The sequence below is a fragment of the Gemmatimonas sp. genome (genome assembly GCF_044344655.1).
Lineage (GTDB): Bacteria > Gemmatimonadota > Gemmatimonadetes > Gemmatimonadales > Gemmatimonadaceae > Gemmatimonas.
On the sequence record NZ_JBIJCN010000023.1, the window covers coordinates 1 to 48,960 of the forward strand.

The following is a 48,960-nucleotide window of genomic DNA, read 5'->3' on the forward strand; positions in this document are numbered from 1 at the left end:
GCAGATCGCGACACCGCTCCAGAAGAGGGCGGACGACAAAGGAGATGCCAGCATGTGGGTGACTGCAGAAGCGACTGCGCGACGGACTGCATGCCGAAGCGCCAGCAGTCCATCGGGGAGTTCATGTCCAGAAGAAAACTAGGCGGTGTACCGAGGTGGTGAACCCCCGTCCCGCAGGCTAGCATAGCGACCATGGCCAACGCCCCCGCTCCTTCGCCCGCGGCTCCCCCGAACGCCGCCGCCGCTCCCGGTGAACTTCCCCGCTCCCTTGGTCTCTGGAGCGCCATCGCCGTGTTGGTCGGCACCACCATCGGCTCCGGCATCTTCCGGTCCCCCGCTGGCATCGCCGACAAGCTGCCCGGCCCCCTCCCGCTCATGGCGGTGTGGACGGTAGGTGGGCTCTTTGCCCTCTGCGGAGCGCTCACCCTCGCCGAACTCGCCGGCGCGATGCCGCGCACTGGTGGCTACTTCGTGTACATCCGTGAAGCGTGGGGGCGCCTGCCCGCGTTTCTGTACGGGTGGGCCGAGTTCACGCTCATCCGCGCCGCGGCGCTCGGGGGGATCTCCCTGACCTTCGCCCAGTATTTCCTGCGAGCCATGGGGATCGACCCCAGCATCGCCCCCTATGATGCCTATGCCCACTACATCGCGGCTGGCGCCCTGGTGCTGATGGCCACCATCAACGTGGTCGGGCTCAAGTGGGGCTCGCTCGTGCAGAACATCACGACCGTGGCCAAGTATGGCGGCCTGGTGATCATCGTCCTCCTGGCGCTCGCCCTCGGGCTGCCCCGGACCGGGGGGCACTTCACCCCCGCTACCCCGCCAGGAAGCTTCTCGGTGTCAGCCTTTGGCCTGGCGCTCGTCTCGGTGCTCTGGGCCTTCGACGGCTGGGGGGACCTCAGCAAGGTGGCCGGTGAGGTGAAGGACCCCGAGCGCACCCTGCCGCGCGCGATCGTGATCGGCACCGTGGCGATCATCGCGATCTATCTCTTGGCCAACATCGCCTACCTGTCGGTCCTCTCGGTCGAGGAGATGCGCCGGGCCCCGTTGGTGGCCGCTGATGTGGCGCTCCGCCTGATCGGCCCGATCGGCGTGACGCTCGTGTCGCTGACGGTGCTGCTCTCCACCTTCGGGTCGGTCAACGGTTCGCTGCTGACCGGCCCACGCATCTTCTTTGCGATGGCGGATGACGGGCTCTTTTTCAAGGCCGTGGCCAAGGTGCACCCCACCTTCAAGACCCCGTATGTGGCGATTCTCATGACGGGCGCGCTGGGGGTGGCCTTCGTACTGCTGCGCAGCTTCGAACAGCTGGCGGACATCTTCGTGACCGCCTCGCTGGTCTTCTACATCCTGTCGATCGGGGCGGTGTTCAAGTTGCGCCGGCGCCCCGATTGGAACCCGCCGGTCCGAACGCCGCTGTACCCCGTCGTCCCGGCGCTGTTTTGCCTCGCCGTCCTGTTCCTGCTGGGGAACGCCCTGATGGACCCCGCGCAGCGTGTGCCAACCCTCGGCGTGTTCGGCGTGATCCTGCTGGGGGTGCCGGTGTTCTACGCAACGGTCGGTCGCCGGGGCTGAGCTGTAGGCGCGCCCACCCCCCCCTCGATGTGGCACGCCCGTTACAAAGTCGGGCCCGTTCCGGTTGCCCCGAAAACCGGGCCTCCCTAACTTTTGCGACTATGACGGCCTTGCGCCATTCATAGTTGTTCCCGTTTGCGGAAACGCCCCGGGTACAGACGCCTTACCCTCCACAAAAACCATGCGAATCTCACGTTGGCTCGGAACCGCGGTCGCGGTGCTCGGCCTCTCACTGACCCCCTCCGCGCCGGTGCTGGCGCAGGGGACGACGACCGGCGCCATCGCCGGGACCGTCTCCGACTCGAAGAAGGCGCCGATCGCCAACGCGCAGATCGAAGTCGTCAACAAGTCGAACGGCGCCCGCACGGGCGCCATCACGCGCGACAACGGTCGCTACTTCGTGCCCAACCTCGAAGTGGGCCAGTACACCGTCAACGTGCGCCGCATCGGCTACAAGCAGTACACGGCGCCCGCGGTCACGGTCAGCCTCACGCAGACCACGCGCCTCGACATCGACCTCGAAGATCAGGTCGCGCAGCTCGCCGGCGTCACGACCCGCGCCGCGGCCGCGACGGCCGACTTCGCCGCCACCCGCACTGGCGCGCAGACGGTCCTCTCGGACACGCTCACGCGCCGCCTCCCCACGCTCAACCGTGACCTCACGGACCTTGCGCGCAACTCGCCGCAGGTGAACGTGTCGACCGACGGCCGCATTTCTGCCGCTGGCCAGAACAACCGCTTCAACAACATCCAGATCGACGGTGTGTCGCTCGCGAACCGCTTCGGTCTCGGGGCGTCGCCCACGGTCGGCGCGCAGGTCGGTGGCCGTGCGCTGCCCCTCGACGCCATCAAGGAATTCCAGATCCTCGTCTCGCCGTACGACGTGCGCCAGGGCAACTTCACCGGTGCGCTCATCAACGCCGTGACGCAGTCGGGCACCAACGAGTTCCACGGCTCGGCGTTCGTGTACTACCGCGACCAGCAGATGGGTCGCGACACGGCGTTCCTGCGCAACGCGCCGTTCCTGCGTCGCCAGCTCGGCGCTTCGCTCAGCGGCCCGATCTTCAAGAACAAGCTCCGCTTCTTTGCCACCGTCGAAACGAGCGATCAGAACTCGCCGGCCTCCGGTCCGTTCTTCGATCCCTCGGCGCCGAACGGGCTGGTGAACTCCCCCGTCGCCACCGCCCGCATCACGCAGGCGCAGATCGACTCGTTCACGAACAAGTTGTCGAGCTACGGCATCGCCGCCGGCGGCGTGGGCGTCCAGCAGAACGTCAACCCGCTGCTGAACACCTTCGTTCGTCTCGACTACCAGATCAACGACAAGCACCGCATGGTGCTCCGCAACATCTACAACGACCAGAAGGGCTTCGACTTCTCGCGGTCGCTCGGCACGTTCGCCTTCACGTCGAACGGTTTCGAGCGCACCGAAAAGTCCAACCAGGTCGTGGCGCAGGTCTTCTCGAACTTCTCGAATGGGTTCTCCAACGAGTTCACCGTTGGCCTGACCAACACCCGCTTCAAGCGTAACCCGGACGTGATCGCGCCCATGATCACCATCCAGAACATCGGTGGCCGTGGGTCAGGGATCGGGTTCCGTGCCGGTACCGAAAACAGCTCGCAGGGTAATGAGCTGCGCGAAGACCTGTACGAAATCTCGAACAACTTCACGATGCCGCTCGGCAACCACCTGGTGTCGATCGGTACCCGCAACGAGATCTACAAGGCCTACAACGCCTTCCTGCAGAATTCGTACGGCAACTACACGTTCGACTCGCTGTCGGTGTTCGTCGGCAACGGTCTCGCCAACTCGTTCCTCGGCTCCGGATCGCTCGGCGGCGACGTGGCGGCGCAGTTCACCTCGGCGCAGCTCGCCGGCTACGTGCAGGACCAGTGGACCGTCACCCCGCGCCTCACGGTGACCTACGGTCTGCGTCTCGACGTGCCGATGTTCTTCACCGAGCCGTCGTACGCCCCGCGCGTGCAGGACGCGTTCGGCTACGACACCCGCCAGCTCCCCTCGGGCAACCTGCAGTGGTCGCCGCGCGTGGGCTTCAACTGGGATGCGACGGGCGATCAGAAGAACCAGGTCCGCGGTGGCGCCGGTCTCTTCCAGGGTATCCCCGCCTACGTGTGGATGTCGAACCAGTACCAGAACACCGGCGTGGGTCTCGCGCAGATCAGCTGCGGTGCTGGTGTGGCCGCCAACAACGGCGTGTCGCCGACGTTCAACCCGAACCCGGTCGCGCCGCGCGGATGCGGCCCCCGCACGGGTGGCCTCCCGGGGCGTAGCCTCGACAACGCCACGGCGTTCGGCAACGTGAACCTCGCCGAGCCCGACCTCAAGTTCCCGCAGCTGCTCCGCGCCACCTTCGGCTACGACCGCAAGCTCCCGGGCAACGTGGTCGCCACGGTCGAAGGTCTGTACTCGCGCAGCATCAACAGCTTCTTCTACACCAACATCAACATTTCGAACACCAGCTACACCGCGGCCGACGGGCGCACCGCGTTCTCGCCGATCGGCGCGAACGGCGTGCCGGTCATCGCGCGTCCGCAGGCGGCGTTCGACAACGTCCTGCTGCTCTCCAATCAGAGCAAGGACTACAGCTACAGCATGACCGGGCAGCTCCGGAAGCGCTTTGAGGGCGGCTTCGAGGGCGGCGTGGCGTACACCTACAGCAAGGCGTACGCGGTGTCCGACCTGACGTCGTCGGTGGCGCTCTCCAACTGGCAGTTCGGCCGCGTGTACTCGGGCCAGCAGGGCGACCAGCCGCTCAACACGTCGCTCTTCGACCAGCCGCATCGCCTGCTCATCAACGGCACCTACACGGCGCCGTGGAAGAGCAACCAGACGAGCTTCACGTTCTACTACAGCATGCAGTCGGGTACCCCGTACGCGTTCGTCTACGGTGGCGCGGGTGGCCGCGGCGACCAGAACGGTGACGGCTCGAACGCCAACGATCCGATCTACATCCCCACGGGTGTGGGCGATCCGAAGCTCCGTTTCGTGAACCGCGGCTCGGGTGCAGCGACGGTCACGGCCGCGCAGCAGGAAGCGCTGCTCGACACGTTCATCAAGAACAACAGCTGCCTCGAGAGCCAGCGCGGTCGCATCATGGACCCCACGTCGTGCCGCAACCCGATGTTCACCCGCTTCGACGCGACCATCGAGCAGCAGCTCCCGTCGGTGACGGGTGAGAAGGTCTCCTTCCGCCTCGACATCTTCAACGTGGCCAACCTGCTCAACAGCAAGTGGGGCAAGGTCCGCTCCGCGACCGGCAACGGCAACGCCACGCTGCTCGAAGTGCAGAGCATGAGCAGCGCCGACGCGGCCACGCAGGTCCCGCAGGTGACGTTTGCGAACACGTTCAACCCGAGCTTCTCGCCGATCAACTTCACGCAGTTCTACCAGATCCAGGCGAGCCTGCGCTTCGCGTTCTGAGCGAGGCGGTAGGGTAAGGAATTGCGGGGGCGCGTCCTTTGGACGCGCCCCCGCTTTTTGTTGACAAGGGAGGGAGCAGGGGGAAGACGATCAGGAGGAAGAGCGAAGCCACGTCCTCCTTCCCCCGACAGCCCTCTTCTTGCTTCCTCCCGTGTAAAGCGAAAGGGCGCGCCGTCAGGCGCGCCCTTTCCTCTATCAAAAGATCTTGAGGTTGATGTACTTCCTCGGATTCCGTTTCAGGTCGATCGCCAGTGAGTCGAGACGCGCCAGCAGTGTATCCACGCGCGCGTACACCGAGGGGTCGTTCATCAACTTCCCGGCCGTGCCGGGGCCGTTGTTTACCTTGGCCACCAGCGACTGCACCTGCGCGTTCGTTTCTCGGAAGTCGCGTGAGAGCTGCTCGAAACTCGCGCTCGTGGCCCGAAGGTTCACGAGGGTCGAGTCCACTTTCGCGCTGTCCACCGACGACAGCGTCTTGCGCAGCTGCGCCTGCGTGAGCGTGAGCTGACGCGACTGCTCGGCGCTGATCTGACTGAGCTGGGACACGAGCTTCGTGAGGTCGGCCACCGTCTGGCGCACATCCTTCATGCCGCCCCCCTCCACGAACTGGCCGCGCGTTTCATCGGTGATTGCGCGCACATTGAGGGCGATCGAATCCCCCTTCTCGAGCAGCTGCCCCACTCCCGGTGACCCGGGGCCCGTGGGGATCGTGTCGCCGGGGGGAAGCTTACCCTCCACCCCCTTCACGGGCGTCAACGCAATCAGCATGTCGCCGAAGATGCCGTTGGCTTCCACCGAGGCGGTGGTACCGCTCGGGATCCGGTACTGATCCTGCACCTGCATCGTGACATCGAGCGTGCCGTCGGGAATGAGCTCCACCTTCTCGACAAAGCCCACCTGGACCCCGGCGAGCAGCACCGGCTGCCCCTGCTTGAGTCCCGCGCCCCACGGGAAGCGCGCATGCATGGTGTAGCCCTTCGACAGGCCGCCGCGGGCAATCCAGATCGTGCCGCCAAGCGCCAGCGCGATCGCCACCATCAGCAGGAGGCCTACCAGCAGTTCGTCTCGTCGTTTCGTGGTCATATCTGATGGGAAGACAGGCTCACGCCTGAATGAACGGAGCCAACACGGCCGCGACGATGGCGTCGAGCACGAGAATGGATACGGAAGCGATCACCACGGCGAGCGCCGTCGACCGGCCCACGCCTTCAGCGCCGGCTTCCGTGACGTACCCCTGGTACGAACAGACGAAGGAGATCGCCGCGCCGAAGCAGAACGCCTTGATCAGCGAGTACACCACCTGAAAGGCCGTGAACGCGAGGCGCAGACCGGCCACGAAGTCGTCGGTGCGCACATCGGTCGCAATCACGAGCGTGGCCCACGCGCTGAAGATCGCCGTGGCGTTGGCCAGCACCGTGAGGACCGGCAACATCACCAGCCCGGCAATGATCCGGGGCAGGGCCAGGTAGGCCACCGGATCGAAGCTCAGCGTTTCGAGCGCGTCGATCTGCTCGGTCACGCGCATCGTACCGATTTCCGCCGTCATGCGGGCGCCCACGCGCCCCGTGAGTACCAGCGCCGTCAGCAGCGGGCCCAGTTCGAGCACGATCGACTGCCGCACGATCAACCCCACCACCGACATCTGCACGCCGGGGAAGAGCTGGTAGCGTGTCTGGAACGCGGTGACGCCACCCAGGAAGGCGGCCACGATGACCGCTAGCGGCACCGAGTCCACGCCGATGTTCTTCATCTGGCGGATCGCCTCGGGCACCCAAGTGCCGGGGTCGCGCACCCCGCGCACGATGTCCCGCGCGAAATAGGCGCGCTTGCCGAATGCCTGCAGCACGCCAGCCACGCGACGCTGCGCCAGCCCAACGGTATAGGCCACCGGCATCAGCGTGCGGAGCGTAAGGAGAGGGGGCGCAGGATCGCGCGCGGCAGCATGGGCATTCGGGGGGTCAGGTTCGGACTCGGGCCAGCATCACGATACCAAAGATGCCCACGAGGAGATTGGGAATCCATGCCGCGGCCTCCGGCGTCATCAGCCCCTTGCCACCGATCGCTTTGGTGAGCTGGATCATCACGAGGAAGAACACCGTGGTCGCGAGGCTGACCGCAATGCCGTAGGCCGCACCGCCACGCTGCGAGCTGGTCGCCAGCGGGGCGCCGAACAACGCAATGATGAGGCAGGTGACCGGAATGGCGATCTTCAGCATCCGCTCCACGCGCAGCGTGTTCACGTCGGCCCCAGAGCGTTCCATTGCGCGGATGAAGCGCGTGAGTTCAGCGAAGCGCATCTCGCTCGGGTCCCGATCGGTGGCGCGCAGTTCTTGCGGCGTTTCCTTGAGACTGCGGTCCATCAGGGAATCGAAGGCGAACGCCAGGTCGGCGGTTTCATTGGGGATCACGTGCATGACCCCCGACTGCAGGGTCCATCCCCGCTTCGGCGTCCAGTCGCCGCGCTTGGCCGCGATCAGGAGCCCCGGCCGTTTCTCGCTCCCCCGCTCCTCGATCTCGATATTGTCGACCGACTTCCCGCGCACGTTCAGGGTGTAGATGCGGTATACGCGCCCCTGATCGCCCGCGAACGCGAAATTGTAGCGGTCATCGTCGGCGCTCCCCTGTGCACCGGCCAGGAGCGTGAGCCGTTCAGCGTTGGCCGGCGGCGCCACTTCACTGAACACAAGGTCGAGCCCCATGGCGAAGGTGGCCATGACCAGAATCGGCGCGATGAAGCGGTAGAAGCTGATCCCCGACGCCTTGGCCGCCGTGATCTCCGAATGGCGCGTGAAGGTGCCGATCGAGAAGACCGTGGCGAAGAGCACGGCCGCCGGCATGATCATGAAGAGCGTGTCGGGGATCCAGTACAGGTAGCTCAGCGCGAGCGCCTGCATGGTGAGCTTCTTCTCTTGGTACTTCCGCAGATTGTCCACGAGGTCGATCACGAACACGAGCACGGGGAAGCCCATGAGCGTGACACCGAAGATCCTGGTGAACTCCGTGGCGATGTAGCGATCGAGCGGGGTAATGAAGCGGCGACTCATGGGGTCACCGTCGGCCGGCTGGTGCGGCTTTCCCGCTCGAGCTGCCGGCGGACCTTGCGGTCGGCCCACCAGTCACGGAGCCCACCGCCGCGCGACGTATCGGTGGTGCTCTCCACGCGCCAGAGCAGCGCAATGCCGGCCAGAGCGAAGATCACGTTGGCGATCCACATCGCGACGTAGGCGGGGAGCCGCCCCTTATCGGCGAGCGCCTCGCCACCCATGAGACACACATAATAGAGGCCGAATACCACGATGCTCACGCCGATCGTCACACCCACGCCACCGCGCGGGAAGCGCAGCGCGATCGGCGGGCCGAAGAGCACGAACACCAGACAGGCGAACGACAGGGCAAACTTCTTGTGGATTTCCACCGCGAGCCCGTCCAGAATCTCGCGCTGGGCCAGCAGCTGCAGGCCCGCCGACTGCATCGCCCCCTGATACACCGTGGTGGTATCCACCACGGCCGTCGTCGGCACCGGGACCGGTGGGTTGGCGGCGGCCATGCCAGCGGCGGCCACGCTGTCGGCGGGGCGCTGCGAATCGGGCAGGACCGGCGTGCCCTGCATCGCCGTGCCGGTGACCGACCCGGGTACCGGCGGCGTTACCGGCGGCGCAATCACTAGTGGCTGGGCCGGTGGCTGGGCTGGCGGCTGCACCGCGCCCTGCGCCTTCGCCTTCTTGGGCAGCACCAATGCCGTCACGCTGCCCAGCAGCGTTTCGCAGTAGAACGTGGCCAGCACCTCCTTCTTGGGGCGCGGACGGCTCACCTTCACCGGCTTGCCGGGACCTACGAGGCGCCCCGCGTAGCCGATGTATTCCTGACGCAGTCGCGTGAACTCCTGTGACTGCCGGATGTACTCCCGGTGCATCTGACACACCGATTGTTCACGGTCCCCCCGGTAGCTGTCCTCGGCTGTGGCCTCGAACTGCTTGACGATCCCGCGGAGCTGCACCGTCTGTGTACGGAAGAAACTCCGCTGCAGCTTCTTCGCGTCCCCGCGCACGAACTCCTGCGCATAGCCGTCGTCGAGCTTCAGCTGGAGATCTTCGCCGTCGGTATCGAGCAGGAAGATGCCGCTGTCGGCGTAGATCGTCTGGCGCTCCGGTCCCTTGCGCAGGTCGTAGATCGTGACGTCGTACAGGCGGTTGGTCCGCGCATCGGTCCGCGCGACCCGCAGGAAGAATTGCTCGGTGATGGGATTCATCACCTGTTCGCGCAGCGCCAGCGTGGGCTTGGTCTTCGCGATGTCGTTGTTCAGGATGCGCAGGGCATGGTTGGTGCGAGGCAGCAGCTGGTCGTTGAACCAGACCATGAAGAGCGAGAGCAGAAACGCGCAGAAGAGCACCGGCGCCATGAGCGAGCGCACGCGCACGCCACTGGCTTTGAACGCGGTGATCTCATGCTCCGCCGCCATGCGGCCGAAGGCGTAGAGCGTGGCGACCAGCACCGCCATGGGGAGCGTCATGGCGATGGTGAAGGGGAGCGACAGCACGAAGAACTTGCCGATCGCCGCCCAAGGCAGTCCCTTGCCGGCCAGATTGGCCAGCTGGCGCGCCACGTACTGCAGCATGAGCAGTGACGTCAGCGCCGAAAGGGCGAACACGAGAGGGCCCGCGTGCTCGCGGATGACATAGCGGGTAAGGAGCTTCACGACGTAAATTCCCCGGAGACCACCCGTATAAGCAAGGGCGCGTCGCCTTGGATGTTGGCCAGGCGCGCCCGTCGTTCGAGACCGTACCGCGGTCCCTCGGGCAAACGCCCGGCGGCACGCCGCTGGTACCCCACGATCGGAGTTCGGTGCGCAGGCTGTTTCACGCGGTCGTAGTGGCCGCGGCGCTCGTCTGGGGCCCCGAGCCCCTGACCGCCCAAGAGGCGCCGGCCCGGGCCCCCATCCCCCTGCCGCCTGCCGCCAGGCTCCTGCGCGACTCCCTCGTGCTGCGGACCCGCGCCCGGCCCGGAGCGATCGACCGCTCCCCCGCCGTCCGTCCTGACCCGCAAGGGGTCGCGGAGCGCGCGGCGCAGGCGGCGATCCGCCTCCGCCAGCAGCGCCTGGCCGCCCGCTGGACGCGGACCGTCATGCGCGGGACCCCCAGCGATTCCGCCACCGGCACGGCGCCGGACGCCTCGGCGGTCGCTCGGCTCGCCCGCCCCGACAGCGGCCCCACCCCCGGGGCGTTGGTGCCGCTGGCCCCCGCGCGCCGTGCCGAGGCCACCCCCCTCGGGGCTGCCCGTGGGGCCGAATTCCTCGACGATCTCGGAGGCCTCGGCATCTCCCTCAACTCGCGCCTCGAGTCCAAGGTCCAGCGCAGCCGCAATGAACGCTGCACCACGGCCCAACTCACCATCGTCGGCAACAACTGCTCCGGCATCTTTCAGCCGGCCTTCGACTTCCAGTTCAACGTACGCTCCGGTGGCGTCGTGGCCGATCGGGTCTTCGTGAATGTGGACTACGACTCCCAGCGCGAATTCGACGCCTCGAACAACATCTCCGTCCGCTATCAGGGCAAGACCGACGAGATCCTCCAGACGTTGGAGGTGGGCAATGTGACCTTCCAGCCCCCCAACTCGCGCTTCCTCACGTCGGGCATTCCGTCGGGGAACTACGGCGTGCAGGCCACCGGGCAGTTCGGTCCCATGCGCTTCACGTCGATCGTGGCGCAGCAGAAGGGCAATGTGTCCAAGGACAACGTCTTCACCGTCGGCGAGCGCACGCAGCAGCAGGTCGATCGCGTGATCGAAGACATCCAGATCGAAACGCGGCGCTTCTTCTTCACGATCGATCCCCGGCAGCTCCCGGGCTATCCCAATGTGGACCTGCTGAACCGTCAGCAGATGCGCCAGCTTGCTTCGGCGCTCCCCGACTCCATCCGCCCGGTGCGCCTCTACGTGTACCGGCAGCTGCTCGGCGCCGCCAATCAGAACCCGCGCGGGCCCCAGTTCTCCGTACGTGGCGCGCGCAATCCATCGCGCCAGATCTACGAAGTGCTGCGCGAGAACGTGGACTACTATGTGGATCCGTCCATGCTCTGGATCGCGCTCGTGCGGCCACTCAATATCAACAACGAGCGTCTCGCGGTGGCCTATGAGGTCAACGTGAACGGGCAGCCCGGGCGCAACATCAACACCGGTGGAACCCCCGACATCGAGTTCACCACCGCCCCACAGTTCGCCAACCTGCTCTGGGAGCCGGAGCTGCAGCCGAACAACCCGGGGTACTTCTTCCGCGAGATCAAGTCGGTCTATCGTCTCGGGGGGGAAGACCTCCTGCGCAACTCGATCTCGGTGAAGCTCGTCACGGGCACGTCGGGCGATCAGGAAAAGCCCCTCGATCCGTCGCGTGGCGAAACGTACCTGCAGCTCTTCGGGCTGTCGCAGGCCACCAACTCGGCCACATTCGACGTGGAGAACCGCGTCTGGCCACGCCCGAACGACCCCAACTTTCGGGCCAATTTCTCGGGGACGGGACAGCAGAAGCTGATCCCCGACTACTTCGTCTTCTACCCGTCGTTGCAGCCGTTCGCGCGTGCGGGGCTCGCCCAGCCGGCGGCCAATCCCGCCAACGATACCCTCTATCGGTATCCCAACGAGTACATCTATTCGGCCCAGCGGCCACAGGCCATCTATCGGATGGCCGTAAGCTTCCTCTCCGAAGGCGGTGGGGAGAGCCAGTCCATCAAGCTCTCCACCATTCAGGTCCGTCCCAATTCGGAACGCGTGTCGGTCGAAGGGCGTGTGCTCGAGAAGGACAAGGACTACACGATCGACTACGATCTCGGCATCATCAACTTCACGCGCCCCGACACGCTCTTTGCCAGGCCCCGGCAGGTGGGGGTGCGCTATGAGGAGAATCCGCTGTTCGCGGCGGCGCCCACCACCATTCTCGGATTCGCCTCGCAGTTTCCGCTCGAGAACGGGCAGATCGCCTTCACCGCCATTTCGCAGCAGCAGCGCTCGAGTCTCAACCGACCGCCCCTCGGCTTCGAGCCGGTGGGCTCGCTCGTAGCCGGACTGACCGCCAACATGCAGTGGGACGCCACCGCCTTGTCGTCGCTGGTGTCCAAGTTGCCGCTGCCAACAAGCACCACGCGCTCGCGGATCGCGCTCCAGGGCGAGTTCGCGATGAGCAAGCCGCAGCCCAATGCGGCCGGGCAGGCGTACGTGGAGAGCTTCGAGGGAGAGGCGGAGCGGCAGATCCCCCTCGCCGAAGGCGCCTGGTATTTCGGCGCACGCCCCGCCCTCGGAAATTCGCTCGCCTCGGTGGGCAACAGTGTCTTCTCGCTCAATCGCGCGGCAACGCTGGCCTTCCAGAACAATGGCGTGGACGCGGCCGGCAACTTGGCGCAATTCAACATCCAGCAGATCGACCCTGCGGTTCGCATCGTGGGCAGTGGCGTGCAGCCGTCGGAACAGCTGCTCTGGATGACGCTCTATCCGCTGAAAACCGGCGGCGTCTTCGATTTCGTGCCGGGGACGGGCACCCGACGCTTCGCCTGGACGATTGGCGACAACAGCCTTGTCGGGGCCACGCCGTCGGGGCGTCGCTGGCGCTCCCTGCGTACGGTCCTCAGCCCGAGCGGCGCGGATCTTTCGCGCATCGAAAACATCGAGTTCTTCGTGCTCCTTCGCTCGGAAGAGTCGAAGCTGCGTCGCAATCCCACGCTCGTCTTCGACTTCGGTGATCTGAGCGAGAACAGTGTGGCGTTCGCGCCGGAAACCCTCACGGTGAATGCGCCGGTGCGCGCCGGTCTCCCCGTCGACACGACCTTCCGCGGGAAGCGTCTGGTGGGGTACAACCGCCTTGACTCCGAACGTGACCCGCTCTCTCGTGCTTTCAACGCGGTGGAGAACGATCGGGGTATCGCCGGTGACATCGCCGATACGCTCGTGGTGGTGAACCGGACCGGGGCCACCCCCGTGGTGACGGTCGAGAACCGTGTGCCGCTGTGCACGCAGTCACTTCAGGTGGTGCAGGTGCTCGGCGACAGCCGAGCCAATTGCACAGCGCGCAACAATCGTCTCGACGAAGAGGACATCGACCTCGATGGTCAGCTCAACTTCGACGATCCCAGCGGCGCGCAGGAGCAGCTGAAGCGGTTCGTCGTGGACCTCGGTGACCGGAAGAACTGGACGCGGGTGGGACGCTGCTATCAGCAGCGCGACTCGTCCTCGGCCGGCGTCACCACGGATTCGCTGTGCTGGGTGCAGGTACGCCTCAACTGGCGTGCGTCCACCGAGGAGCTCAACAATCCCAACGATCGGCGCATGCGCGCCATGCGCCTCACGATGGTCTCGAGCGCCGAGACCCGCGATGACGACTTCACGCGCATCGCTCTGGCGCGCCTGCGCCTCGTGGGAGCGCCATGGCTCAAGCGCGGTCCGGAGCCGCTGACTGGGATGGCCGGCGACTCCACCGGAACGCTCGGTGGCTATGTGATCGCCAGCGTGGTGGGCACCTTGGACTCCACCGCCGCCCTGCCGTACACCGCGCCGCCTGGTGTCGCGGAAACACCAGAGAACCGGCAGTCCGGCTATGAGAACCAGCGCATCCAGGTCAACGAGCGCGCGCTGCGCTTGCAGGCCGGCTTACCCGGGCGGCAATTCCGCCCGTTCGATCGTGCCGAGGCGTTCTTCCGCTTCCCCGAAGGCACCAAGACGTTCATGGGGTACCGCACGCTGCGCCTCTGGATGCGTGGTCGCGGCAACGGCTGGGGAGAGCAGGGAGAGCTCAACGGCTACGTGAAGATCGGCCGTGATGAGCACAACTTCTACATGTATCGCACGCCGGTGAACTCTGGGCCTGGCCAAAGTTCGTGGCTCCCCGAGGTGCGCGTGGACCTCACGCGCTTCCAGATGCTGCGCGCCCGCCTGGAGAATGCCTTCCTGTCCGGCAGCGCCGATTCCGTGCAGTGCAGTGGGGCCGATCTCGAGCTCATTCGGCGCTCGGGCAAGCCTCGTGGTCTTCAGGTGCGCCGCTACGCCGTATGTGAAGACGGCTACATCGTCTACAGCGCCGATCCTGCCGTCACGCCGCCAAATCTTGCCGGTGTGCAGGAGCTTTCGGTGGGCATGGTGCGCGTGGACAGTATCGCGCGCGGCGGCTCGGGGATCATGAATGGCGACACGCTCGAACTCTGGGTCAACGATCTTCGTCTCACCGACGTGGTCGATGACATCGGGTTCGCTGGCGAAGTGGGTGTCAGTATGAACGCTGGTGATCTTGCTGATTTCAGGGTGAATGTGAGCCGCCGGGATCCCAACTTCCGTCAGCTCAACGAAACGCCCTCGTTCCTCACCACGAGCGGCGTCAGCGTGGGCACCACGCTGCATCTCGACCGCATGCTGCCGGCACGACTCGGCATTTCTATGCCGTTCACCGTCGACTACGCGTCGAGTGGGGTGCAGCAGCTGTTCATCAACCGGTCCGACGTGCGCGCGGAGGGGATCGACGGGCTGCGTAACCCGCGCGACCGGCGGGTGAACTACAGTCTGTCGTTACGGCGGGCTGCGCCTCTCGAGAAGGGATGGTACGCCCCCCTCGTGAACGGCTTGGCGCTCAACGGCATCTGGAGTACCTCGGGCTCCCAGAGCGCCTTCCAGGAACTCAGCACCAGCAACTACGCCCTCTCGGGGGGGCTCAATCTGTCGGGTGAGTCCCGCGACAGCCGATTGCCCGGGTTCGTCGATGCGCTCTTCCGCCTGTTGCCGCGGCGCCTGCGGGAATCGCAGGGGATCCGCACCTTCCGCGACCAGCGCATCCGGTGGGCGCCCACCGCCTTCCGTCTGGGCAGCTCGTTGGCGCGCAACGCGAATTCTACCACGTCGTTCACGAAGTCGGCGGCGTCACTCACGGACACGGGTCAGGTCACCAACGGGTTGACCCACTTCTGGCAGAACACGGCCTCCCTCGAGTTCCGGCCGATCACCACGCTCAATGCGACGGTGAATGCGCGGCAGCTGCTCGATCTGCGTGACTATCGTGGCCTCCCAGGTCAGCCCGACAGCACCGACCGTGGGCAGGCGGCATTCGCCGAGCGCCTCTCGCTGTTGGGCAGCAATCTGGGGCTCGAGCGCGAGCGGTCGCTCACGTCATCGCTCAACTTTTCGCCGACGATCTCGGCGTGGCTGCGCCCGCGCGTGGACTTTACGAGCAACTTCACGCTCAACAAGGATCCCAACGCGCGTGCCCTGCTGCGTGAGCAGGACACGACCGGTGCCTTCCGCCTGCCCACGCGGTTGGGGGCGGCGCAGTCGCTCAACCTCGGGACCACCATTGATCTTGGGCGCTTCATCACGACGCGGACGGCCGAGCGCACCCTCCTACGGCGCGTGGGGAGCCTCTTTGCTCCGGTGGATGTCCAGTGGCAACAGAGCCTCACGTCCAACTACGACAACACCGCGTTCATTCCGGGGTTCGGCTATCAGTTCGGTCTCGGCGGTGTGGACCTGTATCGCGGGGTCACTTCGAACCTCGCCACCACGGCAGGACGGTTGCGCCGCGGCACCATTGCCGGGTCGCTCAACCTGCCGTTTTCACTCACGCTGCAGTCGCGGGTGGAAAGCGGGACCACGGATACCTGGACGCGCCGGACGCTTGATGGCTTCCAGGCGGTCATCACGAGCACCCAGCTCACGCGTCCCGACCTCACCGTACGCTGGAGCTGGCGCCCCCAGCGACTTCGCCGGATCATCTCCCTGCTCAGCGTAAACGGCCGCTACGTGATTTCGGAGCAGGAGACGACCATCCCCAACGAAACCGGTGGTCTCGCCGATCGCAGTCGCACGATTGCGCGTAGCCAACCGCTCTCGGGGACCATCACGTGGACATTCCTTGGGAATCTCAGTACCAACGGCTCCTATGATCATCAGCGACGCGAGGACCTGCGCCCCGGCGCAGTGACCAACGGCGACACGCGCCGGATGTCGTTCGATGTGGCCCGCTCGTTCCGCCTGCCGAAGAAGTGGAACACCCGAAACGGCCTCATGCGCACGTCGGTGTCGTACCAGAGCGAAGAGACGTCGAGCATCGTGAACGGCACGAGCGTGGCCACCGGTACGGCGGCCGCCACGACCGCGACGAGCGTGCTGACCAACAATGGACGGCGCGCGTTCAATCTCAACGCGAACACCGATTTGTCGGAGCTGGTGAGCTTTACGCTCACCGGCAGCCGCGTGCTCAACTTCGATCGCAACTTCAACCGCCAGACGTCCAATATCATCTTCTCGGCGGTCCTCCAGCTGCGGTTCTTTGCGGGGGAGATGCGCTGAGCGGCGGTCGGTGATCTTCGCCGGTGACGGACCGTAGAATCGATCCAAGGCTCGTTCTTGCGATGACACACCGACGGCGACAGTGAGCTAGGGTGGCCCCATGGCCACTGCCGACGAACGCCGCGCTCTCGCCTTCCTGGTGACCCTCGCCCTGGTGGCGGGGGGCGTGCGCTACGTGGGCGTGCAGCGCTTCGAGCGCGAGGTCCGGGCGGCAGCCGGCGGGAGCCCGCGCCCCGATCTGTCGGGCCGGGCACTCGCTGCCCAGATCGCGGCCGTCGATTCTGCACAACGGGCGCCGAAGAAACGAAAAACCAGAGTGCGAAGTGCTTCGTTAAGCCGAAAGCCGGCCGCGCCGACACTCGCTGCTAATGACGCGCCCCTACCGCAGCGGGTCGATGTGAACGCGGCCACAGCCGAGGAGCTCGAGCGACTTCCGCGGGTCGGACCGGCGCTCGCCAGTCGAATCGTGGCGTGGCGGCTCCGTAATGGCCCCTTCCGGCAATCGGAGGACCTCCGTCACGTCCGTGGCATCGGCCCCTCCACGGTTCGCTTGCTGGATACGCTGGTGACGTTTTCCGGACGGCCCCGTCCATGAAATGGTGAGCACAGGCCCTCGCCCACATGCCACGTCCCATCGGCTTCCAGACGGAACTCAGAGTCATATGGCTGCACCCGCCGCTCCCCTCTCCGGTCGAGCCACCGAACGCCTCGGGGATCTCCTCGTACGCGAGGGGCTGCTGTCGAAGGACAATCTGGCCAAGGCACTGCAGGAGCAGTCCAACAACCCCGGGCAGCGCCTCGGCCTGACGGTGGTCAAAATGGGCCTCGTTCCCGAGACGGAGGTCGTCCGCATGTTGGCTCGGCAGTTCCGCATGCCGGCCGTCGACCTCTCGCGGTTCGAAGTGGATACCCGCCTGCTCAAGCTCATCCCGGCCGAGTTGGCCTCCAAACACACCGTACTGCCACTCAAGCGAGACGGGCGGCAGCTCACGGTGGCCATCGCCGACCCCACCGCGATGTCGGTGGTCGACGATCTCAAGTTCATCACGCGGTACGACATCGTCCCCGTGCTCGCGGGCGAGTACTCCATGCGCGCGGCCATCGAGAAGCATTACGAGGCCAGCGAAATTCACATGCAGTCGCTCCTGCAGGACATCGCCGCCGAGGACGACGACAATGTGGAAGTGCTGGAGAACCTGGAAGACAGCCTCGATGCCACAGTACTTGCGGCGCAGGTCGACGAAGCACCGGTCGTCAAGCTGATCAATGCCCTGCTGGTCGACGCCGTGAACAAGGGCGCCTCCGACATCCATTTCGAGTGCTTCGAGCACGAACTGCGGGTGCGCTACCGCGTGGATGGTGCCCTGCAGGAAGTCATGAAGCCCCCCCTGAAGATGCGTGCGGCGCTGATCTCACGCTTCAAGATCATGGCCTCACTCAACATCGCCGAGCGCCGCGTGCCGCAGGATGGCCGCATCAAGCTCAAGGTGGGCAAGAAGGTCATCGACTTCCGGGTGAGCACGCTCCCCACGCTCTTCGGCGAAAAGGTCGTGCTGCGCATTCTCGACAAGGGCAACCTCACGCTCGAACTCGAGACGTTCGGGATTGAGCCCCGCGCGGAGCGGGAGCTCATGGAGGCGATCGCCAATCCGTACGGCATGGTACTGGTGACCGGTCCCACGGGATCAGGCAAGACCACCACGCTCTATTCAGCGCTCTCCAAGATCAACACCGGCGATACCAACATCATGACCGCCGAGGATCCCGTGGAGTACAACCTCTACGGCATCAATCAGGTGCTGGTGCGCACCGAAATCGGTATGACGTTTGCCGCAGCGCTGAGGGCGTTCCTTCGTCAGGACCCCAACGTCATCATGCTCGGTGAAATCCGTGACCTCGAGACCGGCGGCATCGCCATCAAGGCCGCCCTCACGGGGCACATGGTGCTCAGCACCCTGCACACCAACTCGGCACCCGAGACGATCGTTCGGCTTCTCGACATGGGGCTCGAACCGTTCAACGTGGCCTCGGCGCTCAATCTGATCCTCGCGCAGCGTCTCGTGCGTCGCATCTGCAGCAAGTGCAAGGTGAAGTACACCCCCGACATCGCGGAGCTCACCGGTGCCAAGGTGAAGCCCACGACCACGCTCGGTGAGCTGCGCTTTACTGAGGAGGCCCTCAACAACGCCCGCGCCAAGGCCAGTCCTGAGGCGCTTCCGCATCTTGGCACCCTTTCGCTCAGCACGCGCATCGGGGACATCCCCTTCTTCAAGGGCCACGGCTGTGACGCCTGCGGCGGCACGGGCCTCAAGGGTCGCCAGGGGTTGTACGAGGTGATGTTCATGATCCCCGCTCTCAAGAAGCTCGTGATGCAAAACGCCGACGTGCAGGTCATCCGCGATGCGGCAATTACCGAGGGCATGCTCACCCTGCGCATGGACGGCTGGCTTAAGGTGCTCAAGGGCGTGACGACCCTCGAACAGGTCATTCGCGAAACGTCAGCCTGAGGATCTGTGATACCGCCGTTTCCCCGAAGCGGCCCACTCGTCCAGTATCGGGAACGACAAGGCGCTCCCGGCCCCCCCATGTGACCCGATGACCGTTCCCGCCCCGTCTCCCGTCTCTCTCCGCCTTCTGCTCGACGAAATGATCGAGCGGGATGCCTCCGACCTGCATGTGACGGCCGGTGATCGGCCGAAGCTGCGTGTGGACGGCGACATCGTGAATTCGTCGGTGGAGCAGGTGCTCACGCCGCGTGACACGCTGCAGTTGGCCTACTCGGTGCTGACGGAAAACCAGAAGAAGCGCTTCGAAATGGAGGACGAGCTCGATTTCTCGTTCGGCATTGCGAACCTGTCGCGTTTCCGCGGCAACGTGTTCAAGCAGCGAGGCTGTGTGACCATGGTCATTCGCTGCATCCCGTTCCAGATCAAGACCTTCGCCGAGCTGCAGTTGCCGGCGGTGATTGCCAGCTTCGCCGAACGTCCCCGTGGTCTGGTGCTCGTGACCGGTCCGACCGGCTCTGGCAAGAGCACCACGCTGGCCTCCATGATCGACAAGATCAACACCGAGCGTCGCGGCCACATCATCACGGTGGAGGATCCCATCGAGTTCATTCACCGGCATCGCAACTGCATCATCAACCAGCGCGAGGTGGGGGCCGACACCAGGAGCTTCGCCTCGGCACTCAAGTACGCACTTCGTGAGGATCCCGACGTGATTCTCATCGGTGAAATGCGCGATCTGGAGACCATCCAGGCTGCCCTCACCATCGCCGAAACCGGCCATCTCGTGTTCGCCACGCTGCACACCAATAGCGCGGCCGAGGCGATCAATCGCATCATCGATGTGTTCCCCAGCCATCAGCAAAGCCAGGTGCGGGCGCAGCTGGCGTTCGTGCTGGAGGGGATCATCACCCAGGTGCTGCTCCCCAAGCTCACGGGGCGTGGGCGCGCCATGGCAGCAGAGGTCTTGGTGGTCACGCCGGCCATCCGCGCGCTCATCCGCGACGACAAGGTGCACCAGATCTATTCGCTCATGCAGTCCGGCAAGAAGTTCGGCATGCAGACCATGAACGATGCGCTGTACCAGCTCTACGTGAACCGTCTGGTGAGCGCCGACGAGTGCACGCGGTCGTCAGGGGACCCCAATGAGTTTCTGCGCATGATTGGCAAAGGCCCCATGGATGACGGCGGCTCCGGCAGTTTGCCCCACCCCACGGGGAACCGGGGCACCGACCGACCGCCCAACAGCGGACTGCGCCGATAGGCCCCTCTGCACGGTCGCCCCCCCCCCGTCCTGCGTCCCGCGTTCTGCGTCCCGCGTTCTGCGTCCCGCGTCCCGCTCCCCGCAACCCGAGGCTGCTATGCCGACGTTCACCTACACCGCGCGCACTCAGTCCGGCGACCTCCGGTCGTCCACGATCGACGCGCCCAGTCGTGATGATGCCGTGGCACAGCTGCGCCGACAGCGACTGAGTATCGTCAAAGTGGATGAGTCCAAGTCCACGCCCACCAGGAGCGGCGGTTCGATCTCGATGCGCGACATCGTGATCTTCACCCGACAGTTCTCTACGATGATCAACGCGGGCCTGCCGCTTGTGCAGGCGCTCGATATTCTGGCCCGCCAGAGCGAGAATAAGGCGTTGAGTGCCGTGGTGCGCGAGGTGGTGTTCGACGTGGAGTCTGGCAACACGGTGGCCGACGCGATGCGGAAGCATCCGAAAGCATTTTCGGACCTCTATACCAACATGGTGGCTGCCGGTGAGGCGGGTGGTATCCTCGACACCATCCTCAATCGCCTGGCGATCTTCATGGAGAAGAACGACGCCCTCCTTCGCAAGGTAAAGGGCGCCATGATCTATCCCACGGTCATCCTCTGCGTGGCCGCACTCTGCGTGATCATCCTGCTGTGGAAGGTCATCCCCGTGTTCGCCAATATGTTTGGCAGCGTGGGGATGGAGCTTCCGCTTCCCACGCAGGTCGTCATCGGGTTGTCCAACTTCCTCAACAGCTACTGGTGGATGATCCTGGGCGGCGCTGCCGGCGGCGCCTTCGCGATCAAGCAGGTCTACGGGACCCCAAGGGGCCGGCTGGGCATCGACAAGATGCTTCTCAAGGTGCCGGTGCTCGGCGACGTGCTCCGCAAGTCGGCCGTATCGCGCTTCACCCGCACGTTGGGCACGCTCATTTCGTCAGGCGTCAGCATCCTGGATGGTCTCGAGATCACCGCGCGCACGTCGGGCAATCGCGTGGTGCAGGACGCCATTATGGGAAGCCGTGCCAGCATCGCTGGCGGTGACACGATCGCCGGCCCGCTGCAGAAGAGTGACGTGTTTCCCCCCATGGTGATCAGCATGATCGCGGTGGGCGAGCAGACCGGCGGACTCGATGAAATGCTTACCAAGATTGCCGACTTCTACGACGATGAAGTGGACGCTGCCGTGAGCGCGCTGCTCAGCCTCCTCGAGCCGGTGATGATCGTGTTCCTCGGCGTGGTGGTGGGTGGCATGATCGTGGCGATGTACCTGCCGATCTTCGATATGGTGAATGCGGTGAAGTAGAGCGGATGGCTGTGGGCGCAAAGGAGACCGCACCGACCTCGTCCGAGCGCAAGGCGGCAGTGCCAAACATGGCCTGCCGCCTATCGTGTTCTTGACGTATCAAAAAACATTGATATATATCCGGATGCCAATGGCCCATACCCTCGATCTCACCCGCTCTGCCCAGCTCTTCCATGCGCTCTCCGACGAGACGCGCCTGGCCGTGCTCGACATGCTGCGCGAGGGTGAGCGGTGCGTGTGTGATTTGCAGGAGGTCCTCGGCGCCGCCCAGTCTCGCCTGTCGTTCCACCTCAAGGTCCTGCGCGACGCGGGACTGGTGACCGACCGCAGGGAAGGGCGCTGGTCCTACTATCACCTGAGTCCCGATGTGCTCGAGGAGGTGCACAACCTCGTGCGTGACCTCGGCACGGACCCTCGAAGTCCCAAGCGCGCGCGTACGGTGTTCGGTCGCTGCTGCGACTAGCGGTGTACGCTTCACTACAATCCGGAGCAAGCATGGCGAGCACCACCCCCGACGTCACCACTATCGTTCGCGAGAAGTACGGAGAGGCTGCGCGGCGCGTCCTCGACGTGGCTGAACCCGCGGCCGCCGACTGCTGCAGCCCGGTCAACGCCTGCTGCGGCGGTGCCGCCTTCAACGGTACCGTCGATCCCATCACGTCGAATCTCTACGTGAACGGGGAGACCGACGTGCTCCCGAATGCCGCCGTCCTCGCCTCTCTCGGCTGTGGTAACCCCACCGCGCTCGCCGAACTGGGCGAAGGCGACGTGGTACTCGACTTGGGCTCCGGTGGCGGTATCGACGTCCTGCTGTCGGCACGACGTGTGGGGGCCACGGGAAAGGCGTATGGTCTCGACATGACCGACGACATGCTGACCCTTGCGAGACGAAACGCCGCCGAGGCAGGGGTGACCAACGTGGAATTCCTGCGTGGCCGCATCGAGGCCATTCCGCTGCCGTCCAACTCGGTCGACGTGATCATCTCCAACTGCGTGATCAACCTCTCTGGCGACAAGCGACAGGTCCTAGCGGAAGCCTTCCGTGTGCTGAAGCCGGGCGGACGGTTCGCCGTGAGCGATGTCGTGGTGCGCGGCACCGTCCCCGCCGACGTGCGCCGCTCCATGGAGTTGTGGGTGGGGTGCGTGGCCGGCGCGCTGGAAGAGCAGGAGTTTCGCACGTTGCTCGCGGAAAACGGCTTCACCGCCATCGACATCGAACCCACACGCATCTACAAGAGTGAGGATGCCCGTACCTTCCTGCAGGAATCGGGGGTGAACGTGGACGAACACCTTGCGAATATCGACGGCAAGTTCATGGCCGCCTTCGTGCGCGCCACCAAGCCACGGGTCCCCGCATGAAGGCCGGACACCCCTTCCGCGTGTTGGTCCTGTGCACCGGCAACTCGGCGCGCAGTCAGATTGGCGAGGCCTTGTTCGCCGTGCGCGGCGCCACCCGCTTCGCCAGGACGGTCGAGGCCGAAAGCGCGGGGTCGCACCCGGCGTCGCGCGTGAATCCCTACGCCGTGGAGACGCTGGCGCATCACGACATCCGGTGGGACGGTCGCACGCCCAAGTCCATCGCGGAGGTGGAGGGGCGCCCGTTCGATCTGGTCATCACAGTGTGCGGTAACGCCCGCGAGGCGTGCCCGTACTTCCCGGGCGCCACGGCGCAGGTGCACTGGGGGCTCCCCGATCCCGCCGGCGCCGCCACCCCCGACGCGGCGCGTGAGGCGTTCGCCCGCACCTATGATGCGCTCAGTGAGCGGGTGGACGCGCTGCTCGCGCTCCCCCTCGAAGCGATGGACGCTGGTCAGTTGAGCGCCGCGGCGTCGCGCATTCACGACACGCGGCCTGTGCCGGTCTTCTGACGCGGGGGCTGCCGTTTCCTGGTCTGCTCAGCGAGCTTCGATCGTATGACCTTACGCCGTCTCCTTGCCGCCGTAGCCCTGCTGATCGCGGTATGCACCGCGCTCCCCGCGCAGCGTCGTCCCGGGGTCGGCATGGGCTTCTACACCACCACGGGGCTGCTCACGGGCGATATCGAGGGCGGCTCGGTGACCTCGTCGGCATCGGTAGCGCTCGCCCCTACCTTCGCGCTCTCCGGACTGGTAACGGCCCCCTTCCGCGCGAGGCGCAAGCACGCGTGGATCGGGGGCCTCCGCGTCACCGCGCTCTCGTTGGGGAACCGGCGGAGCTGCATCGTGGAGGGCGGCCCCGGCTGCCGAAGCCGCCGCTTCGAGGAGCGCGGCGCGCTGCTCACCGGCGGGGCCTTCGACGTGCGTGCAGCGGTTTTGCGCGCCATGGTCGGCACGTCGCTCTACGACGTGGCAGGGCAGGGGGCACGCTTGGGTACCGCCGTGCGCGTGGATTTCTCTGCCCCGCAATTGCGCGGGTCCTCGCCCACGCTGTTCGTCACCCGGACCTTCCTTGGTAGTGAACGCGGCGAACCCGTGGGCATGACCACGCTGGGTGCCGGCTTTCGCTGGGTGCGGAAGCGCTGAGCCGCTGTCGCGTGGCTTCGCGGCTCAGCGTGCTCGCTCGCTAGGGAACCAGCTCCAGACGGCTCACCGCCACGTCGGCCTCGAACGCCTGCTTGCCGGCGACGATGCCAATCCGTTGCAGCTGCGTCACGGCGAGCGGAGTGCTGAGCGACACCGGAGTGAAGGCATGCCACGGCAGGTAGACGTCGCGCCACACGTCCTGCACGTTGAGCGTCGCGCCGTAATACTGCCACGGGGCCCTCGTATCGATCGTGCGCAGGTGCACGAAATACCTGCCGGGCGTCCCGCACACGCGCAACTGGAGGCCGCTGAACGTCGAGGCATTCATCCCGCCATCGGACAGGTGGCGCGCCATCTGGATGAAGCCGCCGTTCCGCTCGAGCGACACGTGTCCGGTCAGGCGAAGCGCACGCTCCCCCTGCACGTCGACGAGCGCGGCCCTGGCCACGCTCACGCCTCCCATCACACGGTCGCTGAATACGCTCCACTCCCGCGCAACGGTCGCGCCATCGTGGAAGTCGTCGAGTACCAGCATCACGCCACGTTCACCTGAAGACTGCGATCTCGTCGAGCGCTTTTCGCGACAGCGCCGGCACCTGCGCATCAGCAGCGGGGTAGCCCACCGGCATCACCAAAAACGCTTTCTCGTTCGCCGGACGGGCCAGCAGGTCCCCCAGAAAGCCCATGGGGCTTGGTGTGTGCGTGAGCGTGACCAGCCCCATGGTGTGCACGGCCGCGATGAACATCCCGGCCGCAATGCCGCAGCTCTCCTGCGTGTAGTAGTAGGTGCGCCGACTCCCGTCGTCGTGGTGGCCGTACGCTTGCCGGAACAGCACCACGACCCACGGCGCATCGGTCAGGTGCGTCTTCACCGAGTCCGTGCCGAGGGGGGCGAGCGCCGCGCGCCACTCCGGCGTGATGCGCTCGGCGTAGAAACGACGTTCCTCTTCCTCGGCCGCGTCGCGCATGCGCTGCTTGAGCGACGGATCGGACACAGCCACGAAGGTCCACGGCTGCTGATGTGCACCACTGGGCGCGGTCCCTGCTGCGCGGATGGCCTGCTCGATCCACTCGCGCGGCACCGCGTCGGTCGAGAAGTGCCGCGTGGTGCGCCGCGCATCGAGGTGCGCCGTGAACGCCTCGCCACGACGGGCCGACTCCTGCGGGGCGAGGCGCTCGTGCTGCAGTGGAACGAACGGAGGCATGTCGTGGTGGTACCGGCGCCGGTCGATCAGATCGAATCGTAGATCTTCACCTGCTTCCAGAGCGGCTTGCAGCCACTCACGAACGCCTGGTGTGCAGGGTCGACCTGATACGCATCGTGGGCCGCCATGTCGTCAAACGCGAGCACGAGCGCCCACGTGTAGCTCCGATCGATCACGGGACGGTCCGTCTCGGCCGGCTGGCCGATCCAACAATGCGTCGCGCTGGGGATGCCCTGCAGGGAACGCAGGGTGGTCTCGAAGAAGGCGCGCTCGTCGGCCGTAAGGTCGTCGCGCAGCCAGAAGTAGACAGCGTGAACCAGCATGGGGGCGTGGTGAGGAAGTGAGGTCCGGCAGCAGATGGCAACCGATCCAACTTAGCGATTCGTCGGCCTGTTCGTGGGAACGACCGGCATGGTGCTCGCCACCGATCAGCGCAACGTCTTCAGCAGCTCCGCGCCCTCACGTTTCCGGAGCTCATCGCCTGGTTCCTGATTGGCCAGCGACGGCAGTTGTTGCAGTAGTGCGCGCGCCTCGGACGATCGGTCGTTGGCCAACAGCGCACGCGCATAGTCCAGCTGGAACATCACGAAGCCGGGGCGCAGTTCGGTGGCGCGCTTGAGCTGTACCGCCGCCTCGGTGGCGTTGCCGAAGCCCAGCCCCAATGGCATGCGCAGCGGGCGTGGCGTTTCCGACAGCTTGAGGTGCGTGCGGCCGAGGATGTAGTGCGCCGAGGCGAGCGTGGTCGGTGGCACTCCGCGCATCGCGATCACCTTGTCGGCGTCCTCCTTGGCCTGCAGTACGTAATCGGCCGCATCGAGCACGCCCGAGAAGAGCGCCACCTTCCCGTTCGCCGCCGCACGGCGGAGGTAACCGTCAGGGGCAGCGCTATTGGCCTTGATGGCGCGTTCGGCCAGCGAGAGGGCATCGCGGTACAGCTTGTCCTGTGCCTTGCTCTTTTCCGGCTGGGCATCACCCTGCAGGAGGCGCACGCGCGACGCGCGCCACAATACCTCGTACTCTTTCGGCGAGGTGGCGAGGGCCTGGTCCATCTGGGCCACGGCGGGAGCCACCTGGTTGGCCGCCAGCAGGGTGTCGACTCTGGCAATCGGCTGCGCACCCGCGACAGTCGGCAGCACGAGGAGTGACACGCTGAACGCCGGGACCAGAAGGCGTTCCGTGATGGTGAATGCACGCATCTCAGTGATGGTTGAGTTTGCCGATAAAGACAGTCAGGATTATACCTGAGATTGGTCAACCACCTCACGCCGTGCAAGCACTGCTCCCGTCCCCATGAATCTCCGCCTCCGGATCGCCGCGGCCGTGGCCGTCGCCAGCCTCCTCCCCTGTGAGCTGATCGCCCAGCGCGAGCGACTGATCGTTCGTACGGAGGGCTTCGGTGCCACGCCGGTCACGGTGCCGGCCGGATCGGCCATGGCCAACGAGCACGCGCAGCAGGGCGTGCAGCTCACCCTCGCGCATCGGCTCGTGCGGCAGCAGGGGAGCACGGTGATCATGCTGGGGGCGCAGTGGCGTGGCGTCCGGGCGGATCTTCCCCGATCGGGGTTCGGCGGATCGACCGGACCGAGCGACCGCACCACGCTCCATGTGGCCACCGCCGATCTGATGCTGCTCCGTACGAGCGGGGCGAAGCACACGCTCGTGGGGGTGCTGCGCCCCGGCCTGTACGGCGATGGCTTCCGTGTAGAGGGGGCCGCCTTCGTGGACCGGATCGTGTCACCGCGCACCACGATCGGGGCGGGCCTGTCGTACGCCTCGAGTTTCGGGCAACTGCTCCCCATTCCGGTCGTGCATGTGGTGGCACGGCCGTCGCGCCGCATCCTGGTGGATGCCTTGCTTCCCGCGCGAGGCGATGTGTGGTGGATGCCACGCAAGGGATTGGATCTCGGGCTGAGCGCGGCGCTCGCCGGCGCGCAGTACGGGCTCACCACCTCGCAGCGCCGCAACGGGGCCGAGGCGCTGTGGCTCGCGAACGCCACGCTCGGCCCGCAGCTGCGTTGGGCTCCCCGTGGCGGCAAGCTGCAGGTCACTGCCGAGGCGGGGATGACGGTGGTGCGGCGCCTCGAATACGTACGCGACGGGCGCAGCATCGCCGATCTTGCGCCGGGGAACGTGCCCTACGCGCGGCTGGGTGTGCAGCGACTGTTCTAGGTGCGGGCCGTGTTGCTCACCATGGTGCCCGTTGCCTGACCCGCCGCCTGACCCGCCGCACGTCCGGTGACCCAGGCCCAGAGAAAGTTGTACCCACCGATGGGTCCGAAGCAGTCGAGAACCTCACCGCACAGGTAGAGCCCTCCCTGCACACGGCTCTCCATGCTGCGCGGATCGATCTCCGACAGCGGCACGCCGCCGCCCATGACTTCGGCCTTCTTGTAGCCTTCGTCGCCCGACCAGGGCAGTGGGCCGCGAACCAGCACATCCAGGAGGCGACGGCGTTCCTCGCGCGTGAGCTCCGCCAGCTTGCGGGCGGGATCCACCTTGGCTTGCTGCATGAGCATGTCGGCGAGGCGATCGGGGAGTTCCCCACGAATCACCGTGGACAGCTGCCGCGAGCCCTGGGGCTGCAGCCGCGACGTCCACGCCGCGTCGTCGTGCTCGGTCCATTGCACCTGCACCGATGCGGGCGAGCCGCCGGGCTGCTGCGCTCGCACCGGCACGTGTGACACGTTGAGCACCGAGGGGCCGCTGTACCCCCGATGCGTGAAGAGAAAGCCGCCGCGCGCGCGTGCCGAACGCTCCGCCGAGGTCGCCGTGAGCGATACGGTGAGCGAGATCCCCGCGAGGGCCGCATAGGGGCCGGCGTCGGCGGTGACCGGCGTGAGCGCCGCGTAGGTGGGGTGCAGCGAGTGGCCCAGCCGCTCGAGGATGCGGAGGCCGAGGCCATCGCTGCCGGTGTTGGGCACCGAGAGGCCCCCCGTGGCCACAATCACGGCGTCCGCCGGGAGCGCCCCGCCATCCTGCAGCTGCACGGTCCATCCGGCCGCACCTGAGGTATCCGGCGTACGGCGAACGAGGTCGGTCACGCAGCTGTCGAAGCGCAGCGACACGCCGCTTTCGCGCGCCAACGACAACAGACCGTCTCGCACGTCGCGCGCCTTGTGACTGACGGGGAAGAGCTTCCGCGACTCGACCTCTTCCTCGAGCGGGACCCCCACGTCGTGCTCAAAGAATGCGCGCTGCTCGGGCAGCGGCCACGCCCGCAGGATCTTGCGCAGGGTGTTCGGTGACGAGTCGGTCACATAGCGCGATTCGTCGAGCTGCGACGGGAGCACGTTGCACCGTCCCCCGCCGCTGATGAGGATCTTGCGCCCACCGTCCTTAGTGCGCTCGAGCAACGTGGTTTGCGCACCGGCTCGTGCGGCAAAGATGGCGGCCATCGTGCCCGCCGCACCCGCTCCGATCACCACCACTCGCCGCATCCGCCCGCCCGCCGTGAAAGAACCGCGTCACTCGGTCGGAGACGCCACGGAAGTATCGCTCCCTCGCGCCGCCTTGGGAACGGACGCCGTGCATGACGGCCTCGTCCGCACTACGTTTGACCGATGACCGTGATTGCCTCGGATTCTTCGGTTGACTCGTCCGCCGTCGCGCTCACGCCGGATGAGGCGGCAGCGCGAAAGCGCATCCTCACGGTGCTGTTCGTGGGGGTATTCATGGCTGCCCTCGATGCGGCGGTGATTGCGCCGGCCATCCCGGCGCTGCGCAGCGCGTTCGGCGTGGACAATCGGCAGATCGGTCTCGTCACGATCGTCTTCAGTCTCTGCTCGCTCACGAGCACGGCGCTCATGGCCGCACTCAGTGATCGGTTTGGACGGCGTCGGATCTACCTTCTCGACATCGCGGGCTTCGCCGCCGGATCGTTACTCATAGCCCGGAGCGACAGTTTCGGCATGCTGCTCATCGGGCGCGCCATCCAAGGGCTGAGCGCGGGTGGCATCACGCCCACGGCATCGGCGGTCGTTGGGGACACGTTCCCGGCGGACCAGCGCGGCCGTATTCTCGGGCTGATCGGGGCCACGTTCGGCATGGCATTCCTGTTCGGGCCCATCCTCGCGTCGGTCCTGCTCGTGGTGGCGAGCTGGCAATGGATCTTCCTCATTAATCTGCCATTCGCGGCGGTCGTCTTCGCGATGGGGTATCGCGCCCTGCCGCGCACCACACGCCCGCCGGTGCTGCCGCCGTTCGACTTTGCGGGCATCGGCATCTTGGCGCTCCTGTTGGCCAGCCTCACGCTCGGTATCAACCGCGGCATGGACATGTTCACCGGCTGGCATCTGTGGCCGTACCTGATGGGCGTGGCCGCCGTTGCCTTGCCTCTGCTCATGATCGTTGAGCGCCGGGCCACGCAACCGATCGTGCCGCTCACGCTTTTCGGAACAACGCAGCTTCGTACCACGTGGGTGCTGTGCACGGGCGCGGGGTTCGGCATGGGGAGCGTGATCTTCATCTCCTCGATCGCTGTCGCCGCTTTTGATACGCCCTCCAAGCAGGCGGGCCTGATGCTCCTGCCGCTGGTGCTGTGTTCGTCCGTGGCGTCGGCCGTGTTCGGGCGCTGGCAGAACACGCTCGGACCGCGGCGCGTGATGCTGAGTGGGTTCGGGACCCTCGCCGTGGGCTCGGCCCTTCTCGCGATCGGTGCCGATCGCTTCTGGGTGTTCATGCTCGCCACCGTGTGCATCGGTGCCGGCGTGGGCATCGTGGTGGGGGGCACGCTGCGCACCGTGGTCCTTGACGAAGTCGATGCCCGTCAGCGGAGCACCGCGCAGGCACTCGTGAATATTGGCATCGCCATCGGCAATCTCATGGTGGTGGCGGTGTTGAGTGCACTTGCGGACTGGGCCGGCGGCGGACTCCTGGGGCTGCAGACGGCCTACCTCGCCGCGACGGCCGTCATGGTGGGGATGATGGGGATCAGCCTGCGCCTGCGGCCGAAGCGTCCCGCCACCTGATACGCCACCTGATGCGCCGCCGCTCTCACCACGACCGCCGCGACCCCCGGTCGCTCGACGATCGCGTGGCCGGCATCTTCGACGACGCCGGGTCCACGCGCGTTGGCTCTGGGTGGATCAGTGGAACGGTCGCGGTCTTTCTTGGCGCGCTCTCGGTCGGGGCGGTGGCGTGTTTCCACTGGCCGGCGCTGCTGACCAGCCCTGATGTTCGGGCGGTGCTCCCCATGCCGGTCGTTCGCACCACCGTGCAGGTGGTGATCGGTTTCGGCTTCCTGCTCGGATTGCTGAGCGCCCTTCTGCGGCCGTGCAAGGTGCTGGGCATGACGGGTATGGGCCTGGCACTGGTGGCCGGTCTCGCCGGTGGTGGTGGTATCCCCGTAAACGGCCCGGTGCCACAGGTGCCCGCCTACCTCGGACTCGACTGGTTTCTGCTCAATGTTTTCCTGCTCGCCGTGCTGTTCGTGCCGCTTGAACGACTGTGGCCACTGCGAAGCCAGTCGGTGTTCCGCCCGCAGTGGACCACCGACACGATCTACTTCTTCGTGAGTCATCTCGTGGTGCAGGCGTCCACGTTACTCACGCTCATGCCGGCGACCGTGTTCTTTGGGTGGGCCGTCAGCCCGCCGCTGCAGGCGTTCGTTCGTGCGCAACCGGTTCTGGTGCAGTTCCTGGCATGTGCGGTAGTGGCGGACTTTGCCGAATACGGCATGCACCGGCTGTTCCACTCTCTACGCGCGCTGTGGTCGTTTCATGCCGTGCATCATTCATCCACCAGCATGGATTGGCTGGCCGGTTCGCGACTGCACGTGGTCGACGTGATCCTTACGCGCGGCATGACCTTCGTCCCGCTGTTCTTGCTGGGGTTCGATACCGGCCCGCTGTACGCCTATCTCGTGTTCGTGTCGATGCATGCGGTGTTCATTCATGCCAATGTCTCGTGGCCGTTCCCGGCGTGGGTCGAAGCGCTGATCGTCACGCCACGGTTTCATCATTGGCACCACGCCATCGACCGCGTGGCATGGGATCGGAATTTCGCCGTCCACTTTCCGTGGATCGACAAGCTGTTCGGCACGTTCTACGGTCCACCGGGGCAATGGCCTTCGGGCTACGGCATCGAAGGGGATCCCGTGCCCGACGGATTCACTCGGCAGTTGGTGTATCCGCTGCGCTCGGAGCGCTGAGCGCACGCTGTCCGCCGTCAGTCCATGCGCTCGGAGTAGCGTTCACGCCCGGTGTACTTGTCGATCCGCCAGGGCGGTTGCGACAACCCACCATAGGCGTGCTCGCGCAGCCAGGCCTGCTCCATTTCCAGCTCGCTGTCCACGAGATCGCGATACCAGGTCTTGGCCTTGCCGTTGCTGCCGGGGAACCAGCGGTAGCCGCGCGCCTTGAGGAGATCCTTCGATTCGATCGGGGTGCCAATGGCGGAGAGTCGCACCGTCGCGCGCCGTGCGTTGGTCAGCAGCACCGAGAGCGGCGTCTGCTGCTCGGCGTCGCGTGGCCAGGCCAGCACGTGCAGCGTGGCCTGACAGTCGTCACCGGCCCGATGCCCCGTGTGGAACATGCCGCATAGCTGATACAGCAGGTAATCGAGCTTGGCGCCACGGCACCCGAACCGTGCCCACGGGACATCCTGAAGCGAGCAGGCCCAGTGCTTGTCGGCGAACTGCGGAAAGCGCCGCTCCAGGATCCGTCGGTCGAAGCTGGCATTATGGGCGATCACGAGATGCGCGCGCGCCAGCTCGCGCTGCACCACCGCCTCATCGATGCGCTGGTCGTGCACCATGTCGTCGGTAATGCCGGTAATGGCCACGGCCTCCGGGGGTATGGGCATACCCGGATCCTCGAACCACTCCAGCTTCGCGTCCACGTCGAATACGGAGCCCGCCGAGTCGAAGGCGAAGGGTACCATGCCCAGTTCGATGATCCGATCATTGGTGGTATCGAGCCCGGTGGTTTCCACATCGACGATCAGCCCCCGTCGCAGGGGCCCCACGGGCGGCGTTGTGGTGTAGCTCCCGGGCGCCACGAAGCGTCGCACCACGCGGTAGTCGCCGCTGGCCTCGAGTGTGGCCGCCATCGCTTCCAGTGCGGCTGGGTCGGTTATCTTGTGGTCCATGAGCGCATCCGTGATTCCCGCTGCCGTGACCGACGCCCAGTTCGAAGCCGCAGTGCTCCGCTCGCCGGTCCCCGTACTGGTAGACGTCTGGGCTGCCTGGTGCCAGCCCTGCGTCACCCTCACACCGGTCATCCACCGGCTTGCAGAAACTTACCGTGATCGGCTGACCGTGCTTACCCTCGACGCCGACAGCAATCTGGATACGGTCACGACGTACGACATTCGGGCGCTTCCCACGGTGCTGGTCTTCGATCGGGGGGCGCTGGTGGCCCGCCAGACGGGCGCACAGTCGTACCATACCTACGCCGAGCTGCTCGATACGCAGCTCGCGGCGCGCGCGACCGGTGCCCCAGTGGTGGCCCTGCCGCACGGCATGTCGAAGGCCGCCCTGCGGCCGACGGGCGATCCCCACGGCTCGCCCGCGACCGCGGAGGCGCAGGCACTCGCTGCCGCGCTGGTGCCCACGCTGATCTTCAAGCACAGCGCGACCTGCAGCATCTCCATCGGCGTGAAGCAGGAATACGATACGTTCGTGCGCGAGTTCCCCGGTGTACCGGTCCGGCTTGTGGTGGTGCAGCAGGAGCGGCCGCTCTCCAACGCCATCGCTGATGTGCTGCGGGTGGAACACGAGTCGCCGCAGGCCATTGTGGTGCACAACGGGCAGGTCGTCTGGCACGCCTCGCACCGGCGCATCACGGCGTCGCGCATCGCCGAGGCCATCACCGCCGCCGCGTCCGGCGCACGCTGACCGACGTCACGGCCGGTCAACCGTTGCTCGAGGGCGCAAGACCGCGGTAGCGTTCGGGGTCCTCTTTCCGAGCCTTTATGCCCCGTCTCTGTCTGCGCGCCGCGGCCCTCCTGCTGGCCGTTCTTTGCTCGCCCTCGACGCCGTCCGCCATTGCCATCGCACAGGTGGCCCCCGCGGCCGGGGCGTCCCGCCCGCCGCGCGCCGTCCGTCGCGACATCCCGTTGACCAACGCCATCCGGCGGGCGATGGCCGCCGGTACGCGCGACTCCACTGGGCGCCCGGGTGCGAAGTACTGGCAGCTGCGTACCGACTACGCCATCGATGTCTCGCTCGATCCGGCCACGGCACGGCTCAGGGGCACGGCACGCATCACCGTGCACAACACCAGCCCCGGCCCACTTGCGACGATCGGTCTGCGTCTTGACCCCAATCACTTTCTCGGCAACGCGCCGCACGCTGCGCCGTGGGTACCGTCAGAAGTCACCGATGGGATGGTGCTCTCGCGCATGACGGTCAACGGCGCGCCCGTCAACATCGCGTCCAATGCCGCGGGAGGCGGGATCAGCGCGGAAGGCGCGCGCGCCATTCAGAACGCCCAGCAGGCGGCGGCCAATGCCGCGGGCGGCAATACGCTCGTCAACGGGCGCGCTACCAATGCGGTCGTGCGGCTTGCGGCGCCGATCGCGGCGGGGAGTCAGGCCGTCCTCGAAATCGACTGGTCGCACAAGCTGCCTGGTGGGCCGGGCACGGGGCACCGCATGACGCAGCGCTGGGCCGATACGCTCTTCCAGCCCACGCAGTGGTTCCCACGAGTGGCGGTCTTCGACGACCTCCGCGGATGGGACGGTGAACTCTACCTCGGCCCCTCGGAGTTCTACAACAATTTCGGCACCTTCGACGTGAACATCGATGTGCCGGCCGGCTGGATTGTGAGTGGCACCGGTGTGCTGCGAAATCCTGAGGAGGTACTCACCGCCTCGGCGCGCACCCAACTCGCCAGGGTCACCGGCAGCGATGACGTCACCACGATCGTGGGTCCCGACGAGGCGGGGCCCGGGCGTGCCACGGCCACCAGCGGTACCGGGCGGCTGACCTGGCGTTTTCACGCTGACACGGTGAACGATTTCGCGTGGGCCACGGCGAAACAGTTCGTGTGGCAGGCCACGCGCGCCACAATCCCCTCGAAGGGGCCGGTCCCCATCCACATGGTGTACCTGCCGGGGCGGGCCGCGCTTTATGCGAAGGCCGGACCGGTGACCCGCCATGCGCTCGAGTTCTACTCGCAGCTGTGGTTCCCCTACCAGTTCCCGCAGCTCACGCTGCAGGATGGCCCGAGTGCCGGGATGGAGTACCCCATGGTGATCAATTCCAATGTGGGCGCGGCGGATCACGAGGCTGGGCATCAGTGGTGGCCCATGGTGGTGAGCAACAACGAAACGTGGTACGGCTGGATGGATGAGGGGTTCAATCAGTACATGAACGTCCTCTCCGACGCCGATGCCGCTGGCAAGGCGCCGGTGTTCGACGGACTCGGACAGAGCTACGGGCGTACGAGCGGCAACGAAGCCGAGCCGCCGATGATGTGGAACGCCAACTATGCCGGGCCCCAGTTCTACGGTTTCACCACGTACAGCAAAACGCCGCTCATGCTCTCCGCCCTAGGCGGCATCGTGGGCGACAGTGCGGTGCAGCGCGCGCACCGTGAATGGGCCACGGCCTGGATGTACAAGCATCCATCGCCATGGGATTACATGTTCTTCATGAACCGGGCGCTTGGTCGCGATCTCGGGTGGTTCTGGAACAGCTGGCTCTTCACCACCGAAAGTGTCGACCATCGCATTGCGTCGGTGACCACGCAGCGGGCGCGCACCAGTGTGACGGTGGAACAGGCGGGACAGATGCCTGCCCCCATTACGCTCGATGTGACCTTTGCGCCTACCGGCGCGCCCATCCGCCCCATGCCGAACGCGGTGATGCTCGACAGCGCCACGGCGCGGGTGACCGTACCAGTCGACGTGTGGTTCGATGGACGTCGGGCGCACACAGTGCACCTCACGTTCGGTGGGCGTGCCATCACGAAGGTGGTGCTCGATCCCGGACATCGGTTCCCGGACCGGGACCCGTCCGACAACAGCTGGACGGCCAAGGCGGGCAAGTAGCGGCGTGCCGGGCATCGCGAGGGACGGAGATCGGCGCATATTCCCCGAATGCGTCCATTCCTTCCGTCCCTCGCCGCTGTGGCGGTTCTGCAGCTGGCTGCGCTCGTCTCTCCGGGCCACGCCCAGCCGCGCCCGTTTCCCGTGGATACGGCGTCCATTGCCACCATCCATGCGGCCTTCACGGCCAAGCGCCTCAGCTGCCGCTCGCTCGTCCAGCAGTACCTCGCGCGCATCGAGGCCCTCGACAAGCAGGGCCCCTCGATCAACAGCATCGTGCTGGTGAATCCTGATGCGCTGCGCGTGGCGGATTCGCTCGATCAGCGGTTTGCCCGTGCGGGTGCCACGGGCCCGCTGCACTGCATCCCGTTGATCGTGAAGGACAACTTCGAAACACTGGGGCTCCAGACCACCGGCGGGTCACTCGCGCTCGAAGGCTGGAAACCGCCCCAGGACGCGACAATGGTACGCCTGGTGAAACAGGCGGGCGCCGTCGTGTTGGCCAAGAGCAATCTCGCCGAGTGGGCGTTCACACCCTACGAAACGGTGAGCTCGATTCTGCCGGGATACACACGCAATCCCTACGCACTTGATCGCGTGACCGCCGGTTCGAGTGGCGGTACGGCGGCGGCTGTTGCGGCCGGATTCGGCACGCTGGGACTGGGGACCGACACCGGCAACTCCATCCGTGGCCCGTCGGCCCACCAAGCGCTCGTAGGCATTCGTTCCACGATGGGGCTCACGTCGCGTGCCGGTGTCATTCCGCTCAACGCCACAGCCGACATCGCAGGGCCCATGGCGCGCAGCATGGCCGATGCAGTGGCCGTGTTCGATGTGATTGCCCACGCCGATCCGGCCGACAGCGTGACGCGCGATGCCGATACCAGGCGCGCGCCCGATTATCGCCGCGCCCTTGTGCGCGGACGGCTTGCCGGTGCGCGCGTTGGTCTGCTGCGGCAGGCCTACGAGCGCCCCACACTCGATCCCGAGGTCAAGGCCGTGTTCGAGCGGGCGGTGGCGGACCTGCGGCGCGCCGGCGCCATCGTGATCGACAGCGTGCGCGTCGATTCGCTTGATGCCATACAGCGGCGGCAGCAGGGGGGCTGCAACCGCTTCAAGGCTGATCTCGAACGCTACTTCGCCGGGCGCGCGCCTAACGCGCCGGTGAAGACGCTTGAGGAGATTCTTCGCAGCCGCCGCTACCACCCCACGGTGGAGCAACGGCTCCGGGACGCCGCGCAGGCCAGTGAGCTCCCCGAAGCGAGCACCGGGTGTCAGTCGCGCGAGCGCGTACGGGAGGCGTTGCGTGTGGCGGTGCATCAGCTCATGGACTCGCTGCAGCTCGATGCCATGGTGTATCCCACATGGAGCAATCCGCCGCGCCTCATCGGCGATCTCAATACGCCCCACGGCGATAACAGTCAGCTCTTCTCCCCCACCACCGGTTTCCCCTCCATTACGGTGCCCATGGGCTATACGCGGAACGGACGACTGCCGGCCGGTCTGTCGTTTTTCGGTCGGGCATGGAGTGAATTCCGGCTGATGGAACTGGCCTTTGACTACGAGCAGCGCACGCGTCACTGGAAACGTCCTCCCCTGTGACTCGATGGTGAGCCGGCGGTATCCACTGGGCCGGGGAGGCACGCGCCTGCCTGACGATGCGCAATCAGCGCGCCGCGGCCAGCGGGCCGCGCTTCCGGGGGCTAAGTTCGGCAGGTGGAGCACCCGCGATGCCCCCATTCTCCAGAAACCGTGGACCACGAGCGCTGGTGCGACGCGCCTGCGCGCCGTGCTCGACGGGCCACTGATCGTGCCACTCGACTCCCCAGTAACGCATGACCAGCACCGAGCCGGCTAACGGCATCGTGGATAATCCGCGCGCAGGCGACCAGCCGTTGTTGGCGATCTGCGCGATCGGCGCCAGCGCCGGGGGCCTCGAGGCCCTGCAGCAGTTCTTCGACAACGCGGATCCCAATCGTGGGATCTCCTACGTGGTCGTGCAGCACCTCTCCCCCGATCATAAGTCGCTGATGGTGGAGCTGCTGCGGCGTCACACCACGTTGCGCGTGATCCGGGCCGTCGACGGCATGCCGGTGGAACCGGATACGGTCTATCTCAATCCACCGAAGACGAACCTCACCCTCGAGGGTGGGGTCCTCCGCCTCAACGAGCAGCCGGCCGGGCACGGGTTGCACCTGCCGATCGATGTGTTCTTCGCGTCGCTCGCGCAGGCGCAGGGGGAGTATGCGGTGGGGGTCGTGCTCTCGGGCACCGGTAGCGACGGCACGCGTGGCGCGCGCGAGCTCAAGGCCGAGGGGGGGCTCGTACTCGTGCAGGATCCCACGGAGGCGCAGTTCGACGGGATGCCGCGGAGTGTCGTCGCCACGGGGCTCGCCGATCAGGTCCTCTCGGTGGCAGACATGCCCGCTGTCATCAACCAGTTCTTCCTGCGGCGCGGTACGGTGCGCGCCGCCAGCAGTGCGGAGCAACCCGCCGGCACCGCCTCGCAGGTCCAACGCATCCTCGGCCTGCTGCGCGATCGCCTCGGCACGGACTTCACCGGCTACAAACCCAACACGATCATCCGGCGAATCGAACGCCGCGTGCTCATGCACCCGGGGCTGGGCTGGGACGACTATGTGCGGCTCATCGAGGACTCGCGCCCCGAGCTGGTGCAGCTCCACCGCGACCTGCTGATCAACGTCACCCGCTTCTTCCGCGACGACGAGGCGTTTCGCCTGCTCGAGACGCGTGTCATTCCGCAGCTCATTGCCGAGACCCCGGCCGAAGGGGAGCTGCGCGTGTGGATCCCCGCCTGTTCCACTGGCGAAGAGCCGTACTCGGTCGTGATCCTCATCCTCGAGGCGCTCGAGCGCGAGAAGCTGAGTCGCAACGTGCGGGTGTTCGCCACCGACGTGGATCAGGACGCCGTGGAGTTCGCGGCGGCGGGCCGCTACGGTGATTCCATCGCCGCCGACATGACTCCGGATCGGTTGTCGCGCTGGTTTGTGGCCGACGGCGATGGGTACAAGGTGAGTCGGGCGGTCCGCGACCGCGTGATCTTCGCGCGCCACAACCTGCTCAAGGATCCGCCGCTCACGCGCATGGACTTCGTGTCCTGTCGCAACATGCTGATCTATCTGGGCACGGAGCTGCAGCGCCGCGTGATCGCGTTGCTGGCCTACGCCCTGCGCGCGCGGGGCTTCCTGCTCCTGGGTTCGAGCGAGACGGTCGGATCGCTATCCTCGCTCTTCGATGTGGTTGACGCGAAGTGGAAGCTGTACCAGGCGCTCCAGCCCGGCCGGCATACGCTCGCTGAGGCGCTGCCCACGCGCCCGCGGCGGCCGCTCATGCAGTCATTTTCCCCCACGACGGCGGCTGAACAGGCGGTGGTCGCCACGCGCAATGTGCCATCGCGGACGGCTACCGAAGACGGTTTGCTGGAGCACGTGTTTCAGGAGCTCACCGACGTCCTGCAGCTGCGGTGCGTGGTCCTCGATGCAGACTATCAGCTCATTCACACCTTCGGTGACGTCTCGTCGCTGCTCAAGGTGCAGCCGGGGCGGTCCACGCTCGAGATCTTCAAGTTGCTGCCACGGCCGCTGAGCACTGCGCTGCGGGCGGCACTTGGCAGGATCGCCAAGGAGCACCGGGACATCCTGTACGAGGGCATCGAGGTCGATCCCGATCAGCCCACGGTCACCCTGCATGTGCGGCCGCTCGATGTAGGCCCCGATCGCAACCGCGCCTACGTGATTTTCTTCCAGAGCGGTCCCAAGCCGCTCCATGGCGGTGTGGCCGATACGCTGCAGCACGACGAATCCACGTCGCTCCGACTGTCGCAGCTCGAACACGAGCTGCAGTACACCAAGGAGAACCTGCAGGCCACCATCGAGGAGCTCGAAACCTCGAACGAGGAACTGCAGGCCACCAACGAGGAACTGCTCGCGTCCAACGAGGAGCTGCAGAGTACCAACGAGGAGCTGCAGTCAGTCAATGAGGAGCTGCAGACGGTCAACGCGGAGTATCAGGAAAAGATTGCGGAGCTGATCAGCCTCAATAACGACATCGAGAATCTGCTGCGCACGACGGGCGTGGGGACGTTGTTCGTTGATGGCTCCTTGCGCATTCGCAAGTTCACCGATGCCGCACTGCGGTTGCTCAACGTGATGCCGCAGGATATCGGTCGGCCGCTCGAGCACATTGCGGCCAAGATTGCCGGCGTGGATTTGGTGAGCATGTGCCGTCGCGTGATGACCGGGAAGGGGGCGGAGTCGCACGAGGTGCAGGCGCCCGACGGGTCGCACCTGCACGTCAAGGTGCTGCCGTACCTCACCGGGGAAACGGGCGTGCACGGCGTGATCGTGAGCGTCATCGATGTCACGGAGGTGAAGCGCGGCGAGGAACGGCTGCAGCACATCCTTGACTCGATCCCATCCTCGGTGGCGGTGCTCGGGCCGGACGGCGTGATCGTTCAGACCAACGCCGAGTGGGTGCGCTTCGCGCGGGCCAACGACGCGACGCCGGCGCTTATGGCCGGGATCGGGCTCAACTACGTGGCAACTTGCATGGCTGCGCCGGATGATCCCATAGCGCAGGCCACGGGCCGCGGGTTGCGCGAGCTGCTGGCCGGCAAGCGCGATCGCTTCGAGTTGCAGTATCCCTGTCACTCTCCCGACAAGAAGCGCTTTTTCCAGCTGCAGGCCACCGCCCTCACCGACACGGTGCCCCGTGGTGCGCTCGTTCAGCACTTCGACATTTCGGCGCAAGCGCTCCGCCTCGAGCAGCTCACGGCATGGGTGGAGAGCGTACAGGCCCTGCAGCTGGATGGCGTCCCCGACCTTCCTGAGTGAGGTCGGGTGGCCGGTGCGGGGGAACGCGCGCGAGGGCGGTGGTCAGGACGAGTAGTACGCCGCGTTCTCGTCCACGTAGCCCTTGGTGAGATCGCAGCCGTAGGCCCGCGCCTCACCGGTCCCCACGCCGAGGCTCACCTCGATGTCGACCACTTCGCGCGAGAGCGTTTCGCGGACGATCGCATCGTCGAAGGCGAGGCGCTCGCCGTGCGCCACTACCTGATAGCCGTTGATCCACGCGTCGGTGGTCAGCGGCTGGATCGTGCAGTCAAAGCACTTGCCGATCGCCATGAGCAGGCGCCCCACATTGGGGTCGGCCCCGTGTACCATGGTCTTAACGAGCGGTGAATTCACGATCGACTTGGCGATAACGTGTGCCTCGCGGGGGGTATGCCCGCCACGCACCGACACGCGCAGCAGATGCTCCGCACCTTCGCCATCGCGCGCGAGAATTTCCGTCATGCGAGTGCAGCCGGCCTGCAACACGGCGAGGAACTCGCTCTCGTCCACCGGGCCCGCGAGACCGTTGGCCAGGATCGCGCAGGTGTCGGAGGTACTCGTGTCGGTATCCACCGAGAGCATGTTGAACGAACGACTGACGGCCGCGCGCAGCAGACGATCGAGCGTGGCCGCATCGAGCGCGGCATCGGTGAAGATGTAGGACAGCATCGTGGCCATGTTGGGCTCGATCATTCCCGAGCCCTTCGCCACCCACGTGATGGTCGCGGCGCCCACCGAGGCCGACAGCGCCTTGGGGTGCGTGTCGGTCGTCATGATCCCCTCGGCTCCCACCATGGGGTTGTCCTGCAGCTCCCCCGTCATGCCGACGACACCGGCTTCGATCTTGTCGACCGGCAGCTGCACCCCGATCACGCCCGTCGAACTCACCAACACGCGGTCGGCCGTGGTGCCCACCTCGGCGGCGGCGGCGGCGGCCATACGGCGCGCATTCTCCACGCCGCGCGCACCGGTGGCCACGTTGCTCACCTTGCTGTTGGCGATCACGGCACGCAGTACGCCACCCTTGAGGGTTTCCCGCCCCAGCACGATTGGCGCGCCGGGAAAGTGATTGCGGGTGAAGACCGCTGCCGCCGCGGCGTCGACGTCGCTCACAAAGAGCGTGAGGTCACGGGCGGTGGGCTTGAGGCCCACATTGCGGCTGGCGCAGCGAAAGCCCCGGGGGAAGACCGGGGTGGCGTGGAACGGCTGGTGGATGTCGGACATCCGCCAAAGCTGGAACACCCCCACGGGTCGCGCCAGCGGTCCGCCGTGCCTGATGACCGCTGACGGTGGTAGGGGTGACAGACGCCGATCCTTCCGCGCGGTGCGGGGAGGTGCGTCCTCGAGATTAAGTGTTCTTTAGCGGCTCTGATCTGAGGCGTAATTTAATGTACGTGAAACGTGAAAATGGGGATCAGAACGCGGTTTTTGCAGGACGAAATTGGGGATGAACGACGGGCAGTTTTGGGAAAATGTGGTAAACTGACGGGTCTGGCATTACTCGCCCCCTCACCCCCCGTTCGTGCCTTCCCAGCCTTCCCTCCGTCCATTCGATATTGCGGTCGCGCTGCGTCTGGTCCTGGTGCCGGAGGATCGCTACGAGCCCCTCGCCATCGCGCTCGCCACGAGCACGAGCGCGGTGCACCGCTCGGTCGCCCGTCTGCAGCACGCCGGCATCTGTGGCCCCGGAAGCCGAACGGTGATCCAGCCGTCGCTCCACGAGTTTCTCGTGTACGGAGCACGCTATGCGTTTCCCCCGGTGCATGGTCCGGAGCGGATCGGTCTTCCCACCGCGGCCGCGCATCCCGAGCTGGCGGCTGCGCTGGGCAACGGCGACCCGGTGCGCTCCCTCGTCTGGCCCATGGACGGCGGGCCCGCGCGCGGTGATACACTCGTGCCCCTGTTCAATGGGCTGACGAAGGTCGCCTCGCGTGACCCGCGCCTTCACAAGATGCTCGCCTGCGTCGATGCGCTGCGCGTGTGTACCGCCCCGCAGCGCGCCACGGCGGCCGACCTGTTGCACCACCAACTCGCGACAGCGCGCACCCAGTAACTGGGCCGTTTCGCTCGGGCGTCACTCATCTCGATCGGGCCGGTCTCGTACCGGCCCGAGGCATTTCATTGCATTCGCATTCAGTCGCATGGCAAGGATTCGGCGATCGGCATTGCCTGCTGCCGGAGCTCCCCACGCGAGCAGAGTGTGAAGGGCGCGTCATTTTCCCGTCAAAGACCAGATGACGCGCGCAAGCGGCGAGCGACGGTTGCGTCAACTTGCCGTAAACTAGAAAAATAACTGTTCGGAATCACAAAAGAACGGCTCATAACGAATAGGCGAAGGGTCTTGGTCTGACCAATAGCCACCGCCGGCACACGGCCTGACCGGCAGCACGGCGGTGTGCAACGCAGCCACCCACCCCGGGCGAGGGATTCCCCGAGCTCGCGCATCGCTGTAGATCGCAGGGTGACCAATCCACCCGTGCCTCCTCGTGCCGCCAGCGCTTGTGTCCGTGCGCTGGCGCCTGTCCTTCTCGCCGCCGGCAGCACCCTGCTCGCGCCCCCCGCGCTCGTTGCCCAGCAACGCGCAGACTCCGTGCGAGTGACCGTGCGCCAGGACAGTACGGCGCGGTCGCTGCAGTCGGTGCGGGTGACCGTCACCCGAGAGGCGGCGCGTGCTTCCTTCGAGCTGCCGTTCGCGATTTCCACTGCCGCCCTCACTCAGCGGCCTGCGCTTCGCCGGACCGGGGTCAGCGACCTGCTGCTGGCTGTCCCGGGAGTGCAGGTGCAGGATCGGGCCAACCCGTCGCAGGATCAGCGGATTGCGATGCGTGGATTCGGGGCACGGTCAGCGTTTGGCGTGCGGGGGGTGCGCCTGTTGCGTGATGGCGTGCCGCTGTCGCTCCCCGACGGGCAGACACCGACCGACTGGCTCGATCTCGAAACGATCGATCGCGTGGATATTGTGCGCGGCACGGCGGCCGCGCTCTACGGCAACGCCGCCGGTGGCGTGATCGACATGAAGTCGCGGGCACCGAGTGCGCGGCCCTTCGCCGCCGAGGCGCGCGTGTGGGATGGTGGGGGCGTGCGACGCCGCAACGTGCAAGCCTCCGGGAGCCGCAGCGACAGCAGTGGCCTCTGGCAGCGCGCCGCATGGCTCGGCTCGTTCACCCGCACCAACGGCGACGGGCCACGCACCTGGTCGCGGCTCGACGCCACCAGTCTGTTCGCGCGCGGGCTGGCCACGGTGGCCGGTACGCGGCTCGAGCTGCAGGGCACGCGTTACGACGCGCCGCGCGCCGAGAATACCGGCGCACTGACCGCGGTGGAGCTCGCCCGTGACCCGCGCCTCCCTGATTCGCTCAACATCACGCGCCGTTCGCGGAAGGCGGTGCTGCAGTCGCAGGTGGCGCTGCTCGCGGAGCGTGATGTGCCGGGGGGGACCGTGCGGGCCTCGCTCTTCACTGGCGCGCGCGAGCTCGATAACCCACTCCCCTTCGCCATCGTGGCGGTGGACCGACGCGTGCTCGGTGGTGGTGTGCACGGGGCGTGGCGCTTCGCGCGCACGGCGTGGCCCCTGCGGTTCGGAGCCGGAGTGGATGCCCAGCGACAGGTGGATGAGCGCTCCAACTTCGAAAACTGCGCGGCGGTCCTTCCCACGGCGCCCGCGACGGCGAGTTGCCCGCGCCCCGGTACGGAGCGCGGGAGCACGCGCCTTGATCAACAGGAGCGTGCGGTCAACGTGGGCGGCTATGGACGGATGGAAGTCGAAGCCCCGCACGGAATCTTCGCCAGTGCCGCACTCCGCTACGATCGGGTGCAGTTCCGTGTGCGCGACCGTTTCGTGACGGCGACCAACGCCAACGATTCCGGTGATCGTACGCTGGGTGCGGTGAGTCCCATGGTCGGCCTCGCATGGCGCGCGACGCCGCGCTGGTCGGTGTATGCGAACGCTTCGACCGCCTTCGAAACGCCCACCATTACAGAGCTCACCAATCAGGTGACAGGCGCCGCGGGGCTCAACACGCAGCTCGAGCCACAGCGCACCCAGACGCTCGAAGTCGGGACCCAAGCCCTGCTGTGGCAGCGCGTGCGCGCCGACGTGGCGCTCTTTCGCGCCACCGTCCTGGATGAATTGGTGCCCTTCGATGTGCCCAACCAGCCCGGCCGCCGCGCCTTCCGCAACGCCGGGCGCACGTCACGCGCCGGCGCGGAGACGAGCCTGCGGGCGCAGGTCGGTGCGCTCGAGGTGGGGAGCGCGTACACCTGGTCGACGTTCCGCTTCGATCGCTACGACGTGGGGGGCGCGTCGTTCGCCGGCAAGCCCATTCCCGGGGTCCCCGAGCACTACCTGCAAGGCTTCGTCACCGCGCGTGCGCGTTCACTCTTCAGCACCGCGGAGTGGACCGGCGCCTCCCGGGCGAGCGCAAATGATGCCGCCACGGTGTACGGCGCCGGTTACGCCGTCTGGCACTGGCGCGTGGGGCTTTCGGCGCCGCGCGTGGCCGGTGTCCGGGTAGACCCGGTGCTGTCAATCGAGAACCTGTTCGATCGGCGCTACGCGTCCAGCCTCGTCGTGAATGCCACGCGGAACCGCTTCTTCGAACCCGGGCTGCCACGCCGGGTGTCGCTGGTGGTGCAGGTGAGGTGGGAATAACAAACTGGACACTGAAAACCTTCACTGACCACTGAAAACTCCCCGCCGTCCACGGGATCCCGTGCACGGCGGGGAGTTTTTATGCGTCAGTCGTCAGTGCGCCTGCCGGTTACTGATACTGGATGTACAACGGCTGCGGCGTGAGCGCGAGCAACTGCTTCGGGGTCATCAGCGGGCCGCCGTACTTCCGGTCGTTCTTGTAGAACAGCTTGAAGCCCGTGAACTGCACCGGCTCCGCGTACACGTAGGCCGCATACGAATCGCGCTTGAGGCTGGGCGGGCCCCAGCCGTCCATGTGAATCACCACCTGCACGCGCGGGTCACGCTTGATCTTGTGTGCATTCGTGAGCATCGGCCGCGTGAAGCGGTGGATGACCAGCACCTTGGGTGGCAACTTGTTCGCGGTCACGATGCGCGCGAGCTGGTCGATCACCCAGTTCACGTCGGCGGCATCATAGCTGCCGATCTTCCGGCCCGGCTTGGTCCCGTCCTTCATCGAGAATTCGGGATCCATGCCGAAGTGGACGTCGGGCTTGGCGAGCCACGGCTCGAGGCGCGGCAGCTCCTGCTGGATGGTGCTGAGCCCCACCTGCACGTCGAGAAAGAGGAGGGCGTTTCGCTCCTTCGCCCAGCCGTAGACCTTTTCGGTGAGTTTGTCGCCGTGCCGCATGCGGTACGTGCCGTCCTTACCGGCGTCGCCTTGGGCTACGGTGGTGATCAGGTGCAGGGCGGGCTGCACCGGCGTGGCGGGATCGGCCTTGCGCCACGCGGCCACCTCGCGGTCCAGCATGCGCAGCATTTCGTCCTTGGGATACTCCCCCAGCACGCCCATGCGCTTCGAGAACGGGTTGCCGTAGTAGGCCACGATGCGCGTGGCCGGCAGGATGCTGCCGGCAAGTGGCGCCGGGCCAGGCACTGGCCACACTGGCGCCGGCTTGCCAGCCAGTGCCCTCGCCGCCGCCGATGTCCCGCCAGTGCCGTAGGGGCTCGCGGCGCTGCTGTCCTTCCTCGCACTGGCTTTGGGCGACTGACCGGTCGTCCCCGGCCGAGGCGTGGGGCGCTGCTGCGCATCGATGCCCGCGACCGGAAGCAGAGCACCGAGCAACGTGACGCCGGCCACGATCACGACTCGACGGGCGGAGCGTGCCGCTCCGCGCATCGGAGTATGGTGGGTGTGCATGCGTGCAATCTAGACGCCGTGGGAACTCCCGGGGGGTTGCCGCTTCTTGAGTAGGAACCCGCCCGGCCGTGGCTTCTGGCTCCGGTGCGTCTGGCGCGTTTCTTCCCCTCCTGGTGTTTCCCAATGAGCCTGCACAGTTCGGACGCCGCGCACTCCATCCCGGACGATATCGACGGCTTCCTCTTCGATTACATCCCCGTAACGGATGGCATCTGGTCGCTGTACGGCATCGATGACGATCGCCCCGTCGCCGCGTGGAGCCGCTACCACGCCACGCGTTGCGTGGAGCAGTTGCCGATCGCGCGTGCGCGCGTGCGCGCCGCCGAATGGGCGCTCGCCGACGTCCAGGCGCGCGGACTTGCCGCCTGCATCGCCAAGGCGGGGGCGCATCTCGCCCGTGTGCGCGCGGAACTCGCCGACTGGGAAGCACAGGCGCGTCGTCTTGAGGCCGCTCGCAAGGTCACCTACGGCGCGTGGGCCACGCCGGTCATCGACGACTGACCGCGGGGCAAAGCGCCGGCACCGCCTTCTTCGGTGCCGGGCGCGCGCGCGGGGCGGCCGCTCACTGAGCGACCGCCCCGCGCGCGTCATAGAGGCCTGCTCAGCGGACCCGCAGAATGTACGGCATGCGCGCGTACACCCCGCGCGGGTCGTTATAGGTGAGCAGCACCGCGAGTTCGCGCGTGACGTCGCGCGCGAGCGCCGCGGCCGGACCCCGGGCGCCCAACCGCTCCAGAGCGGCATCGGTGCGTGCGGCAACCGGCGTGGGCTTGTCCTCGAGGAGTTCGGTGATCTTCTCGGTGATCGACTTCACGCGCGGGTACTCACGCACCTCGTAGTCGCCGGTGAGCTTGGCCAGTGACGCGGCGCTCTTCACCGCCACATCGAGCCCGCCCAGAGAGTCCACCAGACCGATGCGCCGTGCCTGCAGCCCCGACCACACGCGTCCCTCGGCGATCTGGCGCACCGAGTCGGAGGTGAGCGCCCGCGCCTTCGCGACACGCGCGATGAACGCGTCGTAGACGGCATCCGTGCCGCGCTGCAGCACGGCGAGTTCGGCCTCGGTACGCGGCCGCGCGATGGAGAACAGGTCCGCGTAGCGCCCCGTCTTCACGGTGTCGAAGGTGACGCCCTGTCGCGCGGCGAGCTCCTTGATGTTGGGCACCAGCGAGAACACCCCGATCGATCCGGTAATGGTGTTGGGCTCCGCGAAAATTCGCTGCGCTGCGGTGCTGATCCAGTAGCCGCCACTGGCCGCGAGGGTCCCCATCGATACCACCAGCGGTTTCTTCGCGGCGATCAGCGTCAGCTCGCGCTGGATCTGCTCGGACGCGATCGCACTGCCACCGGGACTGTTCACCCGCAGCACGACTGCCTTGATCGCCGCATTGCCACGCAGCTTGCGCAGTTCCCGTGACAGCGAGGCCCCGCCGATCTGTCCATCGGTCCCCTCGCCATCGACGATGTCGCCCTCGGCGTAGACCACGGCGATCGCCTGGCTGCCCCCGATGATACGCTCCTTCGCCGCCGCGATCGGGGCGTAGGTATCGAGCGTGATCTGCGGCAGCGTTGGCTGCTCGATGATGGCCGCCAGTTCCGCCGCGCGCGCACTGTCCTTGGCCGAGGTCGCGCCGCCGCTCTTGCCGGCCAGTCGTTCAAGATCCGCCAGCACCACGTCGAAGTACGCGACCCGGTCGACCAACTTCGCGGTACGGGCCGCGTCGGGGAGGAGAATCCCCTCGGCATCGACGAGCGTCTGCAGGGCGACCGTATCCACCCCCCGCGACTCGGCGATGCCGCGCTTGACCTCGCTCCAGAGGTCGCCCACGTAGCTCGCCACCTGCTGGCGGTTTTCGGGGCTCATACTGCTGCGCGTGAACGGTTCGACGGCGGCCTTGAAGCGGCCCACGCGGCTCACTTGCACGCCGATGCCGTACTTCTCGAAGAGGCCGGCGAGAAACACTTGTTCGCTGGCAAGCCCCGGAATGAGCAGGGAACCAAAGGGGTCGAGCGTGATCGTGTTCGCAACGGAGGCCACGTAGTAGCTGGACACGTCGGGATTCACGAGCCACGCGTGTACCGGCTTCTTCGACGCTTTGAACGCCACCAACGCCTGACGCAGTTCACGGAGCGCCGCATACCCCGAGCGCACGCCGTCGCCCGACACGCTGCCACGCACCAGGACGCTGCTGATCCGGTCGTCCTCAGCGGCCGCCCGGATGGCGACCAACGCCGAGCGAAGGGGGAGGGCGTCACCACCGGGTGTGAGGGCCCGCCCGAAGAACGACCGCTCCTCGTCGCTCGCCGGGCGATCAGAGAGCGGGCGGTCGAGGTCGATCACGAGGATCGATCCCGCGCGCACTTCGGTGACGGGCTTGTTGCCGGCCGACGCAATCACGCCGACGGTCAGCAGCACGAGCGCGACCACGCAGACGGCGATCGTGACGAGATTCGCGGCGAGGGCGGTAAAGAACGACTTCATCGAGCGCACACTCCATTGAGGACGAGGGACAATAACCGATACGGCGGATGTCTGCGCCTGGTTCCGGGGGCCGGGGCGGGCGGGGCCGGGGCGGCGCCATCGGCGGGCTCAGAAGAAACATGACGCCACCGTCGCAATTTGCTCTTGCCCGTCCACGGTTCCAGCCACAGGTTGAGAGGACCCTCACCCGAGCTATCGCCAATGCCCGCCTATCACGCCCCGCTCGACGACATCCGGTATCTGCTCAACGAGGTGCACGACATCGGGCAGTTGTCCCGATTGCCCGGTTTTGAGGACGCCACCCCCGACATGATCGAAGAGGTCTTGGCGGGCGGCGCGACGTTCTGCGAGGAGGTGCTCTTCCCCCTCAATCAGAGCGGCGATGCGGAGGGCATCACGCTGGTCGACGGCGAGGTGAAGACGCCCGCCGGCTTCAAGGCGGCGTACCAGCGCTATACGGCCGACGGGTGGACGGCGATCAGCGCGACCCCCGAGTACGGCGGGAGCGGCCTCCCCGAGATGGTGCGCTTCGTGATGGAGGAGATGCTGTGTTCGGCCAACCTCTCCTTCTCGATGTACCCCGGGCTGTCGCATGGCGCATACAGCGCGCTCGTCAGCCACGGCTCCGAGGAGCTCAAGCAGCGCTTCCTCCCCAAGCCAATCGACGGTACCTGGGGCGGCACCATGTGCCTCACGGAGGCGCACGCGG

The 48,960-nt window shown here is 66.4% G+C and carries 35 protein-coding genes; 22 read left to right on the forward strand and 13 right to left on the reverse strand.

All coding sequences use genetic code 11. From position 1 onward, the window contains the following. Positions 1-192 precede the first annotated feature (192 nt). Both ACIQ51_RS07905 and ACIQ51_RS07910 read left to right on the forward strand, forming a co-directional pair. A complete protein-coding gene (locus ACIQ51_RS07905) occupies positions 193-1,575 on the forward strand; it encodes an amino acid permease (protein WP_396204490.1) in 1,383 nt (460 codons plus the stop codon). 181 nt (positions 1,576-1,756) lie between these two features. After that, complete coding sequence (locus tag ACIQ51_RS07910; protein WP_396204491.1) at positions 1,757-5,017, forward strand: carboxypeptidase regulatory-like domain-containing protein; 3,261 nt, start codon at positions 1,757-1,759, stop codon at positions 5,015-5,017. A gap of 195 nt (positions 5,018-5,212) precedes the next feature. Here ACIQ51_RS07910 and ACIQ51_RS07915 read toward each other — a convergent pair whose 3' ends face one another. The 4 genes from ACIQ51_RS07915 to ACIQ51_RS07930 form a co-directional block, all read right to left on the reverse strand. Beyond that, positions 5,213-6,100: an MlaD family protein gene (locus ACIQ51_RS07915; RefSeq protein ID WP_396204492.1), complete on the reverse strand. Its 888-nt coding sequence runs from the start codon at positions 6,098-6,100 to the stop codon at positions 5,213-5,215. Between the two features lie 19 nt (positions 6,101-6,119). Next, on the reverse strand, positions 6,120-6,911 hold the full coding sequence (locus ACIQ51_RS07920; RefSeq protein WP_396204493.1) for an MlaE family ABC transporter permease: 792 nt from the start codon (positions 6,909-6,911) through the stop codon (positions 6,120-6,122). Positions 6,912-6,975: 64 nt separating this feature from the next. Continuing rightward, entirely contained in the window at positions 6,976-8,061 is a 1,086-nt protein-coding gene (locus tag ACIQ51_RS07925; RefSeq protein WP_396204494.1) for an LptF/LptG family permease, read from the reverse strand. Next, positions 8,058-9,713 (reverse strand): LptF/LptG family permease, encoded by a 1,656-nt coding sequence (locus ACIQ51_RS07930; protein ID WP_396204495.1) that lies wholly within the window; start codon positions 9,711-9,713, stop codon positions 8,058-8,060. Before ACIQ51_RS07930 ends, ACIQ51_RS07925 begins: the two co-directional genes overlap by 4 nt. A 146-nt stretch (positions 9,714-9,859) precedes the next feature. On the opposite strand from ACIQ51_RS07930, the gene sprA reads away from it, so the two are divergent. The 9 genes from sprA to ACIQ51_RS07975 all read left to right on the forward strand — a co-directional run bounded on the left by sprA (position 9,860) and on the right by ACIQ51_RS07975 (position 23,890). Next, positions 9,860-16,327 carry a cell surface protein SprA gene (sprA, locus tag ACIQ51_RS07935; RefSeq protein ID WP_396204496.1) on the forward strand — a complete coding sequence of 2,156 codons (6,468 nt, stop codon included), beginning with the start codon at positions 9,860-9,862 and terminating at the stop codon, positions 16,325-16,327. Between the two features lie 100 nt (positions 16,328-16,427). Further along, positions 16,428-16,922, forward strand: a complete 495-nt coding sequence (locus tag ACIQ51_RS07940) for a ComEA family DNA-binding protein (RefSeq protein ID WP_396204497.1) — start codon at positions 16,428-16,430, stop codon at positions 16,920-16,922. A 67-nt stretch (positions 16,923-16,989) separates the two neighbouring features. After that, positions 16,990-18,834, forward strand: coding sequence for a GspE/PulE family protein (locus ACIQ51_RS07945; protein ID WP_396204498.1), 1,845 nt, complete (start codon positions 16,990-16,992; stop codon positions 18,832-18,834). A gap of 88 nt (positions 18,835-18,922) precedes the next feature. After that, positions 18,923-20,095 carry a type IV pilus twitching motility protein PilT gene (locus tag ACIQ51_RS07950; protein WP_396204499.1) on the forward strand — a complete coding sequence of 391 codons (1,173 nt, stop codon included), beginning with the start codon at positions 18,923-18,925 and terminating at the stop codon, positions 20,093-20,095. A gap of 97 nt (positions 20,096-20,192) precedes the next feature. After that, a complete protein-coding gene (locus tag ACIQ51_RS07955; protein ID WP_396204500.1) occupies positions 20,193-21,389 on the forward strand; it encodes a type II secretion system F family protein in 1,197 nt (398 codons plus the stop codon). Positions 21,390-21,519: 130 nt separating this feature from the next. After that, on the forward strand, positions 21,520-21,852 hold the full coding sequence (locus ACIQ51_RS07960; protein ID WP_396204501.1) for an ArsR/SmtB family transcription factor: 333 nt from the start codon (positions 21,520-21,522) through the stop codon (positions 21,850-21,852). Between the two features lie 32 nt (positions 21,853-21,884). Beyond that, a complete protein-coding gene (locus tag ACIQ51_RS07965; protein WP_396204502.1) occupies positions 21,885-22,748 on the forward strand; it encodes an arsenite methyltransferase in 864 nt (287 codons plus the stop codon). Further along, the gene (locus ACIQ51_RS07970; RefSeq protein ID WP_396204503.1) at positions 22,745-23,257 is read left to right on the forward strand and encodes an arsenate reductase ArsC; all 513 of its coding nucleotides are present in this window, start codon (positions 22,745-22,747) and stop codon (positions 23,255-23,257) included. Before ACIQ51_RS07965 ends, ACIQ51_RS07970 begins: the two co-directional genes overlap by 4 nt. A 45-nt stretch (positions 23,258-23,302) precedes the next feature. Then, positions 23,303-23,890, forward strand: a complete 588-nt coding sequence (locus ACIQ51_RS07975; protein WP_396204504.1) for a hypothetical protein — start codon at positions 23,303-23,305, stop codon at positions 23,888-23,890. 40 nt (positions 23,891-23,930) lie between these two features. Here the strand turns inward: ACIQ51_RS07975 and ACIQ51_RS07980 are convergent, their stop codons facing one another. From ACIQ51_RS07980 to ACIQ51_RS07995, 4 genes are all read right to left on the reverse strand, one after another. Continuing rightward, the gene (locus tag ACIQ51_RS07980) at positions 23,931-24,425 is read right to left on the reverse strand and encodes a CIA30 family protein (RefSeq protein WP_396204524.1); all 495 of its coding nucleotides are present in this window, start codon (positions 24,423-24,425) and stop codon (positions 23,931-23,933) included. A gap of 10 nt (positions 24,426-24,435) precedes the next feature. Continuing rightward, on the reverse strand, positions 24,436-25,095 hold the full coding sequence (locus ACIQ51_RS07985) for a nitroreductase family protein (protein ID WP_396204505.1): 660 nt from the start codon (positions 25,093-25,095) through the stop codon (positions 24,436-24,438). A 26-nt stretch (positions 25,096-25,121) separates the two neighbouring features. Continuing rightward, positions 25,122-25,418, reverse strand: coding sequence for a Dabb family protein (locus ACIQ51_RS07990; protein ID WP_396204506.1), 297 nt, complete (start codon positions 25,416-25,418; stop codon positions 25,122-25,124). A 105-nt stretch (positions 25,419-25,523) separates the two neighbouring features. Next, positions 25,524-26,291, reverse strand: coding sequence for a tetratricopeptide repeat protein (locus ACIQ51_RS07995; RefSeq protein WP_396204507.1), 768 nt, complete (start codon positions 26,289-26,291; stop codon positions 25,524-25,526). Positions 26,292-26,385: 94 nt separating this feature from the next. Here ACIQ51_RS07995 and ACIQ51_RS08000 point away from each other — a divergent pair, with 94 nt between their 5' ends. After that, entirely contained in the window at positions 26,386-27,264 is an 879-nt protein-coding gene (locus ACIQ51_RS08000) for a hypothetical protein (RefSeq protein ID WP_396204508.1), read from the forward strand. Here the strand turns inward: ACIQ51_RS08000 and ACIQ51_RS08005 are convergent. After that, entirely contained in the window at positions 27,261-28,532 is a 1,272-nt protein-coding gene (locus ACIQ51_RS08005; protein WP_396204509.1) for an NAD(P)/FAD-dependent oxidoreductase, read from the reverse strand. The genes ACIQ51_RS08000 and ACIQ51_RS08005 overlap by 4 nt on opposite strands. Before the next feature lie 123 nt (positions 28,533-28,655). Between ACIQ51_RS08005 and ACIQ51_RS08010 the strand changes: the two genes are divergently transcribed. Continuing rightward, positions 28,656-30,062, forward strand: coding sequence for an MFS transporter (locus ACIQ51_RS08010; RefSeq protein ID WP_396204510.1), 1,407 nt, complete (start codon positions 28,656-28,658; stop codon positions 30,060-30,062). 11 nt (positions 30,063-30,073) lie between these two features. Then, a complete protein-coding gene (locus ACIQ51_RS08015; RefSeq protein WP_396204511.1) occupies positions 30,074-31,243 on the forward strand; it encodes a sterol desaturase family protein in 1,170 nt (389 codons plus the stop codon). A gap of 17 nt (positions 31,244-31,260) precedes the next feature. On the opposite strand, the gene ACIQ51_RS08020 is transcribed toward ACIQ51_RS08015, so the two are convergent. Next, positions 31,261-32,181 carry a 3'-5' exonuclease gene (locus ACIQ51_RS08020; RefSeq protein ID WP_396204512.1) on the reverse strand — a complete coding sequence of 307 codons (921 nt, stop codon included), beginning with the start codon at positions 32,179-32,181 and terminating at the stop codon, positions 31,261-31,263. On the opposite strand from ACIQ51_RS08020, the gene ytxJ reads away from it, so the two are divergent. From ytxJ to ACIQ51_RS08040, 4 genes are all read left to right on the forward strand, one after another. Beyond that, entirely contained in the window at positions 32,180-32,929 is a 750-nt protein-coding gene (gene ytxJ, locus ACIQ51_RS08025; protein ID WP_396204513.1) for a bacillithiol system redox-active protein YtxJ, read from the forward strand. The two genes, ACIQ51_RS08020 and ytxJ, sit on opposite strands and share 2 nt — an antisense overlap. Positions 32,930-33,006: 77 nt before the next feature. Further along, positions 33,007-35,088: a M1 family metallopeptidase gene (locus ACIQ51_RS08030; RefSeq protein WP_396204514.1), complete on the forward strand. Its 2,082-nt coding sequence runs from the start codon at positions 33,007-33,009 to the stop codon at positions 35,086-35,088. A gap of 48 nt (positions 35,089-35,136) precedes the next feature. Continuing rightward, positions 35,137-36,687 (forward strand): amidase family protein, encoded by a 1,551-nt coding sequence (locus ACIQ51_RS08035; protein WP_396204515.1) that lies wholly within the window; start codon positions 35,137-35,139, stop codon positions 36,685-36,687. 233 nt (positions 36,688-36,920) lie between these two features. Continuing rightward, complete coding sequence (locus ACIQ51_RS08040; RefSeq protein WP_396204516.1) at positions 36,921-39,938, forward strand: chemotaxis protein CheB; 3,018 nt, start codon at positions 36,921-36,923, stop codon at positions 39,936-39,938. Positions 39,939-39,980: 42 nt separating this feature from the next. Here the strand turns inward: ACIQ51_RS08040 and argJ are convergent, their stop codons facing one another. After that, positions 39,981-41,162, reverse strand: coding sequence for a bifunctional glutamate N-acetyltransferase/amino-acid acetyltransferase ArgJ (gene argJ, locus ACIQ51_RS08045; RefSeq protein ID WP_396204517.1), 1,182 nt, complete (start codon positions 41,160-41,162; stop codon positions 39,981-39,983). A gap of 298 nt (positions 41,163-41,460) precedes the next feature. On the opposite strand from argJ, the gene ACIQ51_RS08050 reads away from it, so the two are divergent. Both ACIQ51_RS08050 and ACIQ51_RS08055 read left to right on the forward strand, forming a co-directional pair. Beyond that, positions 41,461-41,991 carry a MarR family transcriptional regulator gene (locus ACIQ51_RS08050; RefSeq protein WP_396204518.1) on the forward strand — a complete coding sequence of 177 codons (531 nt, stop codon included), beginning with the start codon at positions 41,461-41,463 and terminating at the stop codon, positions 41,989-41,991. A gap of 423 nt (positions 41,992-42,414) precedes the next feature. Continuing rightward, the gene (locus ACIQ51_RS08055; protein WP_396204519.1) at positions 42,415-44,589 is read left to right on the forward strand and encodes a TonB-dependent receptor family protein; all 2,175 of its coding nucleotides are present in this window, start codon (positions 42,415-42,417) and stop codon (positions 44,587-44,589) included. Between the two features lie 109 nt (positions 44,590-44,698). On the opposite strand, the gene ACIQ51_RS08060 is transcribed toward ACIQ51_RS08055, so the two are convergent. Continuing rightward, on the reverse strand, positions 44,699-45,769 hold the full coding sequence (locus ACIQ51_RS08060) for a hypothetical protein (RefSeq protein ID WP_396204520.1): 1,071 nt from the start codon (positions 45,767-45,769) through the stop codon (positions 44,699-44,701). 123 nt (positions 45,770-45,892) lie between these two features. On the opposite strand from ACIQ51_RS08060, the gene ACIQ51_RS08065 reads away from it, so the two are divergent. Next, entirely contained in the window at positions 45,893-46,270 is a 378-nt protein-coding gene (locus ACIQ51_RS08065; RefSeq protein WP_396204521.1) for a hypothetical protein, read from the forward strand. Positions 46,271-46,370: 100 nt separating this feature from the next. Here ACIQ51_RS08065 and sppA read toward each other — a convergent pair whose 3' ends face one another. Further along, positions 46,371-48,251 (reverse strand): signal peptide peptidase SppA, encoded by a 1,881-nt coding sequence (gene sppA / locus ACIQ51_RS08070; protein WP_396204522.1) that lies wholly within the window; start codon positions 48,249-48,251, stop codon positions 46,371-46,373. A gap of 201 nt (positions 48,252-48,452) precedes the next feature. On the opposite strand from sppA, the gene ACIQ51_RS08075 reads away from it, so the two are divergent. Continuing rightward, on the forward strand, positions 48,453-48,960 hold a 508-nt coding region (locus ACIQ51_RS08075), incomplete at its 3' end, for an acyl-CoA dehydrogenase N-terminal domain-containing protein (protein ID WP_396204523.1).

What these genes read in the sequence shown, in the direction of transcription:
- ACIQ51_RS08065 (WP_396204521.1), top strand. Translation starts at nt 45,893, where the DNA reads ATGAGCCTGCACAGTTCGGACGCCGCGCACTCCATCCCGGACGATATC.
- ACIQ51_RS08030 (WP_396204514.1), top strand. Translation starts at nt 33,007, where the DNA reads ATGCCCCGTCTCTGTCTGCGCGCCGCGGCCCTCCTGCTGGCCGTTCTT.
- ACIQ51_RS07960 (WP_396204501.1), top strand. Translation starts at nt 21,520, where the DNA reads ATGGCCCATACCCTCGATCTCACCCGCTCTGCCCAGCTCTTCCATGCG.
- ACIQ51_RS08035 (WP_396204515.1), top strand. Translation starts at nt 35,137, where the DNA reads ATGCGTCCATTCCTTCCGTCCCTCGCCGCTGTGGCGGTTCTGCAGCTG.
- ACIQ51_RS07925 (WP_396204494.1), bottom strand. Translation starts at nt 8,061, where the DNA reads ATGAGTCGCCGCTTCATTACCCCGCTCGATCGCTACATCGCCACGGAG.
- ACIQ51_RS08040 (WP_396204516.1), top strand. Translation starts at nt 36,921, where the DNA reads ATGACCAGCACCGAGCCGGCTAACGGCATCGTGGATAATCCGCGCGCA.
- ACIQ51_RS07970 (WP_396204503.1), top strand. Translation starts at nt 22,745, where the DNA reads ATGAAGGCCGGACACCCCTTCCGCGTGTTGGTCCTGTGCACCGGCAAC.
- ACIQ51_RS07905 (WP_396204490.1), top strand. Translation starts at nt 193, where the DNA reads ATGGCCAACGCCCCCGCTCCTTCGCCCGCGGCTCCCCCGAACGCCGCC.
- ACIQ51_RS07920 (WP_396204493.1), bottom strand. Translation starts at nt 6,911, where the DNA reads ATGCCGGTGGCCTATACCGTTGGGCTGGCGCAGCGTCGCGTGGCTGGC.
- ACIQ51_RS07950 (WP_396204499.1), top strand. Translation starts at nt 18,923, where the DNA reads ATGACCGTTCCCGCCCCGTCTCCCGTCTCTCTCCGCCTTCTGCTCGAC.
- ACIQ51_RS08020 (WP_396204512.1), bottom strand. Translation starts at nt 32,181, where the DNA reads ATGGACCACAAGATAACCGACCCAGCCGCACTGGAAGCGATGGCGGCC.
- ACIQ51_RS07910 (WP_396204491.1), top strand. Translation starts at nt 1,757, where the DNA reads ATGCGAATCTCACGTTGGCTCGGAACCGCGGTCGCGGTGCTCGGCCTC.
- ACIQ51_RS08005 (WP_396204509.1), bottom strand. Translation starts at nt 28,532, where the DNA reads ATGCGGCGAGTGGTGGTGATCGGAGCGGGTGCGGCGGGCACGATGGCC.
- ACIQ51_RS07940 (WP_396204497.1), top strand. Translation starts at nt 16,428, where the DNA reads ATGGCCACTGCCGACGAACGCCGCGCTCTCGCCTTCCTGGTGACCCTC.
- ACIQ51_RS07990 (WP_396204506.1), bottom strand. Translation starts at nt 25,418, where the DNA reads ATGCTGGTTCACGCTGTCTACTTCTGGCTGCGCGACGACCTTACGGCC.
- ACIQ51_RS07955 (WP_396204500.1), top strand. Translation starts at nt 20,193, where the DNA reads ATGCCGACGTTCACCTACACCGCGCGCACTCAGTCCGGCGACCTCCGG.
- ACIQ51_RS07945 (WP_396204498.1), top strand. Translation starts at nt 16,990, where the DNA reads ATGGCTGCACCCGCCGCTCCCCTCTCCGGTCGAGCCACCGAACGCCTC.
- ytxJ (WP_396204513.1), top strand. Translation starts at nt 32,180, where the DNA reads ATGAGCGCATCCGTGATTCCCGCTGCCGTGACCGACGCCCAGTTCGAA.
- ACIQ51_RS07965 (WP_396204502.1), top strand. Translation starts at nt 21,885, where the DNA reads ATGGCGAGCACCACCCCCGACGTCACCACTATCGTTCGCGAGAAGTAC.
- ACIQ51_RS07995 (WP_396204507.1), bottom strand. Translation starts at nt 26,291, where the DNA reads ATGCGTGCATTCACCATCACGGAACGCCTTCTGGTCCCGGCGTTCAGC.
- ACIQ51_RS08000 (WP_396204508.1), top strand. Translation starts at nt 26,386, where the DNA reads ATGAATCTCCGCCTCCGGATCGCCGCGGCCGTGGCCGTCGCCAGCCTC.
- ACIQ51_RS07985 (WP_396204505.1), bottom strand. Translation starts at nt 25,095, where the DNA reads ATGCCTCCGTTCGTTCCACTGCAGCACGAGCGCCTCGCCCCGCAGGAG.
- argJ (WP_396204517.1), bottom strand. Translation starts at nt 41,162, where the DNA reads ATGTCCGACATCCACCAGCCGTTCCACGCCACCCCGGTCTTCCCCCGG.
- ACIQ51_RS08060 (WP_396204520.1), bottom strand. Translation starts at nt 45,769, where the DNA reads ATGCACACCCACCATACTCCGATGCGCGGAGCGGCACGCTCCGCCCGT.
- ACIQ51_RS08015 (WP_396204511.1), top strand. Translation starts at nt 30,074, where the DNA reads ATGCGCCGCCGCTCTCACCACGACCGCCGCGACCCCCGGTCGCTCGAC.
- ACIQ51_RS08010 (WP_396204510.1), top strand. Translation starts at nt 28,656, where the DNA reads ATGACCGTGATTGCCTCGGATTCTTCGGTTGACTCGTCCGCCGTCGCG.
- ACIQ51_RS07975 (WP_396204504.1), top strand. Translation starts at nt 23,303, where the DNA reads ATGACCTTACGCCGTCTCCTTGCCGCCGTAGCCCTGCTGATCGCGGTA.
- sppA (WP_396204522.1), bottom strand. Translation starts at nt 48,251, where the DNA reads ATGAAGTCGTTCTTTACCGCCCTCGCCGCGAATCTCGTCACGATCGCC.
- ACIQ51_RS07915 (WP_396204492.1), bottom strand. Translation starts at nt 6,100, where the DNA reads ATGACCACGAAACGACGAGACGAACTGCTGGTAGGCCTCCTGCTGATG.
- ACIQ51_RS07980 (WP_396204524.1), bottom strand. Translation starts at nt 24,425, where the DNA reads ATGCTGGTACTCGACGACTTCCACGATGGCGCGACCGTTGCGCGGGAG.